This is a genomic window from Peribacillus frigoritolerans, from assembly GCF_030676415.1.
Taxonomy (GTDB): Bacteria; Bacillota; Bacilli; order Bacillales; family DSM-1321; genus Peribacillus; species Peribacillus frigoritolerans_A.
In genome coordinates, this window is record NZ_JAUUTW010000014.1 from 1 (window position 1) to 57671 (window position 57671).

Consider the following 57671-nt stretch of genomic DNA (forward strand, 5'->3'; position numbering starts at 1 on the left):
CTCTAGTATTTGCTCCAATTCCATGCGGAAACAGCTCAAAATCTTGTGTAACATTCGAACTCACGAGTATTTGCTCCAAATTCACGAGTAAATGGATGAATCTCACGAGTATTTCCTCCAATTTCACGAGTAAATGGCACTAATTCACGAGTAACGCTGAATCTCTCTAGTATTGCTTCATAGTTTTGATTTCCCTAATAAACCGGGAAATCATGCATTTGACCAAAATAAAAAGCGGCCTTTTTCCTCTAAAAGAGAATAAGGCCGCTTATCATTCAGTTTTTCTCATTTCATATTGTTATAGGGGGGAATGACTTTCATTTAATATAAATGGCTTTCTTCCCTTTACTGCTTTCAAAGGCCGCATCAATGATTTTAATGACCGATAACCCTTCTTGGGCAGTGACTGGCGCTTTGTTCCCGCTCAATATACTCTCGGCAATTCCCTGATAATATGTTAAATAAGAACCATGCAGTGTTTCAATGGTTTCATGTGTCTCATTTTCTCCTTCAACCGTAACCAGCTTACCATAGAATTCAGGTTCATCTGCCCCCCAAGAGTCATCCATCGGTTTTTTCCCCTCACTTAGGGCTGCCTCTTGGCAGTCAAGACCATACTTGATAAATGATCCTTTACTTCCATGCACCTGGTACCGCGGTCCATTAGACGGGACGATAGAGCCTGAATGCAAGATAACTCTCAGCTTTTCATATCCTAATATCACATGGAAGTAATCATCCGTTTCTGCATTTTCTTTTTGGGAAAATACATCTGCCCAAACGAATTGCGGCAATCCAAACAAATGCAGTGCTTGATCAATGAGATGTGATCCTAAATCATAAAGCATACCTGATCCAGGGCCTGGTTTTTCCCTCCATCTATCCCTGACCACAGGCCTGTATCGATCATAATGGACTTGGTATGTATTGATTTCCCCAAGCACTCCATCATCCAAAAGTTTTTTCACAGTCAAAAAGTCATTATCCCATCTCCGGTTATGATAGACACTTAATAGCAGATTCCTTTCCTCGGCAATCTTAATGAGCTCCTCTGCCTCCCAAGCTTCCACTACCATCGGCTTTTCGAGGATGACATGCTTCCCGGCTAACAAGCTTTGCTTGGCCATTTCAAAATGCAAACCACTCGGTGTCGTAATAACAGCCAAATCAATGGACGCGTCTTCAAGAATTTCCTCTAAGCTGCTTACCACTTCCACATCTTTCAAATCCTTTTGGACTTTTTCCTTATTGGAGCTGACAACTTTCGCTATTTGAAACTGCCCTAAAACACTTAATAATGGCGCGTGAAAAGTAGCTCCTGACAATCCGTACCCAACTATGCCCACTTTAATTTTTCTCATTTTCGTTCCCACTCGCTTTCTTGTTCCTCTTAAACATACATTTTATTATATTTCATTGTCCGGGTATGTATCTCTCAAAAAATGACGGACTGATTAATCAATTCTTTCAATACATTAATATCGATATCTGCCACTTTATTGATGTACACACACCCTTTTCCGGAAGTGTGTTTTCCAAATGCCTGTAACAATTCTTCCCTTTTTTTATCCCCTGGAGAGAAATATAAACTGATTTTTGCTTTTCGAGGGGAAAAGCCTACCAGGGGGGCATTGCCTTCGTGACCTGATTCATATTTATAATGATAGATACCGAACCCAATGATGCTCGGTCCCCACATCTTTGCCTCATGACCTGTCGTTTTGGTAAAAACATCCAACAATTCATATGCATCTTCACGCTTTTTTGGATTATCGACGTTCTCAATGAACTCAATGAAACTACTGTCAGTTTCTTTGGTTTTTTGTTCATACATGACCGGAACCTCCCCATACTAAAAGTTTGAAAAATGCAAAAGATATCCCTTGCTCAAAACTTCGTACACTATATGATCGTGTTTTTAGATTGACGTGTATGTATACAGCCTTCATTACCGCTGAATTCCTAACTATTCAAATGATTGGCGGACAGGCTTCATTACTAATTCTCCAAGCTTCATGGCAAATCCTTCATTCAATACCCTTATATATTATAGAACATTGATTCGTTTTATTCTATTTTAAGAGCAAAGTTTATAAAGATAAATCTTTTGCGCGTTTAAAATCAGTACTTAATCATAAAAATCCCTACGATCAGAAAATATAATTCCGATCGTAGATTTTTAGTGTATCAGTTGCGTTAAAAAGGCAAAATGCTGATTATCCAGACCTATTGCCGCCGGATCTTTTCAATTTCATCAGCTATGAACTGTACTTGTGTCCCCACGATGACTTGAATGCTTTGGGGACCCACGATATTGATTCCAGCAACCCCTGTTGATTTTATTTTATTTTGATCGACAGCTCCCATATTCTCCACCTCGACCCTTAATCGGGTAACGCAGTTATCTACAGATGTTACGTTAGCGTCTCCGCCTAATCCCTCATAAATAGCGGTAGCCATTCCAAAGAATTTACTCTCATTATTCCCGCCTTGACTGTTGACTGCTTCCGCAATCGCTCCTCCACCATCAAGCTCTTCTTCTGTATCATCTTCTCTGCCGGGAGTCATTAAATTGAACCTTGTTATTAAGAATCGGAATAAGAAATAGTAGATGACAGCAAAAGTCAGTCCTTGAAGAAGTAGCATATAAGGTTCATTTGCCAATGGCAATCTTGAACTTAAAACAAAGTCAATGAATCCTGCACTAAAACCGAACCCTGCTGTCCATTGGAAAGTCGCAGCGATAGCTAACGATATTCCTGTTAATAAGGCATGCACAACAAAAAGGGCTGGTGCAACAAACATGAAAGCAAATTCCAACGGTTCAGTAACGCCAGTGAAAAATGAAGCGAAACCGGCTGCGAGCATTAATGAGGCCACTTGTTTTTTCTTCCGTGATTTTGCCGAATGGTACATGGCAAGGGCCGCAGCCGGCAAACCGAACATCATGACGGGAAAGAATCCGGCTTGATACATACCTGTGGTTCCTTTTATTCCTGTTCCAGCCCAGAATTTACCGATATCGTTAAGTCCTATTACATCGAACCAGAATACGGAGTTTAACGCATGATGTAAACCTGTTGGTATCAAAAGCCGATTGAAGAATCCATAGAGTCCTGCTCCAGCAGCACCTAATTCACTTATTCCTTCCCCAAATATAACTAACCAGGAGTAGATGAGTGGCCATACGAAGAATAAAATAAGAGAAACCAGTAACATGGCAACCGCAGTAAGGATCGGGACAAGGCGTTTACCGCTAAAGAAAGCGAATGCATCCGGCAGTTCGACCTTACTAAACCGATTATACATAGCTGCCGCTATAAGACCCGAGAGGATTCCGACAAATGCATTTTCTATTTTCTCAAATGCTGGATTTACATCTTTTGCATCAATTCCCTGCAGCATCGCTACCGAGTCCGTGGAAAGCAATGTCGTTACGACTAGATAGGCTACCAGCCCGCTCAAAGCGGCGGCTCCATCTTTTCCTTTCGACATCCCCAACGCCACTCCAACAGCAAACAAGATAGCCATATTGTCAATGATCGAAGAACCTGCTTTTATTAAGAAAGCTGCTAACGGACTTCCAGCTCCCCATCCTGCTGGATCTATCCAATAACCGATCCCCATTAAAATGGCGGCTGCCGGTAATACGGCTACTGGCAGCATCAAGGAACGTCCAATTTTTTGAAGATATTTTTTCATTCCGCTTTCCTCCTGACAATTACTGATTTAGGGCAAACCCCATATTCTATTAGACAACGGTTCCGTCCATTTTAGAACTTCATTTCATTTATAAATTTGGCTATATTCAGGAATAAAGTCTTAGCGATTTACTCCTCCTTCGAAAGTTCATAAAAAAAAGAAAAGTCCAACCGGACTTTTCTTTTTTCACTTATTTATAGAGCAAGTAATTTTTGCGAACCTTTTTAAAAGCATCCTGCTTTACTTGATATTCTTTCATGATTTCATTTACTGATGAACCTTCTTCAATTCTCGACATTACCCAGCCATTGCCAATCAATAAATTGAAATTGTTGGCTGCAAGGAATTCAAAATCACCAGGATATAGGTCCTGAATGGTCTTGATGATGTGAAGTCCAGTAGGCACAGCCTTGAATTCCTCTCGATCCGTTATATAAATTTCCACTCCGTGGCTAAGTTTACCTGCATGTTTTGAAAATGTAGGTGTAAAGGAGGCTGCCCTGAATTTTACTCCAGGTAACCTTAATGCATTTAATTTCCCAGCAAGCTCATCACTGTTTATATAAGGAGCACCAATCAACTCGAATGGTTTAGTCGTTCCTCTGCCTTCCGAGACATTCGTTCCCTCGATCAAGCCTGTAGCCGGATATACGAACGTAGTGGAAACTGTCGGCATATTCGGTGACGGCAAGACAAAAGGGAGACCAGTATCGTCATAATCCATATCTCGCTTCCAGCCTGTCATCTTGATGACCTTTAGATCTGCACCAATTTTAAATTCCTTATTGAACAAAGTCGCGAGTTCCCCAACAGTCATCCCATGCTTAAGCGGTATTGGGTACAAACCAACAAAAGATGAGAATTCAGGTTCAAGTACAGGCCCATCCACCGCCTCCCCGCCTTGTGGGTTCGGCCGGTCCAGCACGATAAAGGGGATATCATTTTCTTTGGCTGCTTCCATTGCATAAGCCATCGTGTAGATATAAGTGTAATAGCGCGTTCCGACATCCTGGATATCAAAAACAAGGACCTCAACATCCTTTAACATTTCAGGAGTCGGTTTTTTCGTTTTTCCATATAAGCTATAAACGGGCAACCCTGTTTTTTCATCAATATAATATTCAACGCTTGCACCAGCTTGCGCATCTCCACGCACTCCATGTTCAGGACCAAATAACGCTGTCAAATTAATATCCGGATCATCATTAAGCAGATCGACGATGCTGGTTAATTTAGAATCGATGCCAGTTGGATTCGTAATCAAGCCGACTTTCTTTCCGCTTAACGCGTTCTTTTCTTCTTTTAAAAGAACTTCAATACCGGGACTGACCTTTTGTTTTTTCCTCTCTTTTACAGCGGTTACACCTTTTGAGGAAACGATGCCGATAGTCAACAGACAAATGGTAAATAGGATTATCATTCTTTTCAAATTGCTTCCCTCCCTATTTTTTAATGGGTCTTTCAGATTTAATATCTAATCCATATCCAAATTCATAAAGGCTTTCATTGGGCTTAGTTACTGATGGTATATCGACCGGCAACGTGCCTTTAGGTTTTGATTCTCCAAAAATGGTCGAGATGCCTGCCGGGATATTTGGCTGTCTATAACGCCCATTCGAATACCCTTTAAACCCGTAAACAGCAAGAACCGCTTTCGCTTCTTCAAAGTTTGCAACATCATAAGGGTTTCTTAAACTCATTAAAACAAATTCTTTATCTTTCTTCTTAGCATGATTCATGACCGCCCTAGGGAAGGCTGTCGCCCACTTCGACGAGTCTTGAATGCTATCATCTATCACTCCATCATTGACAGCCGGATCGTTTTTGACAATATAGGAACCAGTTATGACAAAGTCCGATTCATCAATGAGTCTGGCCACTTGATCAGTAAATGACTTTCCTGTAAAACTCATACCCGTTATTTGGACTTTCTTTATTTTCTGTTTATCAGCTAATTCGCTGATGCTCCTGGACATGGATTCAACTTGGTCATCAAAAGGAGCAAGAATTAAAACTTTATCATTTTTCTTAGGTTTGAAAGGCAATGTTTTGTCTTCATTTTTCAATAGAGTGATGGCATCTTCCGCGATTTTCCTTTCTTTTTTCAAATGATCTTCATTCCCGACCACTTGAAGCGCGGTTTCGATTTTTTTATCGATCGGAGTATCATCAGGGTTTAATATCCCTCTTTTCACTTTCAGTTCAAGTATCCTCGTTACGGATTGATTGACTTGACCAAGAGGAATTTCCCCGCTTTCCACTGCTGCCTTCACTGCATTGAATACAGAGGTTATATTCTTTTCCATTTGAAGCGAATTAACCTGTGCAGGCATCAATGCAATATCAACACCAGATTTCAGGGCAAGGATCACAGCTTCTTCCTGTCCGAAGTTATCCGCGATGGCTTTCATATTCAAAGCATCTGTGACCACAACTCCGTCAAAACCCATTTCTTCACGTAATAGACCCGTAATGACCTTTTGTGACAACGTTGCAGGAACCATAATTTCTTGTCCGTCTTTTTTACTGATATACGTCGTGTCATCGAATGCAGGAAATTGAACATGTGCAGTCATCATCATATCAACTCCAGCATCGATGGCCCTTTGGAAAGGAACCAACTCGATGGAACGCAAACGTTCTTTATCATGAGAAACAAGGGGGAGACCATAATGACTATCGACTGCTGTATCTCCGTGGCCAGGGAAATGCTTGGTCGTTGCTATCATGTTCTGATTTTGCAATCCTTTTATCGTCTGAATGCCAAGCTTAGATACTAGTTCCGGATCAGAACTGAAGGAACGAACGCCAATAACAGGATTTCCGGGATTATTATTGACATCGACAGACGGCCCGAAATTGACATTTATGCCAAGTGACGACAGTTCCTTGCCAATGATTTCTCCAGATTGATAAGCGTAACTCTCTTTTCTGGCTGCACCAAGTGCCATATTACCAGGAAGGTTCGTTCCAGTTTGAAGGCGCGTAACGATTCCTCCTTCCTGATCAATCGTTATGAACAGCGGAAGGTCCGGGCTTGCCATCTGCAAACCATCGGTGAGCCGAACCGTTTGTTCGGTATCGACTACATTCTCAGCAAACAGAATAACACCGCCCAGTTGATATTTTTTGATGATGCTTGCAACTTCTGAGTTCATTTCAATAAACCCGGTCGCCTTCACTTCTCCTTGTTTTTGCCAATTACGAAAATCCGGCATGAGCATTTGTCCGACTTTTTCATCGATTGTCATGTTTTCTACGATTTCCTGAATATCAGATACTGATTTTTCATTCTCTGATCCCTTTGCTGTCGCATTCCCTCCCAGAATGGATAAAACAAAGAATAATGCGATTCCAGCAGGGGCACATATCCTTTTTATCATTTAGGCTTCCTCCCTTGTATACTTTTTAGTTCTGTTAGCAACAATTCCATATCCACTGCCATGAAGGGGTAAAAATGAATGGAAATGAACGATATAGATCCTATAAAGAAATCAAGGCAGCATGGGGAATCCCAGCAGCCGCCTCTTTTAACAAGCCTTCATGAAATATATCCAGTTATCCCTGTATGATTGATTCATAGAGCCCAATTGGTCACTCAATTATAAGTTTTATCGTTTGACCAGGCTTTAGAAGGGACAGCAAGGGAATATCTTCTTCTATAACACTCCCTATCACATTAACTCGGTGATTTGCCCCTAGGTCTCTCTTGCAAATTTGGACCTCTCCCCGATATCTTCCGTAAGCATCATTGTCCATCGTTATGGATCCAAGGCTGCGTGCCACTGTATTACTCGGCTCAACATTTGCTGTGACCCGGGTATTCTGCAGCCGGAAAACATCTTGAGAAACATCTGGCCTCAATTTATACTGACCGCTTTGCAAGAGTGGGGATTCCATTCTAACAGTTGGAATATTCAGGTTTTTGTAGGCAATTAGATTCTCAAGTAGATTATTCTCCGTTCCTTGATCTCCAACGTAAACTCCTTCAACATGCTGAATCAGTTCAATACCGGCAGCGTAAGGATTCATCAACCTGTGTTTTTCAAGCGTTGGAAGTCCCTCATGTAGAGGACCGCGTTTACTTCCTGAACCCGGGATGAAAGCAAAAATCGGTATGCCGTATTTCTTGAACATTCGATTTTGTTCATGAAAGAACTCTTCCTTAAGGCCCGTTTCGGGCCTTGGATAAAAGTTATGCCAAGCTATCAGACTTTCCGGTTCCACACCACCCCCAAGCACGGCTAAAAGTTCATCTTCATTCAACGTACTTGCATTTAGTGAGAGGGAAAATACCTTAGATAAAGATATGACCGTTTCTTTATCAAACCCATCATCAAGGCGAATACCTTTAATACCTAAATGCCATAAATCCGTAAATTTGCTAATCCCCAAATGATCAAGCGTGTTTAATGAGACATCTGCATGGATTTCCATTCCATAGGCCTCTGAAAGCTTTAAAAGCTTGATCATCCTCTTCACGAGGTCACCCTTTTCTTCAGGAATATGGAGCGAGGTAAATGCCCTCTTCACTCCTTGGTTAGCAGCATGTATGATTTGTGTTTCTGCATGCGGGTCTTGTAGATAAAAAGAGATTCCGATCACTTAAATTCAACCGCCATTTCATCTTTAAATCCGAACAGATACGTAAAAATAAATCCTGCTATATAGGAAATGAACAACCCAGCCAGGAATAGAGCGATTTGGTTTGGATGAACTAAAAAGGTAAGCGGCAGTCCGGACACACCGATGGACGACGTTGCGATTCCGAATTGAGCTTGGAATGCGCCGCCTACTCCTGCACCTAAACATGCAGTTAAGAACGGCCTGCCCAATGGCAGGGTCACTCCAAATATAAGCGGTTCACCGATACCTAGCATCCCGGAAGGAAGGCCTCCTCCGATAGCTCTCTTCAAACTTGCTTTCTTCGTTTTCATATAGATGGCAAATGCCGCTCCCACTTGGCCCGCACCACCCATTGCCAAAATGGGAAGCAGTGGATCATCACCAATCGAATTGATCAATTCCAGATGGACAGGGGTTAAACCTTGATGTATACCAGTAATGACGAGAGGGAGGAAGGCCGCACCAAGCACGAATCCAGCCACAACACCACCGAAATCCAAAACATTCAATAACCCAGTCGTAATGGCATCCGATAAAAACCCTCCTACCGGCATAAATACAATGTAAGTGACAATCCCAGTAATGAGTAAAGCGATGGTTGGCGTCAAAATGATATCCAGTGATTGAGGAATGAATTTCCTGACCTGTTTTTCCACCAAGGCTATGAAAATAGCTGCAAAGAGGACTCCTATCAACCCACCGCGGCCAGGGAGCAAATTTTCACCGAACAATGAAATGTCGCCGACGGCCGGGTTTATGACCAAGATACCTGCAAGTGCACCAAGTGCAGGTGATCCACCATATTCTTTTGCTGCATTAGTCCCAACCAAAATCCCCAAGTAGGCAAACAGCCCCGATCCGATAACGGTTAAAATGATGGCTAATTGCGATTCTGCTGCAAGCCAGCCCGCTTGAACGATTGCTTTTGTAATACCGGTAATCAAACCTGATGCCACCAAGGCGGGAATTAAAGGGATGAAAATACTTGCAATCCTGCGTAAAAAAAGTTTAAACGGTTTTGCGTTTTTCCTATCAATCTCTGATTTATTCTTCGAGGCTACTTCATTTAAGTTCAAATCGCCAGAAGATTCCTCCAAAAGCTTTTCAAATTCTGTATGAACCTTGTTCACCACGCCTGGCCCGAGGACGATTTGTATCGTTTCCTCTTCAATGACGCCAAAAACGCCTTCCGTATTTTTTATATCTTCCATTTTTACTTTGGAACGATCGATTGGCAGTACCCTTAGTCTAGTCATACAATGTGCAGCATCGGCAACATTAGATGCCCCACCTAATTTCCCCAATAACTCTTCTGCTAAACTGGCGTACTTATCCCCCTTACCCATTCAAAAGCCCCCTTTGTCAAATCTCGTATCAATCATTTATATCGATCTGTCATCGATTTAATGGCTGACCTAGTATTATCAATATATTGGACAGTCTCTTCATATTGCTCCGAAGCCATCCCCAAAAACAATATGTCAATCATATATAATTGCGCCAATCGTGAGGATGTTGCTGCACTTCGAAATGGTGCTTCATTCGAAAAGGATGTATACAGTGTGGCGTCACACAAAGAAGATACCGTTGTTTGGCCATAATGAGTCAGCCCGATCGTCTTGACCCCACGTTCTTTTGCCAGCTTCAATATATTTACAACTTCAGGTGTTTCCCCTGAGAATGAAATGGCAAAAACGATGTCATTTTCATCAGCATTTGCAATCAGGGTTGCAACTAAATGCATATCTGTAAAAGCCGTTGCCCCTTTATTGATGCGAAGTAATTTTTGTTGAGCGTCAGCAGCAACTATATTCGAAGCACCCACACCGCAAAAGTGGACGGTTTTTGCATTCAGCATCAGCGTTATCGCATGTTCGAGATTATCGTGATCGATTATTTCAGATGTGTCCCGGATGGTCTGAATCGAATTACTCGTTGTTTTCTCCACAATCCGATACAATGATTCGGAAGGCTCGATATCCCGGTAACCCTGTTCAACGGTCTTCATCAAATCTCCAGCAATCCTTATTTTCAGATCTTGAAAACCTTTTATTCCAAGGGATTTACACAACCTAATAACAGCAGCCCCGCTTGTTTGGGCAGAGGTACTTAATTCCTGTACAGTGCTGTTCACTACTTCATGAGGATTCTGTAGAATATATTCTGCTAGTTTTTGTTCTGATTGCGGCAGCTTGCTCAACATCGTCTGTATGATGGATAATCCTCCTGTAGCCATTGCTTCCCTCCTTAATCTTCATAGATCGAGATGGCTTTCCTGACATCTCCATCCGCATTTTCCAGTAACTCCATTGCTTTTTCATAATCTGTTGCCGTTTTTATCATGACAATCGCTGGTTTAACTTGATTATCTGCCTTTTCAAGCGTATTCAAAGCTTGATCATAGTCAGCATCCGTTACAGTTTCTATGATGCTGATTGCACGGTCCTTCAGTTTTTGATTACTGACATTAACATCAACCATCAGATTTTCATAGACTTTTCCCAACCGGATCATGGTTGCCGTTGAGATCATATTGAGTACCATTTTATGTGCGGTTGCCGCTTTCATTCTCGTGGATCCTGTTAATACTTCCGGTCCGACCACCACTTCAATCCCTATATCAGCTGCTTCCGTGATGCTCGCGTTTTTATTGCATGATAAAGCCACCGCTTTAGCCCCAACTTTTCTTGCATAACGTAAAGCGCCCCTCACATAAGGAGTACGGCCGCTTGCCGCGATGCCAATAACCGTATCATTTGCTGAAAGGTTAACGTCAATTAAATCACATTCCCCAAACTCTTCTTTATCCTCTGCTCCTTCAACAGCCCGAACAAACGCCTTTTCCCCTCCTGCGATTATTCCCAGCACCCTATCAGGTGGTGTGCTGAAAGTTGGGGGACATTCCACGGCATCCAGAACACCGAGTCTTCCGCTCGTTCCTGCTCCGATGTATATGAGTCTCCCTCCTTTTTTTAACGATTCGCAAGCCCATTCAACTGCTGTTTCAATCTCTGGCAATACCTCCTGAACCGCTGCTGCCACTTTAAAATCTTCCTTATTGATTGCAGAAATGATTTCCATCGTATTTACACTGTCGATATTCATCGTCTTTTCGTTCCGTAATTCAGTCGTTAATGAACGCAAATGTTCTGCCATAGACAAATAAATCCTCCTATTATCAATCACTTAAATATAATTTCACTTTTTAATAGAAAATAATGAAATTATATTTCATATTATATTCAATGATAGCGTTTTCATTACTCGGGAACAAGCTATTTTTGTAAAATTTGTTAATTAGCATGTTTCTTTCCTCTACCCTTATCTGGAATCAAATAAAATTTGCATCTATGGCCGCCTTCTGCGTGCCGTAATTTACCCATGGGAACTTACTATTTTTGGTGATTTGCACCCAAGATTTTTTCAACAATAAAAAACGTGTACCGTCACCTATGATTAGGAACGATACACGCACAAGTAATTTAGCAAAATGCTACACTAGTATACTATGCCGGACCCGTGAATACTGCATCACTTTACCCGGTTAACGGACAGGGACTACTTTCCCGTTTTCTACTGCACCGACGACAATAGTTGATGCAAATCCTCCATTTTCATCAATCGAGGGAATATCGTATATTTTTTGATCTGGCCCTATATTTGAAAGTCCATCTTGCATATATTTACGGATGGTCTTGGCATCATCAACGCTGCCAGCAGATTTCATCGCTTCCACAAACGCATACATGGCGATATAATTCAAACCTACTTCGGAGCTTGGATCTTCCTTATAATTTTTTTGATATTTCTCAACGAAAGCAGGCACTGCTTCTTCATCCGAGTCCATCAGTGGCAGAACGCCAATCGAGCCTTCCAATGTTTCATATGAACCTGCAATCGGCTTCATTTGATCCAGCTTCGCTTGATCCATGATGATGAAACCGCCTTTAAATCCTAGCTCCCGAGCTTGCTTCGCCACTTTTGCCGTAGGTTCCGAAGCACCACCGATAAATAGCACATCAGGATCTTTTTTCAAGGCATTTGTGACAATCGTAAAGAAATCGGTTTCTTTGGCGAAATCAATCGAGGAATTATAAACGACTTTTCCGCCTTGCTTTTCCCAATGTGGGAGCACGGCTTCCGTCCAGTCCTTACCGTATTGCGAAGATGTTGGCAAAGCGGCAATTTTCTTGCCAAAATGTTCCATTGCATATGTTGTAAAAGGTTCGATATACCCCTCGTAATTCGGTGGAATCCGAACGGTTAATGAATTTCCGCTCTCGGTCACTGCCGGTTCACTCGTATATGCACCAATGATGAATTCTTCTTGTTCATTAAAAACCTGAAGTGCCAGCACACCTCCGCTATGAGGCGTGAAAATGATCGGCGTATCATATTCCTGAATTAATCGTTTAGCATTCGACCCTGTTTCATTAGGTAAGTATTTATCATCCAACGATACTAAATTCAGCGTGTATTTTTTACCATCTACTTCAAACCCTCCAGCATCGTTAATTTCATTGACGGCCATTTCGACACCATTCAATGTCCGTTTCCCATATAACGCTGCTGCCCCGCTTAAAGGACCGCTAAAACCGATGTTAACGACATTTTCACTTTTTCCTTTACTGCCACTGCTTGACACAGGGCTATCCCCTTTATTGCATCCGGTCAAAACAGTGATGATTAGCAAGAGAAAGACAAATAATACTTTCAGTTTTTTCATAAAAATCCCCCATTCAATTTTTTCAGGCCCCTATATACGCTTTCCTTACTTCATCATTGGCTAATAACTCACTTGCTGTCCCTTGAACGACAATTTCCCCATTTTCAAAAACATATCCTTTATCTGCAATGCCGAGGGCAGCATTCGCGTTTTGTTCAGCAAGCAGGACCGTGATTCCTTCGCGGTTTATTTCTTCAATGACTTGAAACATTTGTTCGACAATAAGTGGAGCGAGCCCCACCGAAGGCTCATCAAGCATCAACAATTTCGGTTTCGACATCAAAGCCCTTCCGATTGCGAGCATTTGCTGCTGGCCGCCGCTCAGGCTTCCCGCTTCATCATGATGCTTTTCTTTTAAAATCGGGAATAAGTGATAGACGTATTCCAAGGAATCCTTGATCTCCGCTTTCTTCTTTCGATGCACATAGGCACCCATCCTCAGATTTTCCTGGACGGTCATCTGTGGAAACAGTTTACGTCCTTCGGCACACTGAACTATTCCCTCCCGAACGTTCTTATCCGGGGCACGGCCCCCTATGGGCATACCCAGAAAATGAATTTCCCCCTTGGACAGCTTACTGATTCCGCTTATGGAACGAAAAGTCGTGCTTTTTCCTGCCCCATTAGCTCCTAATAAAACAACGATCTCTCCCTTGGCAACTTCTATATTCACATGTTTTATCGCAGTGAAACTCCCATAATTCACGGCGACATCGGTTAACTTAAGCACTGGCACTACCTCCCAAATAGGCTTTAATCACCGCTTCATTTCCACGGATTTCCTTAGGTGTCCCCTCGGCAATTTTTTCTCCGTAATTAAGGACCATGATGTGATCCGCCAAGTTCATGATCATATGCATTTTGTGTTCGATTAAACAAACGGTCAGTCCTGATCGATTTAATTTTTTTATCAGTTCTGCCAAGCCTTCCGTTTCATCCGGGTTGATTCCTGCAGCAGGTTCATCAAGAAAGATAATTTCCGGTTCCGTCGCAAGGGCAAGGGCAATGGCTGTCCGTTTCTTTTCCTCCTGCGAGATGCTGGAGACCATTCTATCAGCCGATTCTGTCAATCCGACAATATCAAGCACCTCCATTGCCTTATCCCTGCATGCCGCTTCCTCCCGTTTTAAACGTTTTGTCCTTAGAATCGCATCCACCAAATTGGATTTGGTTCGCAGTCTATGTCCGACAATGACATTATCCAACACGGTCGATTGATCAAAAAGGCTTGTCGTTTGAAAGGTTCTTGAAATTCCAAGCCCCGCTATTTCATTGGCAGGAAGTTTCGTGATATCAATCCCTTTAAAAAGGACCGTCCCTGAAGTTGGTCGATGAAAGCCACTGATCAAGTTGAAAAAAGTGGATTTCCCTGCACCATTTGGTCCGATTATTGCATTGATTCTACCTTTTTCAATCGTAAAGTCGACATTATTGACGGCCGCCAATCCACCAAACCGCTTTGTCAAATTCTTCGTTTCGATAAGCAAATTCATCCCTCCTCCGCTTTTATGTGCATTTCGTTTCTCACCCCGGACAGCTCATTATCTTTTCGCTTTCTTTGCCAATCAAAGAAGGCCCCTGCGATTCCTCGCGGATAAAAGATGATGATCACGGTAAGCAATGGCCCGAATATCAACATTCGGTATTCTTGAAGGAATTGCAGATTCTGCGAAAGGATTACTAACAGTAATGTTCCTACCAACGGACCTGAAAGTGTCCCGATTCCACCAACCAATAAATACATCAATAGATCAAACATTATGGCAGTTGATCCGATATCAGGTCCAATGAAACGTATGAATGACGCATACAAGGCACCTGCCAAACCTGCAAAGAATGTAGATAGGACAAATGCTGTTAACTTATTCTTCATTGTGGATATACCTATCGTTTGTGCAAGGTCTTCGCTGTTCCTGATGGCCATATACGTCCTGCCGGTCAATGAGCGGATAATTCGATACACGATTAAAATCACTGCAAGCAGGAAAATGAGGACTAGATAATATTGGGATGCAGCCGTATCGAATGCGATCGGGCCTATATTCCCTGGTGCAGGGATACCGATCAATCCCCTAACCCCTTCTGTAAGACCCTCCCATTTATCGATGACCAGATATATGATGTAACCCACACATAGGGTATAAATCGCGAAAAAGTGTTCCTTTGTCCTCAGCGCGATCAATCCGATTAAAAATCCAATTGCACATGTGATTAAACAAGCACATACAAGTGCCAGCCAAAAGTTCATTCCCGCTTTTACCGTCAGCAGCCCAAGTGAATATGCTCCAATGGCAAAAAATCCAGCATGTGCAAGCGAGAGATATCCAGTATAGCCTGATAATAAATTGATTCCATAAACAGCTATCGCCCAGATGAACGAAAGTGTGAGCATATGGAGATAATAGTCGTTTTGCGCGATAAAGGGGAATGAAAAAGCAAAGATGATAAGAGCAATAATCCCATTTCTTTTCGTTAATATCTTCACCCTACCTCTCCCCCTTGGCAAAAAGACCTGTTGGTTTCACCGTTAATATTACGACTAAAAGAATGAATGCTATGATGTCTTTATAATCATTTGATATATAAGTTGCGCCCAGGCTCTCGCTGAAACCTAGTATATATCCGCCTACAATCGCACCTGGGATGCTCCCCATACCGCCCAATATGATTATGACGAATGCTTTTAGGATGACTAAATGCCCCATGCCGGGAAAAACAAGGTTAATCGGTGATGCAAGGGATGAAGCGATGGCTGCTAATCCACCCGATATCATGAAGGTAAGCATCGCGACTTTATTAATGTTGATTCCCACTAATGACGCACCTTCACGGCTTTGGGACATCGCTATTATCGTTGAACCGGTATAAGTTTTCTTTAGGAAAAGGTAAAGTAAAACCATCACTGCGATAGCTGACACGATGATCAATAATCGCTGAAGTGTGAACGTCAGGCCCATGATATTGACCACTTGGCCGTATGGAGAAGTCATTGTATGGAAGTCGGCACCCCAGACAAATTGGGCAAAAGCTTCAAGAAAAAGGAGAATCCCGATTGCTGCGATCTTATCGTGCAATGGAGGTGCCTCCCTTAACAGGCGGAACACGAAACGTTCCAAAAGGACTCCCAACAAACCAACAACGATAATGGATACGAACATGGCAATCCAGTAATTGACCCCATATAATGTCATCATTGACAACGTGATATATCCACCCAACATATATAGGGCGCCGTGGGCAAAGTTCGGGATATGCAAAATTCCATATACTAGTGTCAATCCCAGGGCAACAAGGCTATATACGCTGCCAATCGTCAAACCATTAAAAAGCTGCTGGATCAAAATTTCCATTTGCTTCCTCCTTGATAATTTTTGAATTTCACTTGGCTGTCCATTTCCTGGCTCACAATCCTGTCCATATTTGAAACTGCGACGAAAAACACTTTCAATTATTTCCTAACAGGCTCAACCTCTCGGGAGGACAGTGATTTCTGTCATCGAACAATAAAAAAGCACTCTTGTTTTATGTCCCTATTTTTATCTGCCTACAAATATAGCCCAGGAGTAGCGGATAAATCCTTTGTTTGTTGTTAGCGCTTTCATTTCTAATGACCACTTGTTTCAGTACATGCACCTACCATTTTAAAGTCCTCATTCTTTCTGCCTAATGAATCTATGCAGTCCGATTGTGCAGACAAGCATATGCTGTTTTTAGGGATAGCCAGTGATTCCATCTTTTCTTTAATAACGGTTTACCCATCATAATCGTCTGGTTCGTCACCCCTTTCACCTCGCACCTTCTAGAGGAGGATCATTCCGTAGATTAATTTCCTGTTAATAAATGCAAGTGCCATGCCAACAGTAAATCACCGTCAACAAGGCCATTCACCAGTCTGTGAATTCATTATTGAATTGTAAAAAATCAAAAGTATCGGTTCCATACGGGATGTCCTTCATTCACTATTGACTGAAAAAATCATTTCTGAATCAACTAAAGAATTAAATGAAGAAATAAATTGAAAGAGTTCCAAAAATAAGCTTCACAACAACAAACATTTCATGCAATAGCAGGTAATAATGCACAAAAAAACCAAATTCACAGCCAATATTTTTCTAAAAATCTCAAAAAAATTAGGTAATAAAGCCCATTTCCCCCAAAAGACGCGTAAATTTTTAGTCAAAAAAACAGCACCTTCATTGTTGGATAATGTCCAACAATGGAGGTGCTGTTCATAGTTTCTATTCTTTTCCACTGACCTTTAATCGATATTTTTTAAGTTTCCGCACAATTGTTGCCTGACTGGAATCAAGGGCTTCTGCGATTTCATATGTAGTTTGGTAGGTTTGAGCCGCTTTAGTCAAGATTTCCTTTTCAGCTCTTTCCACCGCTTCTTTTAAAGTTAGGGTAGCATCGAGGTTCGGCTGATTCCGGTTTTCCGGCTGATATTCTTCCGGAAGGTCGTTAATCGATAATATTTGATTATCCGTCAGCACGACGAGCCTTTCCACTATATTAATCAATTCACGGACATTTCCTGGCCAATCATGTTGATAAAAATATTCCTTCAACCGTGAATCTATTTCTTTTGAGAATTTATATTGCTCGTTTGCCTTTGTTAAAAATAAGTCAGTCAATGCCAAGATATCCTCTCTTCTTTCCCTTAGAGGAGGAATCGTAATCGGAATGACATTCAGCCTATAAAAGAGGTCTTCACGAAAATCACCCGATTTGACCATTTCCGATAGATTTCGGTTCGTGGCTGCAATTATGCGAACATCGATCTTCTTTGACTTTGTACCACCAATTCTTTGAATCTCCCTTTCCTGAAGGGCCCGAAGCAGCTTCACTTGAAGTTGCAGGGGAAGCTCACCGACTTCATCCAGGAATAAGATCCCACTCTCTGCCAGCTCAAACATCCCTGGTTTGCCTTTTTGATTGGCTCCGGTAAATGCCCCCCCTTCATATCCAAAGAGTTCGGATTCCAATAAATCAGCGGGAATTGCCCCACAATTTATTTTGATGAAATCTCCTTTTTTAGATCGGATGCTCCGATTATAAATATTGCGGGCAAGGACATCCTTTCCAACACCCGTTTCTCCCAGAATGAGTACGGTCGCATCAATATCCGATATTCTTTCAGCAATCTCATAAATCATTTTCATTTTATCACTGACAAATACGACTCCATCCTTGCTTGTTATCTTCCGCAGTTTTTCAATTTCCTGCTTATATTGATTATTCAGTTCATTAACTTTCGTCAACTCATGCATCAGTTCATTTAAATCAGATAAATCCCTTATATTCGTAACGACTTGCTCTATTTCCCCTTCTGCATTAAAAACGGGACTTCCTGTTATCAATGTTTCCTTTCCAGCAAAATTATCCTGTACGACTGATACCGTTCGTCTCAGCTTCACTACCTTATGCGTCACGGATGCATTCAAGATGCCGCGTTTAATCAATTGGTCCACCGATTTGCCGATATAATACTCTTTTGGTATGCCGGTGATCCGTTCAATTGCCGAATTGGTATAAAGCGTGATTCCATCTTGATCGGTGATGTATATCCCATCATAGGAATTTTCGATAATGGCATCCAGTGCGCGATTCAATTTATCCGTTTCATGAGCATCAATCAATAAATCGTCCAAAAATTGTGTTTCACTGCCTATATATAGAATATTGTCAGTATCCATTTGTTTCATTAATAAAAATAAATACCGTTTATCATGCAGCCTTGCAGCTGCAAGCCTTTTATTATCGAGAAATTGCCACTCATCGAATTGTTCGGTTAGTGTATTATTGCCCTTCTGACTTAACAATTGATTAAAATAGTTGCCCCAATCCTTTATCCGATTTGCAGAATCCACGACTAGTGCAGGAAAGGTCCACTCTTTGAGCAAATTAATCTGAGAATCCTGTTTCACTTGATTCATTACTATTCACCGCCGCAAAAAGAATTCTTTTTAAGTACAATTCTGGATAAATTTCGAAACTCCTTTAAAATTGTCGAATTTCGCTCCTAAAAAAAGTAGTGATGAAATAATTTTCATCACTACAGACTTTAGACAAATTAAAAGAAGATCAGTTTGCCTACAGTTTTTTTCCTTAAAAAAATTCGAGTTGATTTCAGAAATCCGCTCCCTTTCCGCCGACTGTCTGCCAAGCGTCTGTGGGGTCTAGGCTAGCCAGTTATTCGGCAGGAGTGTCGCGAATTTCTTCACTCTAATGAGGGTTTCATAGAACAGTTCATGGGATGAGACCATTCCAAACTTCCTTTTGTCGACAAACTGGAAGTGAAATTTTCATCACTACTTTCCCTCAGTAAGTCTTAAAAATAACCTCTCCACTGATCGCTTCCTTACCTGACTGGTTAGTGGCCGCTACATTGAACAAATATCTATTTCCATTTTTTTCTTTCAGATCCGCTTGAAGAGTTATGACATCATTCAAGAATACCATACCTTTGAAGCGAATCTTGTATTCTTCGATAAATCCAATTTCATAAAGATTACTGAAAAGCTTTGCGAGGTTTCCCATCGTCCACATTCCATGTGCGATGATACCGGGAAGACCAGCATTTTTTGCTTCCTCATCAATCGTATGAATGGGATTGAAATCACCTGATGCGCCGGCATATTTAATGAGGTCCAATCGCGTTACAGGTGCAAGCTCGATTGAATGTAACGAGTCACCAATATGAAGTTCGGTTAATGTCGTCACTTACTCATCACCATCCTTCTGATCGTTTCATTTATAATGACAAGCTGTTCAGCAGTGAAGACAATTTCCCCATTTGCATCCGTCCCATAATTTTTAAAGGCTAGAAATCCCATTTCCCCTTGTTTCCCTTTTTTCTCATAATAGTCTTTCACTTCCGTATAACAGGTGATTTCTTCCCCTACCTTCAGCGGCCTGTTATAGCGATATATCTGCTCACCGTGAATCAAGCCTTTATTCGGGAGATTTAAGCTTTCAATCGTCCCAAAATCAAAGACCCTTGGGAAAGTTGGTGGAGCGATATTCGTTCCGTACCTTGATTGCCTGCCTATTTCTTCATCAATGAAAATCGGGTGGGGATCACCAATCGATAATGCGAATTTTTTAACGGCTCCCCGTTCAACTATATTTTTAACGGGGTTGGATCGTTTTCCAATACTTTCGTTGAACATAACATCCCGCCTTTTCCCTTAATTTTTTGGACCGCCCGCAACATATAAAACCTGCCCACTAATGAATGAGGATGCTTCATCGGCAAAGAACGCAACAGCATGTGCAATATCACTTGGCAAACCGCTTCTGGCAACAGGAATACTGTTTGCCCTATCCTGGATGAATTGCTCAAAACTCACTCCCACCCGCCTAGCTGTGTCTTTCGTCATTTCGGTTTCGATAAAACCTGGTGCGACCGAATTAGCCGTTATCCCATATTTACCAAGTTCAATCGCCAGTGTTTTTGTTAACCCCTGAAGCCCAGCTTTAGCGGCTGAATAATTAGCCTGCCCGCGGTTCCCGAGGGCCGAAGTGGATGATATATTGATGATTCTTCCGTATTTATTTGCAACCATATGCTTCTGGGCGGCACGTACTGCATTGAAAGTACCTTTTAAATGCACATCCATTACCGTCTGCCAATCTGAATCGGTCATTTTAAAAAGTAGATTATCTCGGATGACCCCAGCATTATTCACGAGAATATCAAGCGATCCGAATGTGTCGGCTATTTCTTTTATGGATGCTTCCACCTCTTCGGAATTGACCACATTGGCCACTTTGGTAAAAATGGTATAGCCCTTATCCCTTAATTCATTTCCAGTTGATGTCAAAACCTCTTCGTTGATATCGATAATCGCTACGTTTGCGCCTTCACTGGCAAATAGTTCGACGATCGCCCGGCCAATCCCTCTGCTTCCACCTGTAACTAAAGCCGTTTTCCCTGAAAATCTCCCTGTCATTATCGTTTCCTCCTAATCTATTATAAGAATTGTCCTAATTTAACATGCCCCTTAATCAAATTTCGGGAAATGATCATACGCTGTATTTCATCCGTACCATCATAAATCCTCCAAAGCCTGGCCTCGCGGTACCAACGTTCGATGGGAAGCTCCTTCGTATAGCCCATGCCACCGTGTATCTGCAATACGCGATCAACGACCCGATTCCCCATATTGGCGCCATAGAGTTTAGCCATTGAAGCTAAATGGCGATTGTCTTCTCCATTATCCAGTGTAAAAGCCGCATTCAATACAAGCCACCTTGCAGCTTCAATCTCTACAGCCGAATCAGCTATCTGCCATTGAATGGCCTGGCGCTCAGCGATCGGTTTACCGAATGTGACTCGTTCTTTGGCGTATTCTATAGCCATTTGCAGCAATCTTTCTGCAGAACCGACAGCGCGTGCGCCCACGATCCATCTTGCAAACCCAATCCATTCCAAGCCTAGTTTATAGCCTCCATGCACTTCCCCTAAGATGTTTTCTTCGGGAACCCTGACATTATCAAAAACTAAACCGGCCGGTCCCCATTCTCCCATCGTATTGATATACTCTGATCTCCAGCCCATATCACGGTCTACAATGAAACAGGTTACCCCTTCCGTTCCGGTTGCTTGATGACGTTCTTTGTCGGTTACAGCAATGACCATGACGAAATCGGCATCATTTCCTCCTGTAATGAAAGTTTTTTCACCATTAAGCACCCATTCGTTCCCTTCTTTTACTGCCGTCATTTTAATATTTCGCGTATCTGACCCAGCTCCCGGCTCCGTCATGGCAAAACAGGACTTTTTCTCACCATTAATCGTAGGAGTCAGATATTTCTGTTTCTGTTCTTCATTTGCATAATAAAGTATGTTATCAGCCGAACCTCCAAAGCTGAATGGTACAAACGTTTTTGACACTTCCATCAAGACAATTGCCATCATAAGCTGCCCTAAGTCTGCCCCGCCAAATTCCTCCGGAGTATTGATGCCCCAAAACCCAGCTTTTTTTGCTTTTTCCTGTAAATCTTTCAATGTCCCCTCTGGCAAACTAGGTTTTCCTGCCATTTCATTGCGAAGCACTTCATTTTCCAACGGAATCAATTCATTTTCCACGAACTTGCGTATTGTTTTTTGTACCATTTTTTGTTCATCTGATAGTCGTAAATCCATTTTAACCCCTCCGCTTTCCAATTAGACTAGTTTTGATATTTTCTCTTCAATTGTCCGGTAATGATATTTTTTTGGATTTCTGACGTGCCTTCATATATTCTAGTGATTCGGGCATCCCGATAGAAACGTTCAACTGGATAATCCTTCATGTATCCCATCCCGCCATGAATCTGAACGGCCTTATCAGCGACACGATTATATACTTCCGAACCATACAACTTAAGCATTGCCGCTTCTTTAATGATTTTTTCTTTCTGATCGACCATCCATGCAACCCGGTATGTGAATGAGCGAAGTGCTTCTATTTCCATTGCCATCTCGGCAATCATATGGGATACGGCTTGATGATCAATGATCGGGACATTAAATTGTTCACGTTCTGTGGCATATTTAGTAGATAGATCGAGCAGGTATTGACAGGACCCCAAATTACGAGCAGCAAGGCCTGCCCGGCCATTTGCAAGGATCTTTAATGCATTTACATACCCTTGTCCAACGTCCCCCAGTATATTTTCAGCCGGAACTTCGCAATCTTCAAAAACCAATTCGGCCGAATGTGAGCCCCGAAGACCCATCTTCCTTTCCAGGCTACCAACTCTAAAACCCGGAAAATCCTTTTCTACTATGAATGAGGTGATTCCTTTCGCCCCTTTATCTTTGTCCGTTACGGCCATAACTGTAAAAATATCTGCTACATCTGCATTCGTTATATAATGCTTAGTCCCATTTAGAATAAATTTATCGCCCTTTTTGACAGCCGTCATTTTGAGATTCGTAGCATGGGACCCCGCTGCAGGCTCAGTTAAAGCAAAAGCGCCAATTCTATTACCGCTTGCCATATCTGGTAGATACTTTTCCTTTTGCATTTCATTGCCCATTTCAACTATCCCTACCGTCCCTATACCGGTGTGAGCTCCAATCAGAGTGGTATATCCATTATGTGTTTTGCCGATTTCCTCATATAAAGCACATTTTCCCACCATCCCGATTCCGAGCCCGCCATACCTTTCCGGGATGCTAAGTCCGAATAGCCCGATTTCCTTCGATAAATTTATAATGGATTCCGGGATATGATCTTCATCCTCTATCTGCATGGAAAATGGATCGATTTGCTCTTCGATAAACTGGCGTATATTTTCTTTTAATAGCAGGATGTCTTCATCTAAGCGAAAGTCCATTTGCATTCCCCTTTATCTGCGAATTGGTTGTTAACGCTTTCATATTTTATCCGAATAAGCGATATGTTTTTCTTGAAGTTTACGTTTTAAGATTTTACCGACCGCCGTCTTCGGAAGTTCACTTTCAAATTTGATTGCTTTTGGGACTTTAAAGGCAGCGAGCTGCTTTCGGCAATAATCCTTCAATTCGTTTTCAGTTATCCTTTCACCTGGTTTTAGAACTACCGCAGCATGTACCGTTTCACCGCGATATTGATCGGGGACGCCAAAGACGGCAGCTTCCAGAACCTTAGGATGGCTGTATAGGATTTCTTCAATTTCAATTGGATAAATATTGAATCCGCCTGCGATGATCATCTCTTTCTTCCGTCCCACAATGTAAAAGAAGCCATCTTCATCCATCTTGGCAATATCACCGGTATGCAGCCATCCGTTTTGAATCGTCTGCCGTGTCTCTTCTGGCATGCCCCAATAACCTTTCATTACCTGTGGACCCTTTATGACCAATTCACCTGGTGTATCAACCAAAAGGGCTGGCTCTCCTGTAATACTGTCAATTATGGCGGCATCTGTATTTTGTATAGGAATCCCGATACTTCCGGGTTTTTGCAGGCCGCTAACTGGATTCCGGTGCGTGACTGGTGACGCCTCGGACAGGCCATAGCCCTCTGCAATCTTTGTTCCGCTCAATTCGTTAAACCTTGACAATACATTCAATGGCAATGGGGACGAACCCGAAACGCAAGATTTCAATGTATGCAAATCAAATGGATGGGACTGGTAATATTGTAATAAAGCAATATACACCGTCGGTACCCCTGGAAATATAGTCGGTTTCATATTATTGATAATATCGATGATCTCCGTCACCTCAAACCGGGATACAAGAATTAATTCCCCTCCATTATAAAACGTCAGGTTCATCCCTGAAGTCATGCCGTAAACATGAAATAATGGGGAAACGCCAAGTACCCTTTCCTTCCCCTTTTGAGTATTGATTCTTGAAGTGGCTGCACTTTGCAGCGTATTGGCTACGATATTTCGATGGGTTAGCATCGCCCCTTTAGAACGCCCTGTCGTTCCTCCTGTATATTGGAGGACGGCGACATCTTCGGCAGGTTCAATCTCCACAGTGAAATCCGCCTCTGTTACTGATAGTAGCTTTTTTGTCATTTCACATTTGCCCTTTTCCAGCGACACGCTCAACACCTTTTCAACATCGGTTTCAGCTATAATGGCTTCAACTATTTGCAATAAATCGTCAAGCACAATGATGTGCCTTGCACCTGAATCTTTCAGGACATGGATTAATTCGTTCGACTTATACATTGGATTGATTTGGACAACAATGGCTCCATTCAAAAGAGTTCCAAAAAACCCAATTGGATATTGGGGACAATTAGGGAGCATAAGAGCCACACGATCTCCCTTTCTAATACCTTCATCAGCAAGCAAGCGGGCACATCTTTTCACTAACTTCCCCAACTCTGAATATGTATACCTTTGCTCCATGAACGTTACCGCTGTTTTATCCGAATATTGTTCAACTGATTGATAAAATAGTTCTGTCAAAGACAATTCTGGAATATCAATCTCTATTGGATTTCCTTGCGGGATATGCTTTTTCCAAGGTCTATCCATTGGTCCTCCCCTTTCTTCATTCAAAAAAATAAAGAAGTCATACTAACAATATGCAAGGAGTGTGCCAAAAATAAATCGTTATGCTACGTAGATTCAATTAATGGTAAAATTCAAAATTGAATTTTTTTCTGCGCTCTTAATAATATTAGGTTCATAATACTAGGATTTAAATTTGACTCAATAAGTCATTTTTGAATTGAGAGATTGCTTTCGTAAAAGTACTCAACTTGTAATGCGGGGCATGTGGATTATATTGTTGAAGGATATAACTGGTCATTTATAGGAAAATAAAACGGGATGCTGATCAATATCAGCATCCCGTTCAAAAAATGATTCACTGCTCAATGGCGGAGTCATCTTCCAATGAAATTTTCCATAATTCTTTCGCTTTTCCACTAACCGTTTCATCAAAAACAAATGATCCATTCGTATATCGATCATGATTTTTTAATGAAGCGGCATGAATCGTTTCAATCGTTCCCTTTTCAGAAAGAATGAATAGACTGTCCGTTTTGTTAATGGTATCAAATCCAATGACCCTATGAGGATTCGATTTCAATTCCCTCAAGACCACGACACCGCGTTTTGCCCGGCTCGTTTTTTCAAACTCGGTTAATTTCATTTTCTTTATGGCCCCGCGCTGTGTAACGATAAAGATCGATTCTTTACTATCCTTGGCCAAAACCTTTCCGCCAATGACATAGTCATCTTCTTTCAAATTAATCCCTTTGACTCCTGCTGCCCGAACACCGACAACACTTACTTCTTCTTCATCAAACCATAAACCATAGCCGTTATGAGTGACTAGGAAAAGGTCAGCCTGTCCATCGGTATGATGGACATCGACCAGTTCATCGTCACCTTTTAAATTGACACCAACCAGCGGTTTTGAATGACGCTGGGCTTTATAGGAAGCTAATTCTGTCTTTTTCACCATACCATTTTTCGTGATGAACACTAAGAATTCCGGCATGGTAAAATCTTTGATTGGAATCGCTTTTATGATTTGTTCTTCCCTGTCGATTGGAATGATGTTCGCGATATGCTGACCGGTTTCCTTCCAGCGAATATCAGGAAGCTGGTGAACTGGACAATAGAGGTAGTTCCCTTTGGATGTGAACAGCAACAGGACATCTGTTGTATTCATCTCCAGCCTCTGGAGCAGGCGATCGGAATCCTTCATGCCAAAATCAAGACCGCCTGATGCAGCATAAGATCGTAACGATGTCCGTTTAACATAGCCTTCTTTCGTCACGGTCACCATCACGTCTTCACTCGCAATCAAGACTTCAAGATTGATTTTGATTTCTTCAATTTCTTTTTCGATTTTGGAACGCCTTCCGTCATCAAAGCCCTTTTTAATGAATCGAAGTTCTTTTTTAATTACTTGAAGAAGAACTTTTTCACTGCCAAGAATCTTTGTCAATTCCTCAATTTTGTTCTTCAATTCCGCAGCCTCTGCTTCAAGTGCTGTAATATCCGTATTCGTCAGCCTATATAACTGCAAAGAGACAATGGCTTCAGCTTGTGCTTCTGTAAAAGTGAATTTAGCAATGAGGTTATCTTTAGCATTCCGTTTGTCTTTAGATGCCCGGATGACAGCGATGACTTCATCTAATATGGATAAAGCCTTCACTAAACCATCGACGATATGTGCCCTGTCATGAGCTTTTTGCAACTCATAACGTGAACGGTTCACGATTACCTCTTTACGGTGTTCGATATATGCATCGAGCATTTTTGGCAGGCTCATCAACGTTGGCCGTTTTTTATAAATCGCGACCATATTGAAATTGTAGGCAATTTGGAGATCGGAATTTTTGTATAAATAATGCAGGACTCCATTTGCATCTGCTTCTTTTTTCAGTTCGATGACAATGCGCAGTCCTGTACGGTCGGTTTCATCCCTTACCTCGGCGATACCTTCCACTTTCCGGTCTAGACGGAACTCATCCATTTTCTTAACAAGGTTGGCTTTATTGACTTCATATGGGATTTCAGTGATGACGATTTGCTGTTTGCCGCCACGAATCGTTTCCACTTCCGCCAACCCGCGAATGATTATTTTCCCTTTACCTGTTTCATAGGCCTTACGAATGCCTTCAATTCCTTGAATGATACCGCCAGTAGGAAAATCCGGCCCTTTAATGACCGTCATTAATTCAGCGACTGTCGCTTCCGGCTTATCGATTCGCATTATGGCAGCATCAATGACTTCACCTAGTTGATGTGGCGGGATTTCAGTGGCATAGCCGGCTGAAATTCCTGTAGAGCCATTTACAAGCAGGTTAGGGAACATTGCAGGCAATACAATAGGCTCTTCTGAAGTATCATCAAAGTTCGGTACAAAATCGACCGTCCTTTTTTCAATATCCCGCAGCATCTCGGAGGCAATCGATGAAAGCCTTGCTTCCGTATACCGCATCGCAGCAGGCGGATCACCATCAATACTGCCATTGTTTCCGTGCATTTGGACCATGACCTTCCGCAGTTTCCAGTCTTGGCTCATCCTAACCATTGCCTCATAAACGGATGAATCTCCGTGAGGGTGATAGTTACCAATTACATTACCGACCGTTTTGGCGGATTTCCTAAATCCTTTTTCCTGAGTATTTCCTTCGACATGCATCGCATACAATATCCTGCGCTGTACCGGTTTTAAACCGTCCCTTGCATCAGGTAGTGCCCGATCTTGGATAATATATTTACTGTAACGCCCGAAACGGTCTCCAATTACCTCTTCAAGCGGCAAATCTCGAAATGTTTCTTCAAATACCATCGTTATTGACCTCCTCTTCAATCGACATATTTTCATTATCTAAAATATTCGATTCCTCTTCGAGACCAAAAGCGACATTGGCTTCAATCCACTTACGGCGCGGTTCAACCTTGTCTCCCATCAATGTTGTCACACGTCTTTCCGCACGGGCACCGTCATCGATCTTCACACGTATCAATGTCCTTGTTTCCGGATTCATGGTGGTATCCCATAATTGATCGGCATTCATCTCACCCAGCCCTTTATAGCGCTGAATCATATAGCCTTTCCCCACCTTGTCTATCGCACCCTGAAGTTCCTCGTCGCTCCAAGCATATTCAATGACTTCTTTCTTCCCGGTCCCTTTGCTCACTTTATATAAAGGGGGCAAGGCAATGTAAACCTTTCCTGACTCTATTAACGGCTTCATATAGCGATAAAAGAAAGTCAGCAGCAGCACTTGGATATGGGCCCCGTCCGTATCGGCATCTGTCATGATGATCACTTTATCATAGTTGGTGTCCGGCGTATTGAACTCCGCCCCGACACCTCCGCCGATGGCATGGATGATCGTATTTATTTCCTCGTTTTTAAAAATATCCGCTAGTTTTGCCTTTTCCGTATTGATAACTTTACCCCGTAATGGCAGTACTGCCTGGAAACGGCGATCTCGCCCTTGTTTAGCGGATCCCCCAGCAGAGTCACCTTCTACAAGATACAATTCATTCCGTTCGGGATTTTTCGATTGAGCTGGTGTTAATTTCCCAGAAAGGATGGCATCGGATTTTTTCCGTTTCTTCCCGCTTCTTGCGTCTTCACGAGCTTTGCGTGCCGCTTCCCTTGCCTGGAACGCTTTAATCGCTTTTTTAACCAATAGGGTACTCGTGGTCGGATCTTCTTCAAAAAAGTAGGCTAAGTGCTCTGATACGATGGAATCGACTGCAGAACGGGCTTCACTGGTTCCAAGCTTGCTCTTGGTTTGTCCTTCGAATTGAAGAAGTTCTTCAGGGATACGTACTGAAATGATTGAAGACAAGCCTTCACGTATATCGGTACCTTCGAGGTTTTTATCTTTTTCCTTTAATAGCCCCATTTTTCTGGCATAATCATTAAATGCCCGTGTCATGGCCGTTTTTGCGCCAATCTCATGGGTGCCTCCGTCTTTTGTGCGAACGTTATTTACAAAGCTTAAAATATTTTCTGAATAACCATCGTTGAATTGAAAGGCGAGTTCGACTTCTATCCCATTTTGTTCCCCTTCTAAGCTGACTACACTATGAAGGGTCTCTTTTTCTTCATTTAAATAATCAACAAACGCTTCAATTCCGTTTTCATAGTGAAAAGTTTCATTATGGTCGTTACGCTCATCCGTCAATTCTATCTTCATGCCTTTTAAAAGAAAAGCTGATTCGCGAAGACGCTCACATAGGATATCATAATTAAAAGTCGTCACCGAAAATATTTTTGGATCGGGCTTGAAGTGGATTTTCGTCCCAGCTTGATTAGTTTTACCGATTTTCTCCAGTGTGGTTTCTGGCTTTCCGCCATTGAAAAAACGTTGTTCGTAAATGAACCCGTCCCTTTTGATCGTCACGACAAGCCATTCAGACAACGCGTTAACGACCGAAGCACCGACTCCATGAAGGCCTCCACTCGTTTTATATCCGCCTTGTCCAAATTTCCCTCCAGCATGAAGAATCGTCAAAATGACTTCAGGCGTCGGTTTACCCAATTTATGCATGCCAATAGGCATTCCGCGCCCTTTATCTGACACACTTACACTGTTGTCTTTATGTATTTTCACACTAATTTGGTCTCCATATCCAGCTAAAGCCTCATCTACGGAGTTATCTACAATCTCGTACACTAAATGATGAAGTCCGCGTGCATCAGTACTGCCGATATACATACCGGGACGTTTTCTGACCGCTTCGAGTCCTTCCAGTACCTGAATTGCATCATCATTGTACTCGATTGTTTTTACTTTCTTTGCCACAGAAATTCCCCTTTCCTTACTAAACACAATTTCCGGGCCAAATCATACTGCAATGAAATGACTCACTAGCTTAACAAATACATTCATACGTTAATATCATATAAAAAGTATAATACTTTCATGAACAAAGAACAAGTGTTCTATTTTTTTCCGTCCCTTTAATTAGCGTTAGCACCTTTGATTGGAACATGAAAACGTATCATAGCTACCATTCTAATTGTAGCGGTAAATTTTCATTTGGCAAATATACTTTTATTATTTTAATCAAATTAAGCTTTAATCGCTTAAATTTGCCCTACCGCGCAATGCCCGCCATGTCGCATTTTAGTTTTTCTCTGAGTTGAGGTACAGTGATACCTTAAAAAAAGAGCGGAAGTTCCGCTCTTCATTTTACTTAGTAAGCGCGTGTTCGACTTTTATGCATCGATTCATGATGACAGTAAATCCTTTTTCTTTCAAAAAATTATAGGCTTCTTCATTTTCCACCCCTAGCTGCGCCCAAAAGATATCTGCATCGATTTCTGCAAATTCCTTGGCGATCTCCGGAAGGAACTCTGAACGGCGGAAAACATTGACGATATCGACGTGCCCTTCAATATCTTTCAGGGCTTTTACTGCCTTGACACCCAGCACTTCAGATACTGCAGGGTTTACCGGGATGATTTCATAACCGCTTTCCTGCATGGCCTTTGAAACCATATAAGAAGTTCGCTCAGGGTTATTTGATAAACCTACGACAGCGATGCGCTTCGATTTTTTCAACATCTTACCCATTTCTTCTCTGCTTGGATTTTCTATCATTCTTTTCAATCCCCTTTATAATAAAGTGTAATATTTGAATAAAGAGTATTCCTTAACAAAGGTATTTTACAGAGAAAAGCTGTTTATTACCATTATTAAGAAAAACCATTATACAAGAAAGAATAAGTTTCGAAAAGGGCATGACCCACTTAACAGTCTTTATGTTCTTACAGACTGCCACGTAATGTAACAATTTATACAAGAGAGGCACCTTTTATATTTACGAAAATCATGAAGGCTAAACCTTTCACCCTTCATGAACTTAACGTATATCAAAAGATGTAAGTTCATCAAGAAAAATTCATTTTTTCAGTGGATTTTTTTTTGGACAGCCGTACCATTTTGTCACGAAAATGTTACAATAAGAGAAGCTAAACAGGTATTTTAAGGCTGTTTTCAGCTATTTCTACACGTTTATTTTTGAAAAAGGGAACAATCGCCCCTTAAACATGTTAAAAAAAGAAGATTTTTCTTTAAAGAAAGGGTAATAGAATGCTTACATTTATCACTATACTGGCTGCCTACCTGATCGGTTCGATTCCTTCCGGTTTAATAATTGGCAAAACATTTTACAAAATCGACATCCGGGAGCATGGCAGTAAAAATCTAGGCGGGACAAATACCTTCAGGACACTTGGTGTCAAGGCAGGGCTTACCGTTACTATCATGGATATACTTAAAGGTACCCTAGCAACTTTTCTGCCGTATATGCTAGGCGTGGAAATGAATTTATTGCTAGCCGGAGTTTTTGCGGTCATCGGTCATATGTTTCCCATTTTCGCAAACTTTCGGGGCGGTAAAGCTGTGGCAACTTCTGCTGGTGTCATTCTTGCATATGAACCATTGTTTTTTGTTTTTGCCGTTTTCATATTCTTCATATCCTTATACATATCCAAATATGTCTCGCTTTCTTCCATGATTGCTTGTCTACTTGCTCTCATCTATAGTTTAGTGTTTCATACTGATGATCTGCCTCTCATTATTGTAATCGGTATATTAACGATTTTCATTTTTTACCGGCATCGCGCAAACATCAAGCGGATTATCGATAAAACTGAACCGAAAATAAAGTGGTTGTAAGACCATGCGCATCTCTAAGTGAAAATAGGCCCGTATGCATGGGCCTATTTTCCATTCTTCAATTCATTTGCCGTGTTATTCAGGATACCGGCATGCCTCGAAACCTCTTTTCAGTAGCGTTTCCGATTTCCTGGATGATTGAGACTAATCCCTGAGTTGTCATTTCCATTTCTGCAAAATCCCGTAATATTCCCTTTGATAACTCCGATTATTCCATTAAAAGAATTTTCTGTTAACTCCATTTCTTTCTCGCCTGCTTGAACCACTTCCTTGACCCTTAGGACATAATCAACAACCTCTTTCGTCATTTGATGTTTGCACGATTGCATCTATTTCAGCTATCGATTTTTTTGTCTGTTCAGCCAGTTTGTCCTTATTCGAAACAACCGCTAATCTATTACCATATTCACCTGCCCGTGCTGCCTCGATGGCTGAGTTCAATGATAGTAAATTTGTCTGGTCGGCTACTCCCTGTACAAATCTTTATATCCATTTAATTGAAAATAAATCAGATTATCCATAAGATGTGATTCATTTAGACTATATATATTTTTATTCTGGCCTCATTGCAATTCTTTTGTCAAGGAAAAGGACCTAGAATGTTTCACATTAACTTCCCATCAAAAGAATAGTATTGATTTCATTTAATGGAGAAATGGACAAGTAAGGATTGAATAATTGTAGAACAGAGGCTACACTGGAACTAGTTATTAATATCGATAGGAGAAAGTGCCATGAAGCCATTGCAAATATCACCGGAGAAACCGCATTAAAGTTATCCAAGTCACTAAACTTGCCTTTAGAGCAAATCATGCATATGCCTACACCCGTCTTGCTAAGAAAGCTTGCCGAGGCTGAAGCAAAAGAAAAAGACAATACAAAATAGCTGCAGGAATCTGCAGCTATTTTTGTGTGTGCTCATATGTGTGTGAAACGACCTTACGGATTATATCTTGAAAGGCGTTCCATTCATCCCATTGATCTTGAAACTGAGCAATACCCACTTTCGCATAATAATATTTCCTTTTCGGTCCTTCTAAGGAATCTTGCCAGTAACTATTTAAATACTCTTTCTCTTCCAGCCTTTTTAAAGCTGTATATAACATGCCTTCTTTATAATGTAAATAACCATCACTTAACTGTTTGAGCTGTTTGAGCTGTTCGATCATCTCATACCCATACATATCCTATTGAGACAATAATGAAAGCAACACCATTCCCGTACTTCCTTTTAACAACTCCGTTTTCCGCACAAATCAGCAGCCCCTCTTTATAAGGAAATTAATTAGATGGCATTTCGCTTTTTATCTTCACAATATATAATTTTCAGAAACCTGTTTCCCTCATTAAATATACCAATATTCCGAATATCCTTCTACCGCTTTGTGATTTTCACTCAGGAATCTAAATAGGCAAAAAAACCGCACATGGGCGGTTATCAATTGGTGAAAGTCAATTCTTTGGCCAAATCAGGCAACGGCCTCTTTTTGACTGATATTAATTGTTCATTTTCATAGGTACAAGCAAATTCTAGTGGTGGTTCATCCTGTAATATTTCTTTTAGATAATACTTTATGTTGGACACAACTTCATTTGCTTCCATAACCCATTGATATGGCTTCCAGGCAAGTTCTCCTTCATCACAGGTAGATAGCCCGCCCCCTGCATCTTCGGCTCGGTAAACATACATTCCACCCGTTTGATTCCATGTCACGATCCCTCGAAAGGCCATCCCCCTTACCTTCAATCCAGTTTCTTCAAGAATTTCGCGTTCCATCGATTCATCAATGGTTTCACCTTGTTCTATTTTCCCGCCTATACCATTCCATTTATGCCTATTCGGATTCTTTTGGCGAAATAGCATCAACACTTCGACTTCGTTAAATCTTTTTCGAGTTATGAAACAAATATTATATATAATATCCATGGTTGTTTCCTTTCTTAAACGCACATTATTCGCATCTACTTCATAATTACTTTATACTTAAATAACGAACTTCTAGGAAGGAGAATTAATATGAAACTGACCATTTCCGATCAAGCAGCTAAGTGGTATATTGACGAGCTGGGGCTTCAAGAAGGCTCTCATTTGCGCTTTTATGTAAGATATGGCGGGCATAGTACCGTTCAAAGCGGCTTTTCATTAGGTATCATGCAAGAAGAACCTGAAACTGCAGCAGCCGTAACCACTATGAATGAGATTAATTTTTATGTAGAAGAAAAGGATTTATGGTACTTTGATGATCACGATTTACTGATTACTTTTAATGAAAAACTGACTGAACCTGAATTTCACTATGAAAAGAGTGCTTGACAATAAAGCAGCGGTGTAAACTGCTGTTTTTCTTATTCAATCGAGCAGGCGCTCTTTAATATCTTCCGCCCTAAGAATTTCCGCTTGCTTATCCCCTAAAAGATCGAAATGAGAATAGCCATCCTTCCTGTGATGAATCCACTCTTTTTTAAGCCCGTATTGCTTACCCCACTCCGATAAACGCCGTAAATCATTACACCCCACTTTTGTAACCGTCTTGCAACCAGGAAATCGGTCATCCAGCCAATAATGAGTTAAAAAAGCTATTTGGCCTTGATCGATTTTCTGCTTCCAGGCCACTACGTCTACCCGTTTAATCCCAAAAGCCATATCTTGTTCACCTCAATAATTGTAATTAAACCAATTCATCCTGCTTTTTATTTTTCTCATACGCCTCATGCCATTCAGGATACATGCGTTTAATGGATATCGGGCGAAAGCTCTCCTTTTTAACGCAAACGTGGGAAGAATGACCTGTGGCCGCCACTTCATTTTTTCCATTAACGATTTCATATCCATAAATGACCCGTAAGCCGTCATACTTTTCAATCCAAGTTTTAACTTTTACCTTATCACCATATCTAACAGGGGTTTTATATGAAGCTTGAATATCCATAACAGGTGAGAGGATGCCATCCGCTTCCATATCAGCATAATAAAATCCTAAATCATTTATCAATTTTGTCCTGCCTAGTTCCATCCATATAAAATAATTCGCATGGTATACAACACCCATTTGATCTGTCTCTGCATACCGCACTTCAATTTCATTTTCAGCTATGAACATTTTGTTTCCCCACTTTCATTTCTATTGCAATAAACATTTTACCATAACAATTGTGCAAATTTCATTTAAGCTGTCTTGTTGACTGCTTCCCTGCCATGATCCCTAAAAAAAAGGAGAAAGAGTTTCTCGCCTCTTTCTCCCCTTTACCTAGTTGGTTAAATATTATCGTTACTATAACCGCTTTCCCGTGCTTCTTGCTCATCTTGCATTTCTTCCTTCATTCCATCAATGCTCTTTCTTCTTCGGTCATTTTTGGCCTTAATTGCCTCTTTTTCCGTCCCTGAAGAGAATGATAACGTTTCATTTGCCGCGATTATGTTTTCTTCTGTATTTTGAATCGCATCCTGAATTTTTTCAACATTATCCAAACGGTTATCCGGATTGTGCTTATTTGTGCCCATTAATTTCACCTCATGTTATTTTGTTTACATAATATTATTACGATTACTTTATTAAACCCCTTGATTACTCACCTTTAGTTTGAATGACTTGAGGATGTTTCCCTGATTTGTCCTGCATTTTCTTCCCGTTATTGCCACCCGCTGCTATTGGTTGTGTCCCTAGATGGCTCGGTCTAAAGTGTTTGGAATCTTTTTTGGGATTACCCATTCTATCGCCTCCTCTTCTTATCATGGATATAAAAGACGAAATTCATGAATGCCAGTTTTTGAAAAAGTCATGAAAAAAGAGCCAGCGCTTTGAAGGGACCTTCATGGCACTGGCTCTTTTGGAAAAATCTTTTGCAAAACCTATTCAGCCTTTTGCATATGTTTTTTTTCAAGACGTTCCTCAAGTCTTTCCATTTGTTTAACGTCCATCAATAATTCCTTTTTGTTTTCTTTAATTAATTCTTCAAATGTCCTTTTTCTTTTTTTCATGCTTTTCACCTACTTATTTTTAATATACTATTCAGTATTGCCGAATTAACGTAAAATTATGACTATATGGTTTCCATCCCTATAATTGTCATAATTATCAGATTTTTAACCTGATAAAAATTCCATTTCTCCACTCTATATACTTTAACCCTTTTTTCATGAACATTGACCATATTTTTTAAATTTTTTTGATTTTTCCATTAATTTTTGACAACTTTGTTACAATAAAACGGAACCTCATAAAGGTTCCGTTTTATTGTATTCATATTTCGGAGAAAACCAATTTACCTACAGTTAAAAACCGTTCCCGTTGTTTTCATAAATCCGCTCCCTTTCCGTCGACTGTCTTCCAAGCCTTCTTGACGCAAGCGTCTTCGGGGTCTCGACTAGCAGTTTTTCGGCAGGAATGTGGCAAATTTCTTCAATACTGATGGAACTTCATAAAGGTTCCCCTACTGCATACTATTTATATTTCGTTCCATATCTTGTAGTTGCATGGCTGATATTACCTTATTCCTGATAACGCCTTCTTTGTCGATGAAATAAGTTGTTGGTATGCTAAGAATCTTGTAGCGCTCATTCACTGGATTTTTGGCACTTTGACTGTCCAGCGGAATGGTAAAAGTAATTCCATTATCGTCTACAAAGGATTGTACATCATTTTCAGGGTCAATATTGACAGCAAGTACGACGACATCATCACCCGCTTGCTGTGTATATTTCTCCATATCCGGCATTTCCTTCTTGCAAGGCGGACACCACGTGGCCCAAAAATTCAGCATTACCTTTTTACCCTTATAATCAGATAATTCAACTTGTTTCCCATCCAAAGTTTTCAGGGAGAAATTCGGTGCTTTAGCTCCAATTTTCAATCCGCCCAAAGCATCTTTTTCGTCATTTTTCTTTGATTCATTATCCATAGCCTGCACGATCGCTACAGTAATAAGTGACAGTAAGGCCACCGAAGCAATAATTTTTTTAAGCATACTCGTCCCCCTAGTCCCATTACAATAAAAATATTAGTCCATTTCCAGAAATAGAACAACTTCCCTATTCCATCTTAACAATAAAAGGACATCCGGAAAAGTGTAATTCCTTTAAATCATATCATGATATCACTTTGATTCATAAACTTGACACAAAAAAAGCGGTAAACCTGACAAGTAGGTTTACCGCTTCCTAAAAGCTGAAATTAGCCTTTTAATTTATTACGTAATACCATTTGAAGGATACCACCGTGACGGTAGTAGTCGATTTCGATTTCGGAATCGAAACGAACAAGTACATCAAATTCTTTTACGTTTCCAGCTTCATCAGTAGCTGTAACTGTTACGATATCACGCGGTTTAACTGTTTCGTCGATTTTAACTGCGATCGCTTCTTTACCAGTTAATCCAAGCGTTTCAGCGTTTTCGCCTTCTTTGAATTGAAGTGGAAGAACACCCATTAATGCAAGGTTAGAACGGTGAATACGTTCAAAGCTTTCAGCGATGACTGTTTTGATGCCAAGAAGGTTAGTACCTTTCGCAGCCCAGTCACGAGAGCTTCCCATACCATAGTCTTTACCAGCGATGACTGCAAGACCTGTTCCATCAGCTTTGTATTTCATACAAGCATCATAGATAGCCATTACATCGCCTGTAGGCCAGTAAGTTGTGTATCCACCTTCTGTACCTGGAGCAACTTGGTTACGGATACGGATGTTTGCGAACGTTCCGCGCATCATCGCTTCATGGTTACCACGACGAGAACCATAAGAGTTAAAGTCACGCGGTTTCACACCGTTTTCACGAAGGTAGATACCAGCTGGTGTATCTTTACCGATTGCACCTGCAGGAGAAATGTGGTCAGTTGTAACTGAGTCACCGAATTTACCAACTACACGCAAGCCCGAAAGTGGGTTAACTGAACCAGGTTCTGGTGATAATCCTTCAAAGAATGGAGGATTTTGAATGTATGTTGATTTAGAATCGAAAGCATAAATCGCTTCGTTGCTAGTTTGGATTTCGTTCCAACGTTTGTTATCGTTGAATACCGTTTCGTATTCTTTACGGAATAACTCAGGTGTAACCGTTGCTTTAACAGCAGCGTTAACTTCTTCTTGTGATGGCCAGATATCAGCAAGATATACATCGTTACCATCTTTGTCTTTACCAAGTGAATCGTTGTTTAGGTCAAAGTCCACAGTTCCAGCAAGAGCATAAGCTACAACCAAAGTAGGTGAAGCAAGGTAGTTTGCTTTCACAAGTGGGTGAATACGCCCTTCAAAGTTACGGTTACCCGAAAGTACTGATGTTACCAGTAGATCTGCTTCAGCAACAGCTGCTTCGATTTCGTCAGCCAATGGACCTGAGTTACCGATACATGTAGTACAACCGTATCCAACTACGTTGAATCCTAATTGGTCAAGGTATGGTTGAAGGCCAGCATCACGAAGGTAACCAGTAACAACTTTAGAACCTGGTGCCAAAGATGTTTTTACATAATCTGGAACAGTCAAGCCTTTTTCAACTGCTTTTTTAGCAATTAGACCCGCTCCAAGCATTACATATGGGTTAGAAGTGTTCGTACAGCTTGTGATTGCAGCAATTGCAATCGCACCTGTTTTCATTACCGTTTCTTTACCATCGGCAAATTTAACAGTTACTTCTTTATCCAATTCAGAATTATCCATGCCAAAACCTTGGTTGCCCATAGGTGCGTTGATAGCCTCATGGAAAGATTTTTTCATTTGAGAAAGTGGAATCAAATCTTGCGGGCGTTTAGGGCCTGAAAGGTTTGGTTCAATTGCTGAAAGGTCGATTTCCACAACATCATTGTATGCTGGATCTTCGTTTTCAGGAGAGTAGAACAATCCATTTTCTTTGCAGTATGATTCAACCACTTTAATTTGTTTTTCATCACGGCCTGTTAAGCGCATGTAATCGATCGCTTCTGCATCAACAGGGAAGAAACCAACTGTTGCACCGTATTCAGGAGCCATGTTAGCGATTGTTGCACGGTCAGCAAGTGGAAGGTATCCTACTCCTGGGCCGTAGAACTCGACAAATTTACCAACTACGCCGTGTGCACGAAGAACTTGTGTTACTTTCAATGCAAGGTCAGTAGCTGTTGTACCTTTAGGAAGTTGGCCAGTCAGTTTAACACCGACCACTTTTGGAACTGGGAAGTAAGAAGGCTGTCCAAGCATGCCTGCTTCTGCTTCGATACCGCCGACACCCCAACCAAGAACACCAATACCGTTGATCATTGTAGTATGTGAATCTGTACCGAAAACAGAATCCGGGAATACTTCGAAGTCGCCGTTTGGAGTTTCAACAGCATGAACTACGTTCGCAAGGTACTCTAGGTTAACTTGGTGAACGATACCAGTTGCCGGTGGAACTGCACGATAGTTGTTGAATGATTTTTGAGCCCAGCTTAGGAACTGGTAACGCTCTGCATTACGTTCGAATTCAAGATCCATATTGGCATCAAGGGAATCCATTGTACCAGCTTTATCAACTTGTACAGAGTGGTCAATTACAAGGTCAACCGGGATTTCCGGGTTGATTTTGTCAGGATCTCCACCAAGTGCTGCGAATGCATTACGTAAAGAAGCTAAATCAACAACAACTGGAACACCAGTGAAATCTTGTAGGATTACACGAGAAGGCTTGAACGGAACATCTATATCTTGTTGCTCGCTTGTTCCCCATTTAGCAAGGTTCGCAACGTGTTCTTTTGTGATTACTCTTCCGTCTACTTGGCGAAGTACCGCTTCAAGTAATACTTTAATGGAATATGGAAGGCGTGATACTTTGCCATCCCCTGCTTTTTCAATAGCGTCTAGGCTGTAGTAGTTGTAGCGTTCCCCTTCAATTTCAAAGGACTTACGCGCTTGGTATACGTCATTTTTCGTCATGAATATTACCCCCTATTAAACTGTCAGAACTTATTCTGCACATAAAAGTAAAACCTGGTTCACTGAAACCATGTTTACCATAAATATAAGTAAAAAAGTTAGTTTGTCGAATTTTCTCTCTCTTCTCCCACCCTAACTCTTCCTTCAACTTAATACTAATATAGAAATGAGTATAAGTAAATAACAAGAAAGTTATTGTTTTTGATAAGTTTCTCTTATAGAAAAAAATCCCCCACATATTAAAGTTCATTTAGGAAGCCTTGCTGATAGGCATTTTATTGAAAATACCCCCATTTTGTGGCCTGATAAATTATTCCAGCAAAACATATTAGTACTTCATACATAATCATTCGACATTATCGCATTCTATGGGTGGAGGTGTCGAAATGACAAAACAAAAGGCAAATCATGTTATACCTGGTATGAATGCTGCAAAAGCGCAAGGTAATGGAGCCGGATACAATGATGAACTGGGAAATGAACCGCCATTATCTGAAATGCAAAGGCAAAATAATAAAAAAAGAAAGAAAAACCAATGATTTCCCTCATTTCTAGGCTTTAAATAGGATAGGCTTTTTGAAATGGCAATTGTATTGCATTTTTCAAAAAGCCTATTCCATTCTAAAATCAGGAAACGCACAAGTAAAACGCGCAAAACTCACGAGTAAGGCGCATGAGCTCACGACGATAGAACCTGTCACTCAATAGTCCTCTGAATTGACCTCATTGACGATTGCCTGAATATCCTGTTCGAATTTTTTCAATTGTTCTTTCTGATGTTCGGAAGCGGTGATTAAAGCAGATTGTATTTGCTGATAGGCCTCGTTCACTTCCTGCTTCACATGTTTCAATTCCGTTCCGTAATTCGGTGCGTTCTTTTCAATGGATGAGTATACATCAAATACCTGTTGATAACTTTGCTGGGCTTCCTGGAAAGTCCTTCGCTTATCTTGTTTATCCTGCATTTGGGTTCAGCTCCTTAATTAGTGTCCATCCATAGCATGTACGAGGTTTGCAAATATATGTATGTGAATAAAATTTCACGGACTGATTATCTTAAGAGATAGGAGGGATCGCACATGAACAAAAATGATGGTAAAGATATTCGAAAAAATGCTCCTAAAGGAAATAACCCAGGTCAACCTGCACCGTTAAGCGGTTCTCATAAGGTGAAAAACAGACAGCACTCCCGTCAGAAGCATAATAGCAGTCATGATATGTAGGCTGCTTATATAATCGTTCCATAACAAAGCGGTGCCGCCCTGAAAAGGCAGACACCGCTTTCGTTTTATATTTGTGAAGCAAATAAGTCACATGAAGAATGTTCGATACCTTCCTATTATATGGGCATCTTTTTTGGCACCTCTTTATCGGGTTTAAACGTTTCAAGTCCGTGCCATTCCATTTTTCCATACAATTCAGCCAAAATAACGATGATATAACGTTTTTGCTTCCGCAATATCTTTTGTTCCATGAATCAACGCCCGCCCATCTTTAAAAACGACCAACCGATGGGTTCCGATAGTAAATGAAAGTAAATAAGGATTCCTAACAACCTTACCACCTTGTGCAAGAAGATTGTTTTCGAGTTCCGCTAAGTCTCTATCAAGAGTCCACGCCGGCCGAATCTGGACAGAATCCCTTCCGCATAAAACGGCTGTCTTTGTTCGATTAGAATAGGAGAGGTGGGGATACGTTCGATTTGACCCACATGACAAACAAGTATCTTTTTTTAATTGAGCTACATTTATAGATGAATGTTCATTTTTCCAAAGATCAAATGAAACGATTTTGTTTCTTAGTGACTCATAATCCTCTACAAGGATCTTTAATGCTTCCGTCATTTGATGGGCAACGACCGTTTGAACAGCAGGGCTGATGATTCCTGCCGTATCACATGTCAGTCCTCCCATTGGAACCGTTTCAAGCAAACAATTCAAACATGGGGTCACCCCTGGAATCACCGTGAAACTTATCCCATAACTCCCAACACAGGCCCCGTAAATCCAGGGTATTTTATATTTTTGCGCAGTATCATTAATAAGCATCCTGGTATCGAAGTTATCAGTGGCATCCAATATTAAATCCACGCCTTCAACAAGCTTCGCCAGTTCATCAACCGAAACATCCGCCACATGCGATTCTACGATAACGTCCGAATTCAGCGCATTCAAACGATTCTTAGCTGCCACTGCTTTCGGTATTCTTTTTAGTGCATCTTCTTCACAATAAAGCTGTTGTCTTTGAAGGTTGCTCCACTCTACATAATCTCTATCCACAATGGTGAGTTTCCCAATTCCTGCTCGTACAAGGCCTTCCGCACTTCCCGTACCGAGAGCACCCGCTCCAATCACCAAAACGTGTTTTTTGCGAATTTTCAATTGCCCTTCTTCCCCTATAGGGCCAAAAAGTTCTTGACGTGAATACCGTTCATTCATCCAATGCTCAATCCTTCAACTGGGCTGCTTGCTATCGCGTAATCATTTTTTTCGATTCTTCCTGCTTCATACCCTAGTCGACCTGCCTCAATGGCAAGTTTCATTGCTTTCGCCATTTTGACGGGGTCTTTTGCTCCGGAAACAGCAGTGTTAAGCAATACGCCATCCGCCCCTAATTCCATGGCGATTGCCGCATCAGAGGGCGTTCCAATCCCTGCATCAACAATTACTGGAACCTCTGATTGTTCCATGATGAATCGTAGGTTCAGTGGGTTTATAATGCCTTGACCAGAGCCAATTGGTGAAGCTCCAGGCATGATTGCATGGCACCCCACTTCTTCCAGGCGTTTTGCGAGCAACACATCATCCGAAGTATAGGGTAAAACGGTGAATCCCAGTTTCACTAATTCCTCAGCAGCTTTTAAGGTTTCAATCGGATCAGGCAGCAGTGTTTTTTGACAGCCGATGACTTCTACCTTAATCATGTCACATAAGCCAGATGCCTTTGCAAGATGGGCTATGCGCACTGCTTCTTTGGCTGTTTTAGCTCCTGCTGTATTGGGAAGGAGTGTGTATTTTTTCAAATCAAGCTTTTCTAAAAAATTGGGCTGACTGGCTTCAAAAATGTTCATTCTCCGGACCGCAAATGTTAATATTTCCGTCTCCGAAACCTCCACTGATTCCTTTTGAACATCGAAGTTTGGATATTTTCCAGTACCTAATAATAATCTTGAAGAAAATTCATAAGAACCAATCTTTAACATATCATCCGCCTCCTACAAAATGTACAATCTCTACCTTGTCTCCATTTGACAAAAGTGTTTCACTTAGACTTTCTTTTGCTAATATTTCATCATTCAATTCAACAATCACTACTTTTTGATGTAAATTAAAGTGTTGCAACAGCCCTGTAACTGTTGATTCATCAGCAGGAATCCGTATTTTTTCCCCATTAATAATCAATTCCAATTCATCCACCTCCATTAAGAAAAAAGGGTCTGTTTCGAACGATCCAATCGAAAGGCGGACCATTCGGGATTTGTCTTCCTTTCTAAAATATCAGCTATAAGTACACCTGTAATTGGAGAAAGCAGGATGCCATTCCTGTAGTGCCCCGTTGCAATGAAAAGTCCTTTGCATGCTGGATGTTCACCAAAGTACGGCAAGCCATCCCCAGTTTGGGGGCGTATACCTGCCCATGTCTTTTCCAATTCGGCTCCTTTAATCGCCGGAAGCAATTGCGTTGCCTTTTCTATTAACGTAGATATCCCGTCAAGACTTACCTTTTGATCGAAAGTGTTGGCTTTAACCGTTGCCCCGACAATGATTCTTCCGCCAACTTTGGGCACAAGATAGCAGCCATGTGAGAAGATTGTCTTTTCAAGCAATGGACGCTCGGTCAAGACGGAAAAGCACTCTCCCTTTACTGGATAACTGTCGAGTCTCATCCCTGATTTTTCAAGGAGGAAAGCACTCCAAGCCCCACCGGCTACGATGACATTTTCACTTGAAAATCCACCTATGTTCGTAACCACTCCCGTTACACATCCGTTTTCCGTAACTAAATCGGAGACATGAACAAATTCCTTTATATCTACACCAAGGGCGGCTGCAGATTCAGTAAAAGCGAGCGACAGCCTAGTGGCTGAAACTTGTCCATCCTTCGGAATGAACATGGCTCCCTTAATCTCATCCGATAGAAGCGGTTCCGTTTTCCTCATTTCGGCAGTCGATAGCCATTCAGCCTCAAGTCCCGCATCTTGCTGGCCTCTGATCATGTTCTTCAACTCGGCTACCTGATCATTCGTTAGCGCCACCTTAAACATGCCCTTGTTCACTAATTCGATGTCTATTCCACTTATGTCTTTTAATTCTTCCGACAGTGCAGGAAACATCCCCCTGCTTCGGCTTGCCAATGTAAAAAGCGGGTTATCAGCATCTAACTCGGCTTGTGCCCCTAACATCCCGGCTGCAGCACTGGATGCTTTACTGGCAAGTCTATCTTTTTCCAATAAAAGGACCTTTTTACCTCGTTTGGCTAATTGAAAAGCAATGGATCCACCTATTACTCCTCCCCCAACAATGATTGCATCATATATGGAATTCATCTTATGTCTCCTTTCCCAAAGACTTCGAATATTCTTTAACGGCTCTAATCGGATTTTCAGCTTCAAGCACACCTGACATGACGGCAATTCCCCGTACCCCCGCATCCAGCACGACTTGGCAATTGAAAGGTGTTATTCCGCCTATCGCAATAATCGGAAGATTGACATTTCTTGTGATTGCATGAAGCTCCTCAACTCCCTTAGGAGGAAGGCCGATTTTTGAATCCGTTTCAAAAACATGTCCATAAATCGCGGAATTGGCCCCTTTGCTGAATGCGGCTTTCGCTTCATCCATGGAATGGATCGAACAGCCAACATTCATCCCTGGAAAAGCTCCTTTTACGACTCCCGCATCTAAACTATGAAACGCCAATTGCACACCAAATACTTTGTGTACCCAGGCTACATCCACCCGGTCATTAATGATGATCTTAGAAAGCGGAATCTTTTTATCATGTAATAGGGTCACTGCTCGATAGAGTTCCGATGCACTCATATGCTTTTCCCTTAGATAAAAGAAATCAACATGTTCCTGAATGTTTGAAGCGATTTCCACAAACTTTTCAATTGGCTGTTTCCCAGTAGAAATAATATGCAATTCATGTGCATTCATACTAAGAACCCCTAACTAGTAAAGTTACAATCTCATAAAATCAAATAGATACTAACGGGAATAGAATCGATAGGTAAAAGCCGGCCAACAGCAGGATGATAAAATACAGAATGAAACCATGGTCCATTTTTGAAAAACCAAATTCATAATAGTATGTTCGATCCCGAGTGTCTGTAAATCGCTTTGCCTCCATCGCAACCGCGATTCGGTGAGCACGTCTGATGCTTCCGGATAACAACGGGATGGAATAGGCTTTCATTTTAAAATATACCGATCTTAACCCTTTTCCCCTTTCGAAACCGCGTACCTTCATCGCGTTTCGTATCGTTTGGAACTCCTCCATCATGATGGGAATCAGCCTTAATGCCGCCATGAAACTATAGGCATATTTCGGTTTAAGCTTAACTTGCTGCATTAACGAATAAAACAAGTTCACTGGTCTCGTCGTTAAGGAAAAAGTTAAACCAAGGGCCGCAAAGAACAAAGCTCGAAAGCCTACCAGTAATCCCCTCATGAAACTTTCTTCCGTAATCGATATTAGGCCCCACTCAAACCAAAGCGTCTCACCTTGCCCGAATAATATCATTGCAGAAGAGGTGGATATAAAAATGAAACAAAAGGGAATCGACAAAAGTAAGATGCGTTTTATCGAATGCCCGGTAAAAAGCAAAAATAAAAGTAATACGCCAATGGTGATATTCAACATATAATTCAGGTCATGAATGAATAACGCCACGATGCATAACACAATCAGTACACCAAGTTTAAGGCTTGGATTAATTCTATGGAGCCATGTTTCTGCATTTGAAACATTCATCTACATGACACTCCTTTTATAGTGATAAAACTTTGGTCTCCAAAAATCCGGCTTGCGCGATGTTTTCATCACTTATTACGTTTCCGTCCTTAACCGTCCAGATCCGGGTTGCAAAGTTTTTTGAAATATGATCGTCATGAGTTACCATGATCACTGTTATTCCGCGCCTTCGATATTCCTCAAACCATTCCAGTAGTGCAAAGGTATTTTTCGAATCTTGGCCAAAGGTTGGCTCATCCAGGAGAATGATTTTTTTGTCTATTACGATTGAGGCGGCTACGCTTAAGCGACGCTTTTGACCCATTGATAATTGAAACGGATGTTTATCCCGATGTGCCTCCAGGCGGAATACTTTAAGCAATGAGCGGACTCTTTCATCTATTTCTTGAGGCGGCCTTTTATCAATTCGCAATGAATAAGCAATCTCTTCATATACAGTATTTGCAACGAACTGAAACTCAGGATTTTGAAAGACAAACGTCATATGATCCGTTGGATTTTTCACCCTTTTAATGGGGTTCCCCAATAATTCATACTTACCTTTCGTTTTTATGAACTGCATCAATGCATGCAAAAGAGTACTCTTCCCCGCGCCGTTTTCTCCCCTGATTACAATCCATTCCCCTGAATGGACCTTCAGCCCTTCAACCTTGATTTTTTCCTCTTTATTCCGAAAACCGCTAAATCCTTGCACATGCATAAGGGGTAAACCATCTGTAAATTGGTGTTCCCGAATGGGTGCATACTCATGTATATATTCATCCCAAACACCAGGGAACCAAATTCCATGTTCTTTCATTTCATTTTTATATAGTGAAAGAATGGTGTCTCTTGGACCATCAGCTATGATTTGACCGTCATCGTTAAAAAGCACGATTCGTTCGATGAATTCTAAAACATGGTCAATTTTATGCTCGACGATAATAACCGTTTTGTCTCGTCCGACTTCCTTCAACAAGTCCCAGATTTCTTTTGTTCCTTCCGGATCAAGCATGGCGGTCGGTTCATCTAAAAATATCACTTCTGGTTCAAGGGCCAATACTGAAGCAATTGCCAGGCGCTGTTTCATCCCGCCTGATAATGTTTCTATACTTGTATGCCCTAGGTTCAATCCTACATTATGGATATGATTTTGGATTTTCTCTTTCATTTCCTCTTTTGGGACGGAAAGATTTTCAAGGACAAAGGCAATTTCCTCATCAGCAAATGGCATGCAAAACTGACTATCAGGATCTTGAAAAACATATCCCCATGAAGAAGGGCATTTCAATTCCTCCGCTTTCATCGGGACTTCGATGGAATTCGGAATCAATCCGCTTAACACTTGTAAAAGAGTGGACTTACCACATCCTGATGGTCCCAACAATAACACTTTTTCTCCTTTATCAAACGATAAGGATAGGTCCTTGAATATCAAAGATTCATCACCGGGAAATTTCATTCTTAACTTTTCAACAGAAACGATTGGTTCCATGGCCCTCAACCTCTACTTTTGATCCAGTTCTGCATAATCTTTACTTGAAACCGGACGAACAAGATTAGTTACTCCTGTTGCTTCCAGAACTTTAACTAGATAATAGGCAGTCACACCTGCAAAGAATATGGAACCCACAAACCTCGCTATCATGAATAACGATAAATTCCAAAGAGAGAGAGCACCTATTTCCCCATAAGCAAAATCCATGATGACTGATGCCAGGCAGGAAGCTATCGCAGCTAAAACGGCCACCGACATATTGAATTTTTTATATTTGAACGCCATGAACACCAGTTCCGCGAACAAACCTTGGACCACCCCATATAACAGTACGGTCAGCCCCCATGGAGAACCCAGAAAGAATTCTCCGGAAGCTGCAGCTATCTCTGCCAAAAGTGCCACACCCGGTTTCCGTAAAATTAAAAAGGCGACGGGGCCAGCTATAAACCACATTCCATAAATAAGTTGATCCAGATGTAATCCTAATGGTTTAACGGAATAATAAATCGAACCCCAAAGGATATAAACGACTCCAAATGCTACCGCAATCACGATCGTGACTAATATATCGGTTAATTTCAATCCTTTTTTCATTGTTTCATTCTCCTTTATACTTCTAGTGTTTCCTTATGCACAGGCCATGTCTCTAAACGATAAGCCATTTCCCAAAATGAGTATTCATATTGGCTGCTAAGGATAAAATGCTCTTTCATTCTCTCCTTATCTTCGTCTGTTACTTTTTCAGCAATCTCATCAAGCCTCGCAATTTGTTCTTCCACCAAAGTGCGGAACCACTCTCCTCCGTAAGCCGCTATCCATTCTTGATAAATCGGCTCTTCGGGTAAGCACCCTTGCAGCTTTTCACCTATTTCATAATACAGCCAGTAACACGGCAAGATAGCTGCAATAACATCCCCTAAATGTCCAGAATAAGCCGCACGGTACATATGGGAAGTATAAGCATAAGCAGTCGGGGCAGGTTTGAAATTTTCCCTTTCTTCTTTTGTGATGCCTAATCTCTCAGAAAAATTCTCATGAAGCTTCAACTCCGCTTCATATGTTCCTTGTGCGTGGCCGGCAAGCCTGCTTGTTGTATGTAAATCTGTAGCTTTGACTGCTCCTAAAGCTTGAACTCTAGCAAAATGAGATAAATAATAGGCATCTTGCATGACATAAAAACGAAAACATTCCAATGGCAATGTGCCATCTCCTATTCCTGCAACAAACGGGTGATTAAAACTAGCTTCCCAAATATGATCGACTTCCTGACGAATTTCCTCTGAAAACTTCATGTCCAATACCTCCAAATTATATTTTTAAAGAATGGTACGGGATAAAAACCTTTTAACACCTCTTTTTTTGCAAATAAAAAACCACTTTCTTTAACGTAAAGAAAGTGGTTGTACTTGAAATAATACAGAAACGTATTGTTCCAGACCCCCACTTCCCTACGCTGGTATAAACCAGATCAGGTTCTAAGGGTCTTAAAGTCATACTTTAATCTCAGCTTCTCCGGTAAAATCAACTTTCACCTATAAAGCACCCCTAGTGGTACAAATTGTATATTAAATTCATATCATTTGCCTTTATATTAACACGATAAATCCAATTGTCAAACGTATTAGAAAAAGTTTTCATGATTTATGGTTACTAACCTTTCAATCTTGCATACCCACCTAAACCAAGATCTATTAAACCATAGTCAATCCGCCATTTACTGAAAGAGTTTGCCCCGTTATATACCCTGCATCTTCTGAAACGAAATAGGCAACAGCACTGGCAATGTCTTCTGGTTGAGCTAGCCGACGGAATGGAATCGCTTTTTCCAAGGCGCCAGCTATCCCTTCATTATAAGAGCCTATTTCTTGAAATAGGGGGGTATCAGCAGGACCTGGAGCTATACAATTGATGTTGAGTTTATGACGTGCCATTTCTCTTGCTATCGTTTTTGTAAAGGCAATCACCCCTCCCTTAGCAGCCGAATAAACTGCCTCTCCACTTGAACCGACTCTAGCTGCATCGGATGCAATATTTACTACCTTTCCGTAACCATTTTCAATCATGAGAGGTAAAATTTCCTTGCAAGTATGGATCTGCCCAAGTAAATTAATATCGATAATCCTTTTCCATGTGCTGGGATCACTTTTTAAAAAAGGTTCCACCTTATCCCAGCCTGCATTATTAACCAATATATCTATTCTATGATAATGGTTCACTGATTCTTCGACGGCTTTTTTAACACTTTCTAATTTCGTTACATCACAATGGACCGCCCTGGCTTCAAAACCCGACTTTTCGATTAAAGAAACCGTTTCCTCTGCATTTTTAAGATTAATATCAGCCACGATGATGTTAAAATTGCGAGAAGCCAATTTTTTTGCAATTTCTCTGCCAATTCCGCTTCCAGCACCTGTGATAAATGCCATTCTTTTAGTCATCATATTCCCCTCCACTTTCACCATTTAGTCAATATGGATTTATTTAAGCTGCTTATATATTGTCGGTTATCCTTTCATTAATCATTTCCCGGAGCCGGAATTTCTGAATTTTCCCGCTTGCCGTACGAGGAAAGTCATCCATTATTTCAATAAATTCAGGCCAATATTGTTTTGCCAATCCCTTTTCCAAGAGAAATTCCTGCATTGAATCCATCGTGATCGGGCTCTTCCCCGTTTTCATACTGATACATGCACATGCTTTTTCCTGAAGTCGGGAATCCGGAACCGCAATAACCTGAGCACTAGAAATATCCGGGTGTTCATACAATACATTTTCTACATAAGCGACTGGAATATTTTCACCGCCACGTATGATTATGTCTTTGTTTCTTCCAGAAATCCGGATATACCCGTCTTCATCAATGAATGCTCGATCACCGGTAATGAACCATCCGTCACTATACTCAGCTAACGTATCATTGATTCGTTTAAAATAGCCGACAAAAAGAGCCGGACCCCTTACTAATAAAGAGCCTTCTATATTCGGGGCACAGATCTCCCCTTCAAAATCCACTATCTTTAACTCCATGCCCGGAAACGGTATTCCGTCGGTATTCGTCAGTTTTTCTTCTGTATCTTCAAGTCTCGTCAAGGTTACCAAGCCATCTTCCGTTTGTCCCCATCCTGACAATATCCTGAACGGTACTTTTTTCACGGCCTCCTTTACTAAATGCCTGGGAATCGGGGCACCTAAAGCTACGAAGACTCGCAGCGAATTGAGGTCATACCTTTCCATCCCCTCCATTTGAACCGTATCTTGCAGAAAAGGAGTCGCACCCGCCGTAAACGTTATCTTTTCCTTCTCAACCCATTCAATAAACTCTCTCGGATTCCAAATGTCTTGATAGACTCCCGTACCTCCAATATGTGTAGGGAGCCTAACTCCATAACCAAAACCCGTTTGGTGAGCGAACGTTGACGCCATGAAAAGAACGTCATCGGATGTTAAATGTAAGCGGTCAATCCAATAATCCGTTGATGTACAAAGAGTATTATGTGTATGCATAACTCCTTTTGGACTTCCCGTGGTTCCCGAGGTAAAGATAATTTCAGTCACATCATTGGGGTCAAGTGTGATTTCATCCAAAATGGATGAATCCATCCGGTCTTCCCAAGGCTCCTCAAATAGGGAGGAGAACAGTTTCATCCCATTCGGCGCATTGTCACCAATCACGTATATATGTTTCATTGATGGCCATTGATGGCTTAGTCTCTCAATCATGGCAGGGTAATAAAACCCACGGAAATAATCTGGTACAACAATCATTTTAGATTCTGCCATCCCAACCATATAGCCAATTTCCCTATCTCGATAAATCGGTATCAAGGGATTGCTAATGGCACCGATTCTTGTAACAGCATAGTGTAAGATTATAAATTCATTCCAGTTAGGCAGTTGAAAAGAGACAACATCCCCCTTACCCAATCCTATATGCAAGAGGCCCAATGCGATTCGATCGACCAACTTACCAAGCTGCTTGTAAGTAAAACTACTTTTTTTATCGATAATCGCTATCTTATCTGGATGCTTTACTATAGCATCATTCAAATAATCCAAGATCGTTCGGTTCGGCCATACGCATTTATATTTCTCCACATATTCCTGAGTCAAAATGGTCTCCAATTTCACTAGTTTTCTTCCCCCTCATCAACCTCTGAATTTTTTAAAATCTACAGGCCTCTTTTCTAGGAAGGCATTTTTTCCCTCTTCCGATTCTTGTGTATTGTAAAACATCGCTAAACTGCCCATCGATAGCTGAGATATCCCTTGAATGTTGGCACTATCTGCATTAAATGAATATTTGAGCATTTTTAGCGCAGTAGGACTCTTATCAAGGATCTTTCTTGCCCATTCTTCTGCTGCCTTGTGCAATTGTTCTGGCTCAACGATTTTGTTCACCAGTCCCATTTCTTTTGCTTCTTGTGCAGAATATTGTTCACACAAATACCAGATTTCCCTTGCTTTCTTTTCCCCGACAATTCGTGCTAAATAAGCTGAACCAAAACCTGCATCATAACTACCGACCTTTGGCCCGCTCTGGCCAAATTTTGCCTTGTCAGATGCAATTGTTAGGTCACATATGACATGAAGGACATGCCCGCCTCCGATGGCAAACCCATTAACCGCTGCAATGACCGGCTTAGGAATGTTGCGGATCGTTTGATGCAGCGTTTCGATTTCCAGTCCCATTCCACCACCTAAACCACCCGAATGATTATACCCTCCTTCTTCTCCCTTTTCCTTCTGATCTCCACCTACACAAAATGCCTTCTCACCAGCTCCAGTCAGAATCACTACACCCACACGATTATCATCCCAAGCGTCCCGGAAAGCCCAAATTAATTCTTGAATGGTTCTGGCACGAAAAGCATTGTAAACTTTAGGTCTGTTCATTGTTATCTTTGCAATGCCACCTTTTTTTTCATAAATTACATCTGTTAATTCCATCGTTTTCATTCCCTTCGTTTTCCTAGACTATTTAGGATGATCTGCCTTGTATCACATCAATTCTCTGTTCATTACAACTTAATCGGTACCAAACACGACTGTAATTCATTTTCATGTCTGTTGTAATCGTTTCGGTTTCATTTGAATGTAATGATACTGATCCTTTGGATTAATGCGAACGAAACTCCTTTCCTATTATGTCCTTTGCTATGACCATCATATTGGCTTGTGCAGTGCCATCACCTATTTCCAACCCAATCACGTCACGCAAGCGTTGTTCAAGAGGCATTTCCTTCGTATAAGCATAATGACCATTCAGCAGTAAACATTCATGGATAGCTTCTACACTATATTTAGGACCTAACCACTTAACGGAAGCCGATTCTTTACTATGATTAAACCCTTGGTCACGAAGCCAAAGTCCTCGATAGGCTTGCCACTTCACCAGTTCTAATTGGGTATAGTGGGTCACAATTGGGAAGGAGACCCCTTGATAGGTCGCCAACGGCTTACCAAATGAATGTCTGATTTTCACATGTTCGATTGTTTCATCAATACTTTGTGAAGCGGTGCCAACACATTGCAGCCCTATTAACAGCCGACTTAAATCAAACCCATTCATCACTTGGGAAAACCCTTTATTTTGAAGACCGATCATATACTCTTCCGGAACCTCGACATCGGTTAAATATATCGAACCTCTTCCAATGGGGATATTCCCCATGTCTGCGTACCCCCTACATTCAACTCCTGGAGTATCGGCAGGAACCATGAAAGCACTTATCCCTCGATTTCCCCATCCAGGTTCTGTCTTTGCAAATAAAACAAAGGCATCTCCACACATAGCTACACTAATTCCAGACTTTTCTCCATTAAGCACATACTTATTTCCTTTATGTACGGCTGTTGTTTTAATTCCTCCTGCATCCGTACCGGCGGATGGCTCTGTAATGGCAATGCCAACAATTTTTTCACCACTTGAAATTTTGGGAAGCCACTCCTTTTTCAGTTCCTCGCTAGCGTGATTATTGATAATTTCACCGATTAATGCATTCAACATCACCGCGTAAGTAAGATTGAAATCACCACGACCTATCTCCTCAGCAGCTATCCCCGTTGTCACACAATCTGCACCGCTTCCGCCATATTCCACTGAAATCCGAAGACCATTTACGCCAAGGTCCCCCAGTTTTTTCCACAAATGTTTTGGAGTAATCTCTTCGCGATCCCATTTTGTATAATGTGGAAGCAGCTCTTCTTTAGCAAATTCTTTCAAAATTTTACGAAAATAATCTTGTTCTTCCGAAAAAGAAAAATTCAGCATATCATTACCTCCTTGTTTACTAATTTATCTGATACCCGTATTTTAGACATTCTACTAAACACGAAACCTCTTACTTGACAACTATAATTGCAAGTTGTGTGCCAACTTGAATTCGCTACAAATGTGGCTATAGTTTCCTAAAACTCTCGCAGGTTTGCATTTTTTCGCAATACTGCAAATCAAAGTTGCGAAATTCAAAAAAAATACACACTTTATAAGTGTGCACTAATGGTTTACCTGATTACATTTCATTGGATGAAACTGCTATTTCAATTTGTATTTAGCAATTTTCCTATATAAACTAGCAACATGAATTTTCAGCTTTTGAGCTGCTAAAGAACGATCCCCTTCCGAATCTTTTAATGCCCGCTGAATGGCTGATTTTTCAGCATTACCTACAACTTCATCCAACGTACCGGAAAAAGAATGATTCATTCTAACTGAGGGAACCTCCAATATTAAATTAGGTGTAAAATCTAAAGATTCCAGTGTTAAAGTCTCACCATCTACGATATTCATTCCGCGTTCGATTATCGCTTTGATTTCACGGATGTTACCAGGCCAATCATATTGGATAAGCCAATCTTGGAGTTTAGGATCAATTTCCTTCACATTGGACCCTAACTTGTTATTGAAATACTCGACGAAATGATAGGCCAGAGGAAGGATATCTTCCTGTCGCTCCCTTAAAGAAGGAATTTTCAATTCAAAAACATAAAGTCGATAATATAAATCTTGGCGGAATTTCCCTTCTTGAATAAGGGTTCTTAAATCCCTGTTCGATGCAGCAATAATACGTATATCAACATTTTTAGTCCCCGTCCCGCCTAGTCTTTCCACTTCCCTTTCCTGTAAAACTCGTAATAGCTTACCTTGAGCCTGATAAGGCAATTCAGAAATCTCATCTAAAAACAACGTACCATGTTGAGCTAATTCTATTTTTCCAGGCTTACCTTCTTTTTTCGCCCCGCTAAAAGCGCCAGCTTCATAACCAAAAATCTCCGATTCAAATAATTCATCTGGAATCGCAGCACAATTTACAGGCACAAAAGGCTGTGCTTTTCTTGTACTCAAACCATGGATCGCTTGGGCAAAAAGTTCCTTTCCCGTTCCCGTTTCCCCTGTAAGCAGTACTGTTGAACTGCTAGTAGCTATTCTGGCGGCCAGCTCTTTTACCCTCTCAATCTCCTTACTCTTTCCAACAATCTCTTCGAAGCTATATCGACCTTGAACCACGGAATTTTTCTTGACTTTATTCTTCTCCAAGGAGTTGGTAAAATACACTAAATCACTGTATTCCAGTTCGTCTTGACGGATGATTATGGTATAAAGGGTATCAGCTTCTCGACGAAATACCCTTATGAAACAAGCATGTCCGCTGATCACACCAGAAAACACATGTTTGTGGTCGAGACCTTTCAAAGAAAAGGTGGAAGAAGTGTGAATGATCCTCGTAATGGACTTTCCTATCAAATCAGTCGGCATAATCATGAAATATTCATAAAAATCAGCTGTTGCGCCTATAACTCTTCCATTTTCGTCAACTTCAATCGATCCCCAATTCCTTATTACGTTTTTAACATTTTCCATTCACATCACCTAGCATCTTGATTACTTAAAACAAAAATGACAACTTGCCCCTTAATGACTTCTATTCCTGCTTGATTAAAGCAAGTCACCTTTTGCGTAACCCAATCTCTATTCAAATTAATATCAATGACCTCGAGTTCCGCTGAAATTATATCGCCTATATGTACTGGATGATAAAAGACCAGCTCCTTTTGTAAAAGTATACAGGCACTACCAGGGAGTTTTTCACTGATCACTTGAGTGATGAGGCCTTCCGTTAACAAACCAGGTACAACCGGCCTGCTGAAATTACTTTTCCATGCTTCTTTATTCACTTGATAAATCGGACTGTAATCTTTTGTTAATTCATTACATAATTTTACGTCAGATTCATTAAATGTGCGTTGCATACTAGCAACCTGGCCGATGAACAAATCAGTAATTGTTGAACTCATAACATCGCTCCTTGATTTTTCCGAATATTCAATCTTAATCATACATAACTTTCCCATCAAATACTATAAAATGGGAGTTCATTTGTTGTTTTACTCGTGATTTTGCTCGGTTTACTCGTGAGTTTAGCAATTTTACTCGTAAATTTAGCCAGTTTACTTGCGATTTCAGCTGCTTTACTCGTGAATTCTTTTATTCTCTAAAAAATGGCCTATATGTCAGCGAACAGTGGCATGACTGTCCGCTGACTTATAGGCCATCTACTAAAGAACAATATTATACATTCGATGTTGCTTTTAGTTTTATATTTTCCTCTTTCTGTGATTTATCATAGCTGCCATACCTCTCTTTCACAACGAGTAACGCCAAGGCAGCCATTATGCTCGGAATTGTGAAGGCCATAAATGCATTTTGTGGTGAATAGTTTGCAGCCAGCATTAATCCTATTAATGTTGGGGCAACAATCGCTCCCATTCTACCAAAAGCCAAGGCCCAACCTATCCCGGTGGTCCTAATCTCCCGCGGATAATACTCGGATATATACGTATTGGCCAAATTCATCGTGCCAACTGTACAGGCACCTCCAAAAGCGATTAGAATATATAATGCTACTACATTTGAGGTCAATCCTAATATGACAAAACAGACCGTACCTATGGCACAGAGGGATACAAGTACTCTTCTATGACCTATTTTCCCAACTAAGTACCCTCCAATTATCGATCCGCCAATTTGTCCTATTCCCGATATAAGATTGAAAGATAAACTGGATGAAAGGCCGTATCCGGACTGCTGCATGATTTTGGGTAACCATGTATTGAGTCCGTATACCATAAGTAAACAATTAAAGGCAGCTACCCAAAACGCAAATGTGCTAAGCGTACGCTTATTTTCAAAGAGTTTCTTGACTGGAAAGCCCTTTGACCTTTCTTGGACTTTGGCAAACTCATAATCGTCCGACTCTTTATAGTCGCCGTCTGGATCAATGCGATTCAGAATTCCAGCAAGCTTTGGTCCTTGTTTTCGAATAACATAATAGGAAAGCGATTCAGGAAATTGCTTCATGAAGAATGGCAGTGCCAGTAAGGGAAGCGCCCCTATCCAATACAAAACCCTCCAACTCATTTGTTCCATCACATACATCCCAATTAAAGAAGCAAGTATGCTTCCGATAGAATAACCACAGTACATAGTGGTTACAATGAGAACCTTATTCTTTTTGGGTGAGTATTCCGCCATTAAGGAGATAACGTTTGGCATTAATCCTCCCATACCCAAGGCTGATATAAATCGTATAACCGAGAAAAAGCCAGGATTCGGGGCAAAACTTGAAAGTAATGTAAAAACACTGAATATGCATATACAAATGGCCAGCACTTTTTTTCTCCCTATTTTATCCGCCAGGGGTGCAAAAATGAGGGCTCCTACCATCATTCCGAACAATGAATAACTTGCTATTCCGCCAGCTTCGACTGGCGACAAGTTCCATTCCTCCATCATCAAAGGCAAACCTACTCCGTACATGGCTATATCAAATCCATCGAAGGTAATTGCGAACAAACACCACAAAAAGACCATAAAATGAAAACGGCCAAATTTACTATTACCTACCACTTCCGAAGCATTAACTTCATGCAATTAATTCCCTCCTCTTTGAAATATTTCACGCTATAACATGTAATGTCAGTTTCCCTAATTCACCGTAATCTGCCATTATTTCATCGTTTGCCTGTATGGAAACGGCATCTGTAATCCCTCCTACTAAAACAATCATTCCAGCCTGAATGGAAAGTCCTTCACGGTTAATCATTTTTACAAGTTCCACTATCGAATGAATCGGATGATCGAGTACAGCTTCACCAAGACCCCTCTTTTGCATTTCACCATTTTGATAAAGCGTAACTTCTGCTTGAGCCCAGTCCGTGTGATACGGAGAATAAGCTTGATTGCTAAGCAGGATTTTGGCTGAGGATGCGTTATCCGCTACTACATCGGTAAGTGTAAAAGAAAAATTTTTATATCGACTGTCAATAACTTCCAGTGCAAGAAATACACATTCTACAGCCGGCCAGACATCTTTCGCCGTTATATTTGCACCTTTCAGTTCGTCCTTGAACAAAAAAGCAAATTCGGGTTCCACTCTCGGATGAATGAATTCCCCAACTTTTAATACTGGTTTAGTTAGTTCCATGGCAGATGTCAACCTGCCATAGATCGCTTCCTCTACCCCTACTTGCTGTTGTTTGGCTTTGCTGGTCAATCCCATCTTCCACCCGATGAATCTGTTATCACCTGTGATCGTCTCATTTATGCTCAACTTCTGAATTTCATATGCTTGATTTACTGTTAGTTCAGGATTGAATAATGTAAGCTTATCCATTTC

Annotated in this window: 56 protein-coding genes, 2 pseudogenes and 1 riboswitch (1 of these 59 running past the window's edge); of the genes and pseudogenes, 5 read left to right on the plus strand and 53 right to left on the minus strand. The window is 41.1% G+C overall.

Features of this window, described 5'->3' with window-relative positions:
* Positions 1–317 precede the first annotated feature (317 nt).
* The 24 genes and pseudogenes from Q8G36_RS14240 to Q8G36_RS14355 all read right to left on the minus strand — a co-directional run bounded on the left by Q8G36_RS14240 (position 318) and on the right by Q8G36_RS14355 (position 30579).
* Entirely contained in the window at positions 318–1361 is a 1044-nt protein-coding gene (locus Q8G36_RS14240) for an oxidoreductase (RefSeq protein ID WP_305160657.1), read from the minus strand.
* Between the two features lie 45 nt (positions 1362–1406).
* Positions 1407–1834: pseudogene (locus tag Q8G36_RS14245) on the minus strand (DUF1801 domain-containing protein).
* A 392-nt stretch (positions 1835–2226) separates the two neighbouring features.
* Positions 2227–3702, minus strand: coding sequence for an N-acetylglucosamine-specific PTS transporter subunit IIBC (gene nagE / locus Q8G36_RS14250; RefSeq protein ID WP_305160658.1), 1476 nt, complete (start codon positions 3700–3702; stop codon positions 2227–2229).
* A 190-nt stretch (positions 3703–3892) separates the two neighbouring features.
* The gene (locus Q8G36_RS14255) at positions 3893–5131 is read right to left on the minus strand and encodes an exo-beta-N-acetylmuramidase NamZ family protein (protein WP_370694056.1); all 1239 of its coding nucleotides are present in this window, start codon (positions 5129–5131) and stop codon (positions 3893–3895) included.
* Positions 5132–5144: 13 nt separating this feature from the next.
* Positions 5145–7085, minus strand: coding sequence for a glycoside hydrolase family 3 protein (locus Q8G36_RS14260; RefSeq protein ID WP_305160660.1), 1941 nt, complete (start codon positions 7083–7085; stop codon positions 5145–5147).
* A gap of 211 nt (positions 7086–7296) precedes the next feature.
* On the minus strand, positions 7297–8307 hold the full coding sequence (locus Q8G36_RS14265) for a MupG family TIM beta-alpha barrel fold protein (RefSeq protein ID WP_305160661.1): 1011 nt from the start codon (positions 8305–8307) through the stop codon (positions 7297–7299).
* A complete protein-coding gene (locus Q8G36_RS14270; protein ID WP_305160662.1) occupies positions 8304–9674 on the minus strand; it encodes a PTS transporter subunit EIIC in 1371 nt (456 codons plus the stop codon). The genes Q8G36_RS14265 and Q8G36_RS14270 overlap by 4 nt, the downstream gene beginning before the upstream one ends.
* 32 nt (positions 9675–9706) lie before the next feature.
* Positions 9707–10564 carry a MurR/RpiR family transcriptional regulator gene (locus Q8G36_RS14275; RefSeq protein WP_305160663.1) on the minus strand — a complete coding sequence of 286 codons (858 nt, stop codon included), beginning with the start codon at positions 10562–10564 and terminating at the stop codon, positions 9707–9709.
* A gap of 11 nt (positions 10565–10575) precedes the next feature.
* Positions 10576–11484, minus strand: coding sequence for an N-acetylmuramic acid 6-phosphate etherase (gene murQ / locus Q8G36_RS14280; protein ID WP_305160768.1), 909 nt, complete (start codon positions 11482–11484; stop codon positions 10576–10578).
* Positions 11485–11872: 388 nt separating this feature from the next.
* The gene (locus Q8G36_RS14285; RefSeq protein WP_305160664.1) at positions 11873–13054 is read right to left on the minus strand and encodes an ABC transporter substrate-binding protein; all 1182 of its coding nucleotides are present in this window, start codon (positions 13052–13054) and stop codon (positions 11873–11875) included.
* Between the two features lie 22 nt (positions 13055–13076).
* Positions 13077–13784, minus strand: a complete 708-nt coding sequence (locus Q8G36_RS14290; RefSeq protein ID WP_137018496.1) for an ABC transporter ATP-binding protein — start codon at positions 13782–13784, stop codon at positions 13077–13079.
* Positions 13777–14541, minus strand: coding sequence for an ABC transporter ATP-binding protein (locus Q8G36_RS14295; protein ID WP_305160666.1), 765 nt, complete (start codon positions 14539–14541; stop codon positions 13777–13779). The genes Q8G36_RS14290 and Q8G36_RS14295 overlap by 8 nt, the downstream gene beginning before the upstream one ends.
* A 2-nt stretch (positions 14542–14543) precedes the next feature.
* Entirely contained in the window at positions 14544–15539 is a 996-nt protein-coding gene (locus Q8G36_RS14300; protein ID WP_370694057.1) for a branched-chain amino acid ABC transporter permease, read from the minus strand.
* A gap of 1 nt (position 15540) precedes the next feature.
* Complete coding sequence (locus Q8G36_RS14305) at positions 15541–16404, minus strand: branched-chain amino acid ABC transporter permease (protein WP_063233567.1); 864 nt, start codon at positions 16402–16404, stop codon at positions 15541–15543.
* A gap of 888 nt (positions 16405–17292) precedes the next feature.
* On the minus strand, positions 17293–18990 hold the full coding sequence (locus Q8G36_RS14310) for a sigma-54 interaction domain-containing protein (RefSeq protein ID WP_305160667.1): 1698 nt from the start codon (positions 18988–18990) through the stop codon (positions 17293–17295).
* Between the two features lie 385 nt (positions 18991–19375).
* Positions 19376–19777 (minus strand): MaoC/PaaZ C-terminal domain-containing protein, encoded by a 402-nt coding sequence (locus Q8G36_RS14315; RefSeq protein ID WP_305160668.1) that lies wholly within the window; start codon positions 19775–19777, stop codon positions 19376–19378.
* Positions 19774–20226 carry a MaoC family dehydratase N-terminal domain-containing protein gene (locus Q8G36_RS14320; protein ID WP_101221909.1) on the minus strand — a complete coding sequence of 151 codons (453 nt, stop codon included), beginning with the start codon at positions 20224–20226 and terminating at the stop codon, positions 19774–19776. Before Q8G36_RS14320 ends, Q8G36_RS14315 begins: the two co-directional genes overlap by 4 nt.
* 18 nt (positions 20227–20244) lie before the next feature.
* Positions 20245–21009, minus strand: a complete 765-nt coding sequence (locus Q8G36_RS14325) for an SDR family oxidoreductase (RefSeq protein ID WP_305160670.1) — start codon at positions 21007–21009, stop codon at positions 20245–20247.
* 20 nt (positions 21010–21029) lie between these two features.
* On the minus strand, positions 21030–22205 hold the full coding sequence (locus tag Q8G36_RS14330) for an acyl-CoA dehydrogenase family protein (RefSeq protein ID WP_305160671.1): 1176 nt from the start codon (positions 22203–22205) through the stop codon (positions 21030–21032).
* Positions 22206–22231: 26 nt separating this feature from the next.
* Entirely contained in the window at positions 22232–23383 is a 1152-nt protein-coding gene (locus Q8G36_RS14335; protein WP_305160672.1) for an acyl-CoA dehydrogenase family protein, read from the minus strand.
* A 39-nt stretch (positions 23384–23422) separates the two neighbouring features.
* Positions 23423–25024 carry a long-chain-fatty-acid--CoA ligase gene (locus tag Q8G36_RS14340; protein ID WP_305160673.1) on the minus strand — a complete coding sequence of 534 codons (1602 nt, stop codon included), beginning with the start codon at positions 25022–25024 and terminating at the stop codon, positions 23423–23425.
* 334 nt (positions 25025–25358) lie between these two features.
* Entirely contained in the window at positions 25359–27803 is a 2445-nt protein-coding gene (gene parC, locus Q8G36_RS14345) for a DNA topoisomerase IV subunit A (RefSeq protein ID WP_305160674.1), read from the minus strand.
* Positions 27793–29778: a DNA topoisomerase IV subunit B gene (parE, locus tag Q8G36_RS14350; RefSeq protein WP_305160675.1), complete on the minus strand. Its 1986-nt coding sequence runs from the start codon at positions 29776–29778 to the stop codon at positions 27793–27795. Before parE ends, parC begins: the two co-directional genes overlap by 11 nt.
* Before the next feature lie 390 nt (positions 29779–30168).
* A complete protein-coding gene (locus tag Q8G36_RS14355; protein WP_305160676.1) occupies positions 30169–30579 on the minus strand; it encodes a CoA-binding protein in 411 nt (136 codons plus the stop codon).
* A 492-nt stretch (positions 30580–31071) separates the two neighbouring features.
* Between Q8G36_RS14355 and plsY the strand changes: the two genes are divergently transcribed.
* A complete protein-coding gene (plsY, locus tag Q8G36_RS14360; RefSeq protein WP_305160677.1) occupies positions 31072–31659 on the plus strand; it encodes a glycerol-3-phosphate 1-O-acyltransferase PlsY in 588 nt (195 codons plus the stop codon).
* A 110-nt stretch (positions 31660–31769) separates the two neighbouring features.
* Here the strand turns inward: plsY and Q8G36_RS14365 are convergent, their stop codons facing one another.
* Both Q8G36_RS14365 and Q8G36_RS29290 read right to left on the minus strand, forming a co-directional pair.
* On the minus strand, positions 31770–31988 hold the full coding sequence (locus Q8G36_RS14365; protein ID WP_305160678.1) for a hypothetical protein: 219 nt from the start codon (positions 31986–31988) through the stop codon (positions 31770–31772).
* A complete protein-coding gene (locus tag Q8G36_RS29290; RefSeq protein ID WP_370694058.1) occupies positions 31948–32100 on the minus strand; it encodes a methyl-accepting chemotaxis protein in 153 nt (50 codons plus the stop codon). Before Q8G36_RS29290 ends, Q8G36_RS14365 begins: the two co-directional genes overlap by 41 nt.
* 293 nt (positions 32101–32393) lie before the next feature.
* Between Q8G36_RS29290 and Q8G36_RS14370 the strand changes: the two are divergent.
* Positions 32394–32545: pseudogene (locus tag Q8G36_RS14370) on the plus strand (YycC family protein).
* A gap of 16 nt (positions 32546–32561) precedes the next feature.
* Here the strand turns inward: Q8G36_RS14370 and Q8G36_RS14375 are convergent.
* Together Q8G36_RS14375 and Q8G36_RS14380 are read right to left on the minus strand one after the other, a co-directional pair.
* Positions 32562–32843 (minus strand): PadR family transcriptional regulator, encoded by a 282-nt coding sequence (locus Q8G36_RS14375; protein ID WP_305160679.1) that lies wholly within the window; start codon positions 32841–32843, stop codon positions 32562–32564.
* Between the two features lie 254 nt (positions 32844–33097).
* Positions 33098–33586, minus strand: a complete 489-nt coding sequence (locus Q8G36_RS14380; RefSeq protein WP_305160680.1) for an NUDIX hydrolase — start codon at positions 33584–33586, stop codon at positions 33098–33100.
* Between the two features lie 90 nt (positions 33587–33676).
* Here Q8G36_RS14380 and Q8G36_RS14385 point away from each other — a divergent pair, with 90 nt between their 5' ends.
* On the plus strand, positions 33677–33973 hold the full coding sequence (locus Q8G36_RS14385; RefSeq protein WP_098371891.1) for a HesB/YadR/YfhF family protein: 297 nt from the start codon (positions 33677–33679) through the stop codon (positions 33971–33973).
* 36 nt (positions 33974–34009) lie between these two features.
* On the opposite strand, the gene Q8G36_RS14390 is transcribed toward Q8G36_RS14385, so the two are convergent.
* From Q8G36_RS14390 to acnA, 7 genes are all read right to left on the minus strand, one after another.
* Positions 34010–34303 (minus strand): hypothetical protein, encoded by a 294-nt coding sequence (locus tag Q8G36_RS14390; RefSeq protein ID WP_305160681.1) that lies wholly within the window; start codon positions 34301–34303, stop codon positions 34010–34012.
* 25 nt (positions 34304–34328) lie between these two features.
* On the minus strand, positions 34329–34760 hold the full coding sequence (locus Q8G36_RS14395) for an acyl-CoA thioesterase (protein WP_137018482.1): 432 nt from the start codon (positions 34758–34760) through the stop codon (positions 34329–34331).
* Positions 34761–34915: 155 nt separating this feature from the next.
* The gene (gene tlp, locus Q8G36_RS14400) at positions 34916–35161 is read right to left on the minus strand and encodes a small acid-soluble spore protein Tlp (protein WP_305160682.1); all 246 of its coding nucleotides are present in this window, start codon (positions 35159–35161) and stop codon (positions 34916–34918) included.
* Between the two features lie 64 nt (positions 35162–35225).
* Positions 35226–35369 carry an acid-soluble spore protein N gene (locus tag Q8G36_RS14405; protein ID WP_057275900.1) on the minus strand — a complete coding sequence of 48 codons (144 nt, stop codon included), beginning with the start codon at positions 35367–35369 and terminating at the stop codon, positions 35226–35228.
* Between the two features lie 140 nt (positions 35370–35509).
* The gene (locus tag Q8G36_RS14410; protein WP_081108788.1) at positions 35510–35638 is read right to left on the minus strand and encodes an FbpB family small basic protein; all 129 of its coding nucleotides are present in this window, start codon (positions 35636–35638) and stop codon (positions 35510–35512) included.
* Positions 35639–36090: 452 nt separating this feature from the next.
* A complete protein-coding gene (locus tag Q8G36_RS14415) occupies positions 36091–36624 on the minus strand; it encodes a redoxin domain-containing protein (RefSeq protein ID WP_305160683.1) in 534 nt (177 codons plus the stop codon).
* Between the two features lie 206 nt (positions 36625–36830).
* Entirely contained in the window at positions 36831–39542 is a 2712-nt protein-coding gene (gene acnA / locus Q8G36_RS14420; protein ID WP_305160684.1) for an aconitate hydratase AcnA, read from the minus strand.
* Between the two features lie 386 nt (positions 39543–39928).
* Between acnA and sspO the strand changes: the two genes are divergently transcribed.
* Positions 39929–40081, plus strand: coding sequence for a small acid-soluble spore protein O (gene sspO, locus Q8G36_RS14425; protein WP_034312428.1), 153 nt, complete (start codon positions 39929–39931; stop codon positions 40079–40081).
* A 162-nt stretch (positions 40082–40243) separates the two neighbouring features.
* Here the strand turns inward: sspO and Q8G36_RS14430 are convergent, their stop codons facing one another.
* Positions 40244–40507 carry a hypothetical protein gene (locus Q8G36_RS14430; RefSeq protein WP_063233545.1) on the minus strand — a complete coding sequence of 88 codons (264 nt, stop codon included), beginning with the start codon at positions 40505–40507 and terminating at the stop codon, positions 40244–40246.
* A 114-nt stretch (positions 40508–40621) separates the two neighbouring features.
* On the opposite strand from Q8G36_RS14430, the gene Q8G36_RS14435 reads away from it, so the two are divergent.
* Positions 40622–40765 (plus strand): small acid-soluble spore protein P, encoded by a 144-nt coding sequence (locus Q8G36_RS14435; protein ID WP_083450736.1) that lies wholly within the window; start codon positions 40622–40624, stop codon positions 40763–40765.
* Positions 40766–40960: 195 nt separating this feature from the next.
* On the opposite strand, the gene Q8G36_RS14440 is transcribed toward Q8G36_RS14435, so the two are convergent.
* From Q8G36_RS14440 to Q8G36_RS14520, 17 genes are all read right to left on the minus strand, one after another.
* Positions 40961–41980: a thiazole biosynthesis adenylyltransferase ThiF gene (locus tag Q8G36_RS14440; RefSeq protein ID WP_305160686.1), complete on the minus strand. Its 1020-nt coding sequence runs from the start codon at positions 41978–41980 to the stop codon at positions 40961–40963.
* Positions 41977–42744, minus strand: coding sequence for a thiazole synthase (locus Q8G36_RS14445; protein WP_305160687.1), 768 nt, complete (start codon positions 42742–42744; stop codon positions 41977–41979). The genes Q8G36_RS14440 and Q8G36_RS14445 overlap by 4 nt, the downstream gene beginning before the upstream one ends.
* Position 42745: 1 nt before the next feature.
* Positions 42746–42949 (minus strand): sulfur carrier protein ThiS, encoded by a 204-nt coding sequence (thiS, locus tag Q8G36_RS14450; RefSeq protein ID WP_063233541.1) that lies wholly within the window; start codon positions 42947–42949, stop codon positions 42746–42748.
* A gap of 14 nt (positions 42950–42963) precedes the next feature.
* The gene (thiO, locus tag Q8G36_RS14455; protein ID WP_305160688.1) at positions 42964–44088 is read right to left on the minus strand and encodes a glycine oxidase ThiO; all 1125 of its coding nucleotides are present in this window, start codon (positions 44086–44088) and stop codon (positions 42964–42966) included.
* 1 nt (position 44089) lies between these two features.
* Positions 44090–44701, minus strand: coding sequence for a thiamine phosphate synthase (locus Q8G36_RS14460; RefSeq protein WP_305160689.1), 612 nt, complete (start codon positions 44699–44701; stop codon positions 44090–44092).
* 40 nt (positions 44702–44741) lie between these two features.
* Entirely contained in the window at positions 44742–45518 is a 777-nt protein-coding gene (locus Q8G36_RS14465; protein ID WP_305160690.1) for an energy-coupling factor transporter transmembrane component T family protein, read from the minus strand.
* Positions 45519–45534: 16 nt separating this feature from the next.
* The gene (locus Q8G36_RS14470; protein WP_305160691.1) at positions 45535–46992 is read right to left on the minus strand and encodes an ABC transporter ATP-binding protein; all 1458 of its coding nucleotides are present in this window, start codon (positions 46990–46992) and stop codon (positions 45535–45537) included.
* 12 nt (positions 46993–47004) lie between these two features.
* The gene (locus Q8G36_RS14475; protein WP_305160692.1) at positions 47005–47589 is read right to left on the minus strand and encodes an ECF transporter S component; all 585 of its coding nucleotides are present in this window, start codon (positions 47587–47589) and stop codon (positions 47005–47007) included.
* Between the two features lie 14 nt (positions 47590–47603).
* Complete coding sequence (tenA, locus tag Q8G36_RS14480) at positions 47604–48287, minus strand: thiaminase II (protein ID WP_251431774.1); 684 nt, start codon at positions 48285–48287, stop codon at positions 47604–47606.
* A 136-nt stretch (positions 48288–48423) separates the two neighbouring features.
* Positions 48424–48552, minus strand: a riboswitch (TPP riboswitch).
* A gap of 134 nt (positions 48553–48686) precedes the next feature.
* A complete protein-coding gene (locus tag Q8G36_RS14485) occupies positions 48687–49433 on the minus strand; it encodes an SDR family NAD(P)-dependent oxidoreductase (protein WP_305160693.1) in 747 nt (248 codons plus the stop codon).
* 52 nt (positions 49434–49485) lie between these two features.
* Positions 49486–51123, minus strand: coding sequence for an AMP-binding protein (locus tag Q8G36_RS14490; protein WP_305160694.1), 1638 nt, complete (start codon positions 51121–51123; stop codon positions 49486–49488).
* Between the two features lie 18 nt (positions 51124–51141).
* Positions 51142–51942: a 1,4-dihydroxy-2-naphthoyl-CoA synthase gene (menB, locus tag Q8G36_RS14495; RefSeq protein WP_305160770.1), complete on the minus strand. Its 801-nt coding sequence runs from the start codon at positions 51940–51942 to the stop codon at positions 51142–51144.
* A 169-nt stretch (positions 51943–52111) separates the two neighbouring features.
* The gene (locus tag Q8G36_RS14500) at positions 52112–53266 is read right to left on the minus strand and encodes an acyl-CoA dehydrogenase family protein (RefSeq protein WP_305160695.1); all 1155 of its coding nucleotides are present in this window, start codon (positions 53264–53266) and stop codon (positions 52112–52114) included.
* A 264-nt stretch (positions 53267–53530) separates the two neighbouring features.
* The gene (locus tag Q8G36_RS14505) at positions 53531–54856 is read right to left on the minus strand and encodes a sigma-54 interaction domain-containing protein (RefSeq protein ID WP_305160696.1); all 1326 of its coding nucleotides are present in this window, start codon (positions 54854–54856) and stop codon (positions 53531–53533) included.
* Positions 54857–54861: 5 nt separating this feature from the next.
* Positions 54862–55290, minus strand: coding sequence for a MaoC/PaaZ C-terminal domain-containing protein (locus Q8G36_RS14510; RefSeq protein WP_305160697.1), 429 nt, complete (start codon positions 55288–55290; stop codon positions 54862–54864).
* Positions 55291–55564: 274 nt separating this feature from the next.
* Positions 55565–56926: an MFS transporter gene (locus tag Q8G36_RS14515; protein ID WP_305160698.1), complete on the minus strand. Its 1362-nt coding sequence runs from the start codon at positions 56924–56926 to the stop codon at positions 55565–55567.
* 25 nt (positions 56927–56951) lie between these two features.
* A protein-coding gene (locus tag Q8G36_RS14520) for a 2-keto-4-pentenoate hydratase (RefSeq protein WP_305160699.1) crosses the window boundary here: on the minus strand, positions 56952–57671 show its 3' portion. 54 nt of this gene lie beyond the right edge of the window; only the last 720 of its 774 coding nucleotides appear in the window; its start codon lies beyond the right edge, outside the window; it ends in the stop codon at positions 56952–56954.

Excerpts from the sequence above, each read along its gene's own strand:
- Q8G36_RS14240 (WP_305160657.1), bottom strand. The coding sequence starts at position 1,361 with ATGAGAAAAATTAAAGTGGGCATAGTTGGGTACGGATTGTCAGGAGCT.
- nagE (WP_305160658.1), bottom strand. The coding sequence starts at position 3,702 with ATGAAAAAATATCTTCAAAAAATTGGACGTTCCTTGATGCTGCCAGTA.
- Q8G36_RS14260 (WP_305160660.1), bottom strand. The coding sequence starts at position 7,085 with ATGATAAAAAGGATATGTGCCCCTGCTGGAATCGCATTATTCTTTGTT.
- Q8G36_RS14270 (WP_305160662.1), bottom strand. The coding sequence starts at position 9,674 with ATGGGTAAGGGGGATAAGTACGCCAGTTTAGCAGAAGAGTTATTGGGG.
- Q8G36_RS14275 (WP_305160663.1), bottom strand. The coding sequence starts at position 10,564 with ATGGCTACAGGAGGATTATCCATCATACAGACGATGTTGAGCAAGCTG.
- murQ (WP_305160768.1), bottom strand. The coding sequence starts at position 11,484 with ATGGCAGAACATTTGCGTTCATTAACGACTGAATTACGGAACGAAAAG.
- Q8G36_RS14285 (WP_305160664.1), bottom strand. The coding sequence starts at position 13,054 with ATGAAAAAACTGAAAGTATTATTTGTCTTTCTCTTGCTAATCATCACT.
- Q8G36_RS14305 (WP_063233567.1), bottom strand. The coding sequence starts at position 16,404 with ATGGAAATTTTGATCCAGCAGCTTTTTAATGGTTTGACGATTGGCAGC.
- Q8G36_RS14310 (WP_305160667.1), bottom strand. The coding sequence starts at position 18,990 with ATGAATCAAGTGAAACAGGATTCTCAGATTAATTTGCTCAAAGAGTGG.
- Q8G36_RS14320 (WP_101221909.1), bottom strand. The coding sequence starts at position 20,226 with ATGTTCAACGAAAGTATTGGAAAACGATCCAACCCCGTTAAAAATATA.
- Q8G36_RS14325 (WP_305160670.1), bottom strand. The coding sequence starts at position 21,009 with ATGACAGGGAGATTTTCAGGGAAAACGGCTTTAGTTACAGGTGGAAGC.
- Q8G36_RS14330 (WP_305160671.1), bottom strand. The coding sequence starts at position 22,205 with ATGGATTTACGACTATCAGATGAACAAAAAATGGTACAAAAAACAATA.
- Q8G36_RS14335 (WP_305160672.1), bottom strand. The coding sequence starts at position 23,383 with ATGGACTTTCGCTTAGATGAAGACATCCTGCTATTAAAAGAAAATATA.
- Q8G36_RS14340 (WP_305160673.1), bottom strand. The coding sequence starts at position 25,024 with ATGGATAGACCTTGGAAAAAGCATATCCCGCAAGGAAATCCAATAGAG.
- parC (WP_305160674.1), bottom strand. The coding sequence starts at position 27,803 with ATGGTATTTGAAGAAACATTTCGAGATTTGCCGCTTGAAGAGGTAATT.
- Q8G36_RS14355 (WP_305160676.1), bottom strand. The coding sequence starts at position 30,579 with ATGATAGAAAATCCAAGCAGAGAAGAAATGGGTAAGATGTTGAAAAAA.
- plsY (WP_305160677.1), top strand. The coding sequence starts at position 31,072 with ATGCTTACATTTATCACTATACTGGCTGCCTACCTGATCGGTTCGATT.
- Q8G36_RS14365 (WP_305160678.1), bottom strand. The coding sequence starts at position 31,988 with ATGCAATCGTGCAAACATCAAATGACGAAAGAGGTTGTTGATTATGTC.
- Q8G36_RS14375 (WP_305160679.1), bottom strand. The coding sequence starts at position 32,843 with ATGTATGGGTATGAGATGATCGAACAGCTCAAACAGCTCAAACAGTTA.
- Q8G36_RS14380 (WP_305160680.1), bottom strand. The coding sequence starts at position 33,586 with ATGGATATTATATATAATATTTGTTTCATAACTCGAAAAAGATTTAAC.
- Q8G36_RS14385 (WP_098371891.1), top strand. The coding sequence starts at position 33,677 with ATGAAACTGACCATTTCCGATCAAGCAGCTAAGTGGTATATTGACGAG.
- Q8G36_RS14390 (WP_305160681.1), bottom strand. The coding sequence starts at position 34,303 with ATGGCTTTTGGGATTAAACGGGTAGACGTAGTGGCCTGGAAGCAGAAA.
- Q8G36_RS14395 (WP_137018482.1), bottom strand. The coding sequence starts at position 34,760 with ATGTTCATAGCTGAAAATGAAATTGAAGTGCGGTATGCAGAGACAGAT.
- tlp (WP_305160682.1), bottom strand. The coding sequence starts at position 35,161 with ATGGGCACAAATAAGCACAATCCGGATAACCGTTTGGATAATGTTGAA.
- Q8G36_RS14405 (WP_057275900.1), bottom strand. The coding sequence starts at position 35,369 with ATGGGTAATCCCAAAAAAGATTCCAAACACTTTAGACCGAGCCATCTA.
- Q8G36_RS14410 (WP_081108788.1), bottom strand. The coding sequence starts at position 35,638 with ATGAAAAAAAGAAAAAGGACATTTGAAGAATTAATTAAAGAAAACAAA.
- Q8G36_RS14415 (WP_305160683.1), bottom strand. The coding sequence starts at position 36,624 with ATGCTTAAAAAAATTATTGCTTCGGTGGCCTTACTGTCACTTATTACT.
- acnA (WP_305160684.1), bottom strand. The coding sequence starts at position 39,542 with ATGACGAAAAATGACGTATACCAAGCGCGTAAGTCCTTTGAAATTGAA.
- sspO (WP_034312428.1), top strand. The coding sequence starts at position 39,929 with ATGACAAAACAAAAGGCAAATCATGTTATACCTGGTATGAATGCTGCA.
- Q8G36_RS14430 (WP_063233545.1), bottom strand. The coding sequence starts at position 40,507 with ATGCAGGATAAACAAGATAAGCGAAGGACTTTCCAGGAAGCCCAGCAA.
- Q8G36_RS14435 (WP_083450736.1), top strand. The coding sequence starts at position 40,622 with ATGAACAAAAATGATGGTAAAGATATTCGAAAAAATGCTCCTAAAGGA.
- Q8G36_RS14440 (WP_305160686.1), bottom strand. The coding sequence starts at position 41,980 with ATGAATGAACGGTATTCACGTCAAGAACTTTTTGGCCCTATAGGGGAA.
- Q8G36_RS14445 (WP_305160687.1), bottom strand. The coding sequence starts at position 42,744 with ATGTTAAAGATTGGTTCTTATGAATTTTCTTCAAGATTATTATTAGGT.
- thiO (WP_305160688.1), bottom strand. The coding sequence starts at position 44,088 with ATGAATTCCATATATGATGCAATCATTGTTGGGGGAGGAGTAATAGGT.
- Q8G36_RS14460 (WP_305160689.1), bottom strand. The coding sequence starts at position 44,701 with ATGAATGCACATGAATTGCATATTATTTCTACTGGGAAACAGCCAATT.
- Q8G36_RS14465 (WP_305160690.1), bottom strand. The coding sequence starts at position 45,518 with ATGAATGTTTCAAATGCAGAAACATGGCTCCATAGAATTAATCCAAGC.
- Q8G36_RS14470 (WP_305160691.1), bottom strand. The coding sequence starts at position 46,992 with ATGGAACCAATCGTTTCTGTTGAAAAGTTAAGAATGAAATTTCCCGGT.
- Q8G36_RS14475 (WP_305160692.1), bottom strand. The coding sequence starts at position 47,589 with ATGAAAAAAGGATTGAAATTAACCGATATATTAGTCACGATCGTGATT.
- tenA (WP_251431774.1), bottom strand. The coding sequence starts at position 48,287 with ATGAAGTTTTCAGAGGAAATTCGTCAGGAAGTCGATCATATTTGGGAA.
- Q8G36_RS14485 (WP_305160693.1), bottom strand. The coding sequence starts at position 49,433 with ATGACTAAAAGAATGGCATTTATCACAGGTGCTGGAAGCGGAATTGGC.
- menB (WP_305160770.1), bottom strand. The coding sequence starts at position 51,942 with ATGGAATTAACAGATGTAATTTATGAAAAAAAAGGTGGCATTGCAAAG.
- Q8G36_RS14500 (WP_305160695.1), bottom strand. The coding sequence starts at position 53,266 with ATGCTGAATTTTTCTTTTTCGGAAGAACAAGATTATTTTCGTAAAATT.
- Q8G36_RS14505 (WP_305160696.1), bottom strand. The coding sequence starts at position 54,856 with ATGGAAAATGTTAAAAACGTAATAAGGAATTGGGGATCGATTGAAGTT.
- Q8G36_RS14510 (WP_305160697.1), bottom strand. The coding sequence starts at position 55,290 with ATGAGTTCAACAATTACTGATTTGTTCATCGGCCAGGTTGCTAGTATG.